59 protein-coding genes and 1 pseudogene (2 of these 60 only partly in view) are annotated in these 56315 nt (G+C 71.8%); 41 read left to right on the top strand and 19 right to left on the bottom strand.

Features of this window, described 5'->3' with window-relative positions:
* The 7 genes from AB0M82_RS03160 to AB0M82_RS03130 form a co-directional block, all read right to left on the bottom strand.
* Window positions 1-567, bottom strand: the 5' portion of a protein-coding gene (locus AB0M82_RS03160; protein ID WP_364717174.1) for a LysR family transcriptional regulator. The gene continues 339 nt to the left of window position 1, outside the view; 567 of the gene's 906 nt are visible here — the first part of the coding sequence; its start codon is at window positions 565-567; the stop codon falls past the left edge of the window.
* Between the two features lie 214 nt (window positions 568-781).
* Entirely contained in the window at window positions 782-2146 is a 1365-nt protein-coding gene (locus AB0M82_RS03155; protein WP_364717171.1) for a HAMP domain-containing sensor histidine kinase, read from the bottom strand.
* Window positions 2143-2829, bottom strand: coding sequence for a response regulator transcription factor (locus AB0M82_RS03150; RefSeq protein ID WP_364717169.1), 687 nt, complete (start codon window positions 2827-2829; stop codon window positions 2143-2145). The genes AB0M82_RS03155 and AB0M82_RS03150 overlap by 4 nt, the downstream gene beginning before the upstream one ends.
* 45 nt (window positions 2830-2874) lie before the next feature.
* Window positions 2875-3060 (bottom strand): hypothetical protein, encoded by a 186-nt coding sequence (locus AB0M82_RS03145; protein WP_364717168.1) that lies wholly within the window; start codon window positions 3058-3060, stop codon window positions 2875-2877.
* Window positions 3057-3461, bottom strand: coding sequence for a hypothetical protein (locus AB0M82_RS03140; protein ID WP_364717166.1), 405 nt, complete (start codon window positions 3459-3461; stop codon window positions 3057-3059). The genes AB0M82_RS03145 and AB0M82_RS03140 overlap by 4 nt, the downstream gene beginning before the upstream one ends.
* 70 nt (window positions 3462-3531) lie before the next feature.
* The gene (locus AB0M82_RS03135) at window positions 3532-5289 is read right to left on the bottom strand and encodes a CocE/NonD family hydrolase (protein ID WP_364717164.1); all 1758 of its coding nucleotides are present in this window, start codon (window positions 5287-5289) and stop codon (window positions 3532-3534) included.
* 12 nt (window positions 5290-5301) lie between these two features.
* Window positions 5302-5832 (bottom strand): TetR/AcrR family transcriptional regulator, encoded by a 531-nt coding sequence (locus AB0M82_RS03130; RefSeq protein WP_364717162.1) that lies wholly within the window; start codon window positions 5830-5832, stop codon window positions 5302-5304.
* A gap of 23 nt (window positions 5833-5855) precedes the next feature.
* Here AB0M82_RS03130 and AB0M82_RS03125 point away from each other — a divergent pair, with 23 nt between their 5' ends.
* Window positions 5856-6281 (top strand): SRPBCC family protein, encoded by a 426-nt coding sequence (locus tag AB0M82_RS03125; protein ID WP_364717159.1) that lies wholly within the window; start codon window positions 5856-5858, stop codon window positions 6279-6281.
* Window positions 6282-6320: 39 nt separating this feature from the next.
* The gene (locus AB0M82_RS03120; RefSeq protein ID WP_364717156.1) at window positions 6321-6692 is read left to right on the top strand and encodes a helix-turn-helix domain-containing protein; all 372 of its coding nucleotides are present in this window, start codon (window positions 6321-6323) and stop codon (window positions 6690-6692) included.
* Window positions 6693-6708: 16 nt separating this feature from the next.
* Here the strand turns inward: AB0M82_RS03120 and AB0M82_RS03115 are convergent, their stop codons facing one another.
* Entirely contained in the window at window positions 6709-7305 is a 597-nt protein-coding gene (locus AB0M82_RS03115) for a TetR/AcrR family transcriptional regulator (RefSeq protein ID WP_364717154.1), read from the bottom strand.
* 92 nt (window positions 7306-7397) lie between these two features.
* Between AB0M82_RS03115 and AB0M82_RS03110 the strand changes: the two genes are divergently transcribed.
* The 5 genes from AB0M82_RS03110 to AB0M82_RS03090 all read left to right on the top strand — a co-directional run bounded on the left by AB0M82_RS03110 (window position 7398) and on the right by AB0M82_RS03090 (window position 11870).
* Entirely contained in the window at window positions 7398-7895 is a 498-nt protein-coding gene (locus AB0M82_RS03110) for a PH domain-containing protein (RefSeq protein WP_364717151.1), read from the top strand.
* A complete protein-coding gene (locus AB0M82_RS03105; protein ID WP_364717149.1) occupies window positions 7892-9340 on the top strand; it encodes a PH domain-containing protein in 1449 nt (482 codons plus the stop codon). Before AB0M82_RS03110 ends, AB0M82_RS03105 begins: the two co-directional genes overlap by 4 nt.
* Before the next feature lie 9 nt (window positions 9341-9349).
* Window positions 9350-10114 (top strand): isocitrate lyase/phosphoenolpyruvate mutase family protein, encoded by a 765-nt coding sequence (locus AB0M82_RS03100; RefSeq protein ID WP_364717146.1) that lies wholly within the window; start codon window positions 9350-9352, stop codon window positions 10112-10114.
* Between the two features lie 33 nt (window positions 10115-10147).
* Window positions 10148-11161 carry an aminotransferase class V-fold PLP-dependent enzyme gene (locus AB0M82_RS03095; RefSeq protein WP_364717144.1) on the top strand — a complete coding sequence of 338 codons (1014 nt, stop codon included), beginning with the start codon at window positions 10148-10150 and terminating at the stop codon, window positions 11159-11161.
* A 112-nt stretch (window positions 11162-11273) separates the two neighbouring features.
* Entirely contained in the window at window positions 11274-11870 is a 597-nt protein-coding gene (locus AB0M82_RS03090; RefSeq protein ID WP_364717530.1) for a hypothetical protein, read from the top strand.
* A gap of 116 nt (window positions 11871-11986) precedes the next feature.
* Here the strand turns inward: AB0M82_RS03090 and AB0M82_RS03085 are convergent, their stop codons facing one another.
* Window positions 11987-12919 (bottom strand): ferritin-like domain-containing protein, encoded by a 933-nt coding sequence (locus AB0M82_RS03085; RefSeq protein WP_364717141.1) that lies wholly within the window; start codon window positions 12917-12919, stop codon window positions 11987-11989.
* A 120-nt stretch (window positions 12920-13039) separates the two neighbouring features.
* On the opposite strand from AB0M82_RS03085, the gene rimP reads away from it, so the two are divergent.
* The 8 genes from rimP to AB0M82_RS03045 all read left to right on the top strand — a co-directional run bounded on the left by rimP (window position 13040) and on the right by AB0M82_RS03045 (window position 20283).
* Entirely contained in the window at window positions 13040-13582 is a 543-nt protein-coding gene (gene rimP / locus AB0M82_RS03080) for a ribosome maturation factor RimP (RefSeq protein ID WP_364717140.1), read from the top strand.
* Complete coding sequence (nusA, locus tag AB0M82_RS03075) at window positions 13579-14625, top strand: transcription termination factor NusA (RefSeq protein WP_364717138.1); 1047 nt, start codon at window positions 13579-13581, stop codon at window positions 14623-14625. The genes rimP and nusA overlap by 4 nt, the downstream gene beginning before the upstream one ends.
* Window positions 14622-15020, top strand: a complete 399-nt coding sequence (locus tag AB0M82_RS03070; RefSeq protein ID WP_364717135.1) for a YlxR family protein — start codon at window positions 14622-14624, stop codon at window positions 15018-15020. Before nusA ends, AB0M82_RS03070 begins: the two co-directional genes overlap by 4 nt.
* Window positions 15021-15097: 77 nt before the next feature.
* Window positions 15098-18121 carry a translation initiation factor IF-2 gene (gene infB / locus AB0M82_RS03065; protein ID WP_364717529.1) on the top strand — a complete coding sequence of 1008 codons (3024 nt, stop codon included), beginning with the start codon at window positions 15098-15100 and terminating at the stop codon, window positions 18119-18121.
* A gap of 71 nt (window positions 18122-18192) precedes the next feature.
* Entirely contained in the window at window positions 18193-18486 is a 294-nt protein-coding gene (locus AB0M82_RS03060; protein ID WP_364717132.1) for a DUF503 domain-containing protein, read from the top strand.
* 19 nt (window positions 18487-18505) lie between these two features.
* Window positions 18506-18982 carry a 30S ribosome-binding factor RbfA gene (gene rbfA, locus AB0M82_RS03055; protein ID WP_364717130.1) on the top strand — a complete coding sequence of 159 codons (477 nt, stop codon included), beginning with the start codon at window positions 18506-18508 and terminating at the stop codon, window positions 18980-18982.
* Between the two features lie 3 nt (window positions 18983-18985).
* On the top strand, window positions 18986-19807 hold the full coding sequence (locus tag AB0M82_RS03050) for an alpha/beta hydrolase-fold protein (protein ID WP_364717128.1): 822 nt from the start codon (window positions 18986-18988) through the stop codon (window positions 19805-19807).
* Window positions 19804-20283: a hypothetical protein gene (locus tag AB0M82_RS03045; RefSeq protein ID WP_364717127.1), complete on the top strand. Its 480-nt coding sequence runs from the start codon at window positions 19804-19806 to the stop codon at window positions 20281-20283. The genes AB0M82_RS03050 and AB0M82_RS03045 overlap by 4 nt, the downstream gene beginning before the upstream one ends.
* Here the strand turns inward: AB0M82_RS03045 and AB0M82_RS03040 are convergent.
* The 4 genes from AB0M82_RS03040 to AB0M82_RS03025 form a co-directional block, all read right to left on the bottom strand.
* Complete coding sequence (locus AB0M82_RS03040) at window positions 20280-21374, bottom strand: hypothetical protein (protein WP_364717125.1); 1095 nt, start codon at window positions 21372-21374, stop codon at window positions 20280-20282. The two genes, AB0M82_RS03045 and AB0M82_RS03040, sit on opposite strands and share 4 nt — an antisense overlap.
* 25 nt (window positions 21375-21399) lie before the next feature.
* Complete coding sequence (locus tag AB0M82_RS03035; RefSeq protein ID WP_364717123.1) at window positions 21400-22017, bottom strand: class I SAM-dependent methyltransferase; 618 nt, start codon at window positions 22015-22017, stop codon at window positions 21400-21402.
* Window positions 22014-22556: a helix-turn-helix domain-containing protein gene (locus AB0M82_RS03030; RefSeq protein WP_364717121.1), complete on the bottom strand. Its 543-nt coding sequence runs from the start codon at window positions 22554-22556 to the stop codon at window positions 22014-22016. Before AB0M82_RS03030 ends, AB0M82_RS03035 begins: the two co-directional genes overlap by 4 nt.
* A 69-nt stretch (window positions 22557-22625) precedes the next feature.
* Window positions 22626-23657 carry an SAM-dependent methyltransferase gene (locus AB0M82_RS03025; RefSeq protein WP_364717120.1) on the bottom strand — a complete coding sequence of 344 codons (1032 nt, stop codon included), beginning with the start codon at window positions 23655-23657 and terminating at the stop codon, window positions 22626-22628.
* A 25-nt stretch (window positions 23658-23682) separates the two neighbouring features.
* Between AB0M82_RS03025 and AB0M82_RS03020 the strand changes: the two genes are divergently transcribed.
* The 15 genes from AB0M82_RS03020 to AB0M82_RS02950 all read left to right on the top strand — a co-directional run bounded on the left by AB0M82_RS03020 (window position 23683) and on the right by AB0M82_RS02950 (window position 38192).
* Window positions 23683-24672: a bifunctional oligoribonuclease/PAP phosphatase NrnA gene (locus AB0M82_RS03020; RefSeq protein ID WP_364717118.1), complete on the top strand. Its 990-nt coding sequence runs from the start codon at window positions 23683-23685 to the stop codon at window positions 24670-24672.
* A gap of 54 nt (window positions 24673-24726) precedes the next feature.
* Complete coding sequence (locus AB0M82_RS03015; protein WP_364717528.1) at window positions 24727-26046, top strand: MATE family efflux transporter; 1320 nt, start codon at window positions 24727-24729, stop codon at window positions 26044-26046.
* Window positions 26047-26338: 292 nt separating this feature from the next.
* Entirely contained in the window at window positions 26339-27664 is a 1326-nt protein-coding gene (locus tag AB0M82_RS03010; protein WP_364717116.1) for an MFS transporter, read from the top strand.
* 127 nt (window positions 27665-27791) lie between these two features.
* Window positions 27792-28697 (top strand): tRNA pseudouridine(55) synthase TruB, encoded by a 906-nt coding sequence (gene truB, locus AB0M82_RS03005; protein ID WP_364717115.1) that lies wholly within the window; start codon window positions 27792-27794, stop codon window positions 28695-28697.
* Window positions 28698-28725: 28 nt separating this feature from the next.
* The gene (locus tag AB0M82_RS03000; RefSeq protein WP_364717113.1) at window positions 28726-29688 is read left to right on the top strand and encodes a bifunctional riboflavin kinase/FAD synthetase; all 963 of its coding nucleotides are present in this window, start codon (window positions 28726-28728) and stop codon (window positions 29686-29688) included.
* Between the two features lie 113 nt (window positions 29689-29801).
* Window positions 29802-30275 carry a helix-turn-helix transcriptional regulator gene (locus AB0M82_RS02995; protein ID WP_328451585.1) on the top strand — a complete coding sequence of 158 codons (474 nt, stop codon included), beginning with the start codon at window positions 29802-29804 and terminating at the stop codon, window positions 30273-30275.
* Window positions 30275-30784 (top strand): RNA 2',3'-cyclic phosphodiesterase, encoded by a 510-nt coding sequence (thpR, locus tag AB0M82_RS02990; RefSeq protein ID WP_364717112.1) that lies wholly within the window; start codon window positions 30275-30277, stop codon window positions 30782-30784. Before AB0M82_RS02995 ends, thpR begins: the two co-directional genes overlap by 1 nt.
* A gap of 144 nt (window positions 30785-30928) precedes the next feature.
* Window positions 30929-31198 (top strand): 30S ribosomal protein S15, encoded by a 270-nt coding sequence (gene rpsO / locus AB0M82_RS02985; RefSeq protein WP_003084034.1) that lies wholly within the window; start codon window positions 30929-30931, stop codon window positions 31196-31198.
* 232 nt (window positions 31199-31430) lie between these two features.
* A complete protein-coding gene (locus tag AB0M82_RS02980; protein ID WP_364717110.1) occupies window positions 31431-33692 on the top strand; it encodes a polyribonucleotide nucleotidyltransferase in 2262 nt (753 codons plus the stop codon).
* Window positions 33693-33767: 75 nt separating this feature from the next.
* A complete protein-coding gene (locus AB0M82_RS02975) occupies window positions 33768-35132 on the top strand; it encodes a pitrilysin family protein (RefSeq protein ID WP_364717108.1) in 1365 nt (454 codons plus the stop codon).
* Window positions 35129-35869 carry a 4-hydroxy-tetrahydrodipicolinate reductase gene (gene dapB / locus AB0M82_RS02970; RefSeq protein WP_364717106.1) on the top strand — a complete coding sequence of 247 codons (741 nt, stop codon included), beginning with the start codon at window positions 35129-35131 and terminating at the stop codon, window positions 35867-35869. The genes AB0M82_RS02975 and dapB overlap by 4 nt, the downstream gene beginning before the upstream one ends.
* A 10-nt stretch (window positions 35870-35879) precedes the next feature.
* Window positions 35880-36332, top strand: a complete 453-nt coding sequence (locus AB0M82_RS02965; RefSeq protein ID WP_364717105.1) for a tetratricopeptide repeat protein — start codon at window positions 35880-35882, stop codon at window positions 36330-36332.
* 120 nt (window positions 36333-36452) lie between these two features.
* Window positions 36453-36992: a hypothetical protein gene (locus tag AB0M82_RS02960; RefSeq protein WP_364717103.1), complete on the top strand. Its 540-nt coding sequence runs from the start codon at window positions 36453-36455 to the stop codon at window positions 36990-36992.
* A gap of 121 nt (window positions 36993-37113) precedes the next feature.
* A complete protein-coding gene (locus tag AB0M82_RS02955) occupies window positions 37114-37947 on the top strand; it encodes a Scr1 family TA system antitoxin-like transcriptional regulator (RefSeq protein ID WP_364717100.1) in 834 nt (277 codons plus the stop codon).
* 8 nt (window positions 37948-37955) lie between these two features.
* Window positions 37956-38192, top strand: a complete 237-nt coding sequence (locus AB0M82_RS02950; RefSeq protein ID WP_364717099.1) for a DUF397 domain-containing protein — start codon at window positions 37956-37958, stop codon at window positions 38190-38192.
* Here AB0M82_RS02950 and AB0M82_RS02945 read toward each other — a convergent pair.
* Complete coding sequence (locus AB0M82_RS02945; RefSeq protein WP_364717097.1) at window positions 38157-38675, bottom strand: hypothetical protein; 519 nt, start codon at window positions 38673-38675, stop codon at window positions 38157-38159. The two genes, AB0M82_RS02950 and AB0M82_RS02945, sit on opposite strands and share 36 nt — an antisense overlap.
* A gap of 218 nt (window positions 38676-38893) precedes the next feature.
* Between AB0M82_RS02945 and AB0M82_RS02940 the strand changes: the two are divergent.
* Window positions 38894-39223 (top strand): annotated as a pseudogene (locus tag AB0M82_RS02940) (GtrA family protein); the annotation flags it as partial.
* A gap of 66 nt (window positions 39224-39289) precedes the next feature.
* Here AB0M82_RS02940 and AB0M82_RS02935 read toward each other — a convergent pair.
* Window positions 39290-39847, bottom strand: coding sequence for a GNAT family N-acetyltransferase (locus AB0M82_RS02935; RefSeq protein ID WP_364717095.1), 558 nt, complete (start codon window positions 39845-39847; stop codon window positions 39290-39292).
* A 60-nt stretch (window positions 39848-39907) separates the two neighbouring features.
* On the opposite strand from AB0M82_RS02935, the gene AB0M82_RS02930 reads away from it, so the two are divergent.
* Together AB0M82_RS02930 and AB0M82_RS02925 are read left to right on the top strand one after the other, a co-directional pair.
* Window positions 39908-41122, top strand: a complete 1215-nt coding sequence (locus AB0M82_RS02930; protein ID WP_364717093.1) for a crosslink repair DNA glycosylase YcaQ family protein — start codon at window positions 39908-39910, stop codon at window positions 41120-41122.
* A gap of 142 nt (window positions 41123-41264) precedes the next feature.
* The gene (locus tag AB0M82_RS02925) at window positions 41265-45119 is read left to right on the top strand and encodes a trypsin-like peptidase domain-containing protein (RefSeq protein ID WP_364717090.1); all 3855 of its coding nucleotides are present in this window, start codon (window positions 41265-41267) and stop codon (window positions 45117-45119) included.
* Between the two features lie 21 nt (window positions 45120-45140).
* Here the strand turns inward: AB0M82_RS02925 and AB0M82_RS02920 are convergent, their stop codons facing one another.
* The 4 genes from AB0M82_RS02920 to AB0M82_RS02905 all read right to left on the bottom strand — a co-directional run bounded on the left by AB0M82_RS02920 (window position 45141) and on the right by AB0M82_RS02905 (window position 47948).
* Window positions 45141-45818 (bottom strand): DUF2306 domain-containing protein, encoded by a 678-nt coding sequence (locus tag AB0M82_RS02920; RefSeq protein WP_364717088.1) that lies wholly within the window; start codon window positions 45816-45818, stop codon window positions 45141-45143.
* A gap of 186 nt (window positions 45819-46004) precedes the next feature.
* Window positions 46005-46355: a CU044_2847 family protein gene (locus AB0M82_RS02915; RefSeq protein ID WP_364717086.1), complete on the bottom strand. Its 351-nt coding sequence runs from the start codon at window positions 46353-46355 to the stop codon at window positions 46005-46007.
* 118 nt (window positions 46356-46473) lie between these two features.
* Window positions 46474-47424 (bottom strand): DUF4097 family beta strand repeat-containing protein, encoded by a 951-nt coding sequence (locus tag AB0M82_RS02910; protein ID WP_364717083.1) that lies wholly within the window; start codon window positions 47422-47424, stop codon window positions 46474-46476.
* Window positions 47425-47435: 11 nt separating this feature from the next.
* Complete coding sequence (locus tag AB0M82_RS02905) at window positions 47436-47948, bottom strand: toxin-antitoxin system HicB family antitoxin (protein WP_364717080.1); 513 nt, start codon at window positions 47946-47948, stop codon at window positions 47436-47438.
* 132 nt (window positions 47949-48080) lie between these two features.
* Here AB0M82_RS02905 and thyX point away from each other — a divergent pair, with 132 nt between their 5' ends.
* From thyX to AB0M82_RS02865, 8 genes are all read left to right on the top strand, one after another.
* Window positions 48081-48833 carry an FAD-dependent thymidylate synthase gene (thyX, locus tag AB0M82_RS02900; RefSeq protein WP_364717078.1) on the top strand — a complete coding sequence of 251 codons (753 nt, stop codon included), beginning with the start codon at window positions 48081-48083 and terminating at the stop codon, window positions 48831-48833.
* Window positions 48833-49231, top strand: coding sequence for an ACT domain-containing protein (locus AB0M82_RS02895; RefSeq protein ID WP_364717076.1), 399 nt, complete (start codon window positions 48833-48835; stop codon window positions 49229-49231). The genes thyX and AB0M82_RS02895 overlap by 1 nt, the downstream gene beginning before the upstream one ends.
* Before the next feature lie 179 nt (window positions 49232-49410).
* Window positions 49411-50652 carry an Nramp family divalent metal transporter gene (locus AB0M82_RS02890; protein ID WP_364717073.1) on the top strand — a complete coding sequence of 414 codons (1242 nt, stop codon included), beginning with the start codon at window positions 49411-49413 and terminating at the stop codon, window positions 50650-50652.
* Between the two features lie 22 nt (window positions 50653-50674).
* The gene (locus AB0M82_RS02885) at window positions 50675-51145 is read left to right on the top strand and encodes a hypothetical protein (protein WP_364717070.1); all 471 of its coding nucleotides are present in this window, start codon (window positions 50675-50677) and stop codon (window positions 51143-51145) included.
* 31 nt (window positions 51146-51176) lie between these two features.
* Window positions 51177-52655: a serine/threonine-protein kinase gene (locus AB0M82_RS02880; protein WP_364717067.1), complete on the top strand. Its 1479-nt coding sequence runs from the start codon at window positions 51177-51179 to the stop codon at window positions 52653-52655.
* Window positions 52656-52757: 102 nt separating this feature from the next.
* Window positions 52758-53771: a 4-hydroxy-tetrahydrodipicolinate synthase gene (gene dapA, locus AB0M82_RS02875; RefSeq protein WP_364717064.1), complete on the top strand. Its 1014-nt coding sequence runs from the start codon at window positions 52758-52760 to the stop codon at window positions 53769-53771.
* On the top strand, window positions 53768-55465 hold the full coding sequence (locus tag AB0M82_RS02870; protein WP_364717061.1) for a ribonuclease J: 1698 nt from the start codon (window positions 53768-53770) through the stop codon (window positions 55463-55465). Before dapA ends, AB0M82_RS02870 begins: the two co-directional genes overlap by 4 nt.
* Before the next feature lie 182 nt (window positions 55466-55647).
* On the top strand, window positions 55648-56315 hold the 5' portion of the coding sequence (locus AB0M82_RS02865; protein WP_364717058.1) for a substrate-binding domain-containing protein. The gene runs 979 nt beyond the window's last position; only the first 668 of its 1647 coding nucleotides appear in the window; its start codon is at window positions 55648-55650; its stop codon lies off the right edge, out of view.

Genomic DNA, 56315 nt, shown 5'->3' with positions numbered 1-56315 from the left:
CGGGAGTTCGGTCAGCTCGGCGAGACTGACCGAACTCCGGCCGGCGAACCGGTCGGCGGGCACGACCGCGCCGAGCCGTTCCGACATCACCGGCAGCTGCTCCAGCGCCGGATCGGTGACCGGCAGCCGGGCCAGGGTGAGCGCGAGCTTGCCCTCGTGCACGCCCTGCACGAGGTCGGCGGTGGTGCCGGGCCAGCGTTTCAGCTCGTACTTCTCGCGGACGCGCCCGGCCAGGGTGTTGACGCGTTCCCGCAGGTCGGGGTGCACGCCGGCGGGCATGCCGAGGAACACGGTGCTGCGACGCGGCTTCGTCGCCTCGTCGAGTTTCCAGGGGATCGAGCTGACCTGCTCGAGGACGTCCCGGGCGAGCGGCAGCAGCGCGGCCCCGGCATCGGTGAGGGTGACGTGGTGGGTGCTGCGGTCGAACAGCTGCTGCCCCAGCTCGTGCTCGAGGTCCTTGATCCGCTGGCTCAAGGGGGACGCGGCCATGTGCAGCTTCCGCGCCGCGGCGGAGAAGTTCAGTTCCTCGGCGACCGCGACGAAGTAGCGCAGGTGCAGCATCTCCATGCCCCGACCCTACGGCCCACCCCATGCCGACCCCCTCCCAATCACGCGAGTGACGCGCCCAATCACGCGAGTTACGTTCCCAATCACGCGAGTTACGTTCCTGATCACGCGAGTCCCGTGTACCGGAACGGCGAACTCGCGTACCTGGACGGACGACTCGCGTGCCTGGAGGGTCGGCTCGCGTGATCAGGGGGGCGACGCGGCGCCGCCCAGCTCAGCCCACCGGAACCGCCGCCGTCGGGAAAGTGATCGTGAACGCCGCTCCGCCTTCCGGCGCCGGGCCTGCCGTCAGCGTGCCACCCATGCGGGTGACCAGGGCGTGGACCAGGGCCAGCCCGATGCCCGACCCGACCGGACGGCGGTCGCGGTACCGCGCGTTCAGCACCCCGCGCTCGAACGCCACCGGGTAGTCCTCCGGGGCCAGGCCCGGGCCGCCGTCGCGCACCGAAAGCCGCGCCGAACCAGGAGAAACCGACAGCGAGAACACCATCGGCGCGCCGGCCGGGGTGACGCGCAGCGCGTTCTCCGCCAGCCCGTCGACGACCTGGCGCAGCCGTCGCGCGTCCGCCAGGACCGGGACCGGAGAAGAAGGCGCCGAAACGGACAGCCGGACGTCCTCCCGGGCGCACCGCAGCTGCCAGACCTCCGCGCAGTCGCGGACCAGCGCGCCCAGATCCAGCGAAGCGACGTCGAGGCGGAACTCGTCGGCGCCCAGCCGCGCCAGTTCCAGCAGGTCCGTGACCAGCCGTTCCAGCCGCTGCGCCTCCCGCTGGATGGTCTGCCCGGCCCGCTGGGCGTCGTCTCCCGAAGCCACGCCGTCCGCGATCGCCTCGGCGAACCCCGTCACCGCGGTCAATGGCGTCCGCAGCTCGTGCGACACCGACAGCAGGAACTCACGCTGCCGCGCTTCGCTGACCGCCAGCGCGTCGGCGAGCGAGTTCAGCGACCCGGCGACCTCCGCCACCTCGCGCGGCCCTTCCACCGGCACCCGCACGTCCCGCCGTCCCGCCCGCAGGGATCCCGCGGCAAGGGCGGCGCGCCGCAGGGGACGGCCCAGCAGCCGGCCGGAGACGAACCCGGCCAGCGCCGCCACCAGCAGACCTATGCCCAGCGCGAAAAGGATGTTGCGCACGAGCGCCTTCTGCGTCGCTTCGGCGTTGCGCGCGGGCAGGACCAGCGCGAACGCCGCCCCGCGCGTGCCGACCACCCGCGTCTCGACCAGGTACTGCGCACCCCCGGCCATGACGCGTCCGGAGTGGTCCGCGCCGAACCCGAGCTTGCCCGCGGCCTGCACGGCGACGGCGTCGCCGAGCGCCTGCCCGCCCGCGCGGCGGATCACCACCGAAATCCCCTGGCCGCGCACGACGTCGGCGACCTTGCCGACGCCCAGCCGGTTCCCGATGCCGGTCTCGTCGAGCTGCGACGCGACGACGTCGGCCTGCGCGGCCAGCGACGACTGCAGCACGTTGTCCGCCGTGGTCCGGATCAGCCGGGACGCGACGAGCCCGGCCACGATCACCGCGACGCCCGCGACGGCCAGGCACACCAGCGTGATCCGCCCGGCAAGAGTGCCCTTCATGCCGGGTCCGCCGCGTAGCCGATGCCGCGCACTGTCCTGATCGGACTCGACGCGCCGAGCTTCGCCCGCAGCTGCGCCACGTGGACGTCGACGGTGCGGGTGCCCGCCGCCGCGGCGTAGCCCCAGACGGCGCTGAGCAGCTGGTCGCGCGAAAGCACCTGCCCGGGGTGCCGGAGCAGGTGCGTGAGGAGGTCGAACTCGGTGGACGTCAGCGCGACCTCGACGTCGCCCGCCCAGGCACGCCGGCTGGTGACGTCGACGCGCGCGCCGCCGACGGCGAACGTCTCCGCGGCCGGCGTCGTGCCCGAGGCGCGGCGCAGCACCGTCCGGACCCGGGCGGCCAGCTCGCGTGGGCTGAACGGCTTGGTGAGGTAGTCGTCCGCGCCGATCTCCAGGCCCAGCAGGCGGTCGAGCTCGTCGTCGCGCGCGGTCACGAACAGCACCGGCGTCCAGTCCCCGGCCGCGCGCAGCGCCTGGCAGATCTCGATACCGTCCATTCCGGACAGTCCGATGTCGAGCACGATCGCCACCGGCTTGAGCCGGCGGACGGCGTCCAGCGCCCGCCCGCCGTCCGCCTCGACGTGCACGCCGAAGCCGTCGCGCTTGAGGTAGAGCGCCGCGAGCTCGGCGATCGCCGCCTCGTCCTCGACCACGAGGACGAGGCCGCGTCCCGGTGACCCCATACCTGCTCCCGTCTCCGCACTGTTCAGAGGGGAGACGCTAGCCGGTCAGGGCGAGCCATCGCTGTTCATGTCGGACTCGACGCCGTTGAGCGTCGACTCGATCCCGCTCAGTTCCGACGTCGACGGCGAGTTCCCGGGGGCCGGGCCCATCAGGTTGTCGCGGCAGCCCGCGCAGCCGAGCGCGACGAGCGCGGCGGCCCCGACGGCCGCCGCGACCCTCGCGCCTCTCACTTGGCCGGCTTGCAGTGCGCGGCCGCGAACGCGTCGAGCTTCTGCTTCGCCGTGTCCAGCTCGCCGACCCGGCCCTGACGCTTGGTGGCGCGCTGGTCGAGCTGGTCGGCGCGCGCGGTGTGCCCCTTGGCGCGCTGGTCGGCGGCCCGCGCCTTGAGGTTGGCGACCGAGCCCTTCACCTCGGGGCCGCCGGTGATCCGCTGCTTCAGGTTGTCGGCCCGCTTCTGCAGCTTCGGCACCCAGTCGGCGCAGACCCGCTGCGACTCCTCCGGGCTGAGCGTGATCGGCGCGACCGGCGCCGGTGACGTCGTCTGGGCCGAGGCCAGCGGCGCCGCCACCAGCAGGCAGGCCGCGCTCGCCCCGCCCGCCAGCGCCAGCCGCGTCCAGGTGGTTCCTCGCATCGTTTCTCCCTCGTATCCGTTCGTGGGTACCGGGAGTACTTTCGCCGGGCGGTGTTCGGAGGGCGTCCGCCTAGTGTTCGGGCTTTGTAAGGCCGACGGTGACCGACGTCCGCGCGAGGTCGAACGTCAGCGTGTCGCCCAGCGCCGGCAGTGCGGGATCGAAGAGCAACCCGTCGGTGCCGCCGAGGAGCAGCCCGAGCCGGTGCCCGGCCGGCACGACGTGGTCGAGCGCGGTGAGGTCGAACGTCATCGTGTACGCCCGGCCGGGAACGAGCGGTTCGCCGTGCCGCAGCGACGCGTGGTGCCCGAGGTCCGCCCAGCCGGCGGCGACGATCCGGTGGTCGGCGGCGACGACGTCGGCAGCCGTGTCGAGGAAGCACGCGCTGTCGGTGGCGGAACCGGAACCCCAGCACGAGCGCGTGGCCAGGTTCTCGACCCCGCTGCCGTAGAACGCGGTGTCGCGGTTCTCGGCCGGGCCGTAGTCGACGAGCGCGACGCCGAGCCGGGCGGCGGTCTTGTCCGACGACGCGGTGATCGTCACCGAAGGCGACCCGGAGATCCGCACAGCTGAGGGCAGCGGAGCACCGGTGAACCGGGCGGCCGACGTCCCGGTCGCCCACTGTTCGCGGGTGACGGCCGGATCGTCGACGACGGTGGCCGTGCCGGTTCCGGTCTGCCCCAGCGTGCCGCCACCCGACGGGCGGAACGTCGCCGGGAGTGTGGCCGGCGGCCAGTTCCGGGCGTCCGTCCACTGGTCCGGCGCGGTTTCGAGGTGGACGGCGGGATCGCGCTCGACGCCGTTGCGGATGCCGAGCAACCAGCGGTCGAACCAGCGGTGCAGGGTCTCGACCCACCGCGCCCGCTGCAGGTCGAAGGGGTCGGTGTGGCCGGCCTGGCTCAGCCACGCCTTGCGCGGGACGCCGGCCCGGCCCAGCGCGTCCCAGTAGCGGGCGAACTGGTTCGGCGCGACGATCCAGTCCCCGAAGCCCTGCGCGATGAGCACGCTCGCGCGGACCTGTCCGGCCCGCGGGACGTAGTTCACGCTCTGCCAGTAGGCGTTGTAGTCGCCGTTCGTGCCCGCGCGCGCCTTGAGATCCGCCTCGAACGGCTTGCACAGATCGGCGGCGCGCTCGTTGTAGGTGAAGGCCGACCCGGTGTTCTCCGGCGTGGCCAGGGGAGCGCCGTTCGCGATGAGCTGGGCGTAGTTGTCCGCGACGCCTTCGATCGGCACGATCGTCTTCAGCCCGGCGATGCCCGAGGCGGCCATGCCGATCGCGGTGGCGCCGTCCTGGGACTTGCCGATCGCGCCGACGCTCCCGGTGGACCAGTCCGCTCGCACCGGGCGGCCGCCGTCGGGCGCGTCGAAGGCCTTTGCCCGGCCGTTGAGCCAGTTGACGACCGCGTTGCCGGAGCCGACGTCGTCGAAGCAGCCCGACGACCGGTTCGTCCCGCCGACGTCGGCGAGCACCACCGCGTAACCGCGCGGCACGAAGTAGTTGTCGTAGAACAACGGGAACTGCTCCGGGGTGCCGTCCGGCGCGTACGTCTTCTTCTGCGCCTCGTTGCCGCGGCCGCAGCACGCGTAGTACGGGCTGACATCGAGGATCACCGGGACGCGCCCGCGAGTGTCGGGCCGGATGACGTCGGCCGCGACGCGGTCGGCCTTGCCGTCGCGGTCGTGGTCGGTGCCGGTCTCCACCCACGCCGTTTCGCGGATCGCCTGGTCGTAGGCGTGGATCGGGCGGCTTGCCGATGGCGAAGCGGACGCCGCGGGGACGAGCCCCGCCGTCGTGAGCAAAGCGGCCAAGAACCCCAGTAGCAGTCGCATCGCGCCAGTCGATCACGGTTTTTCGTACCTGGCCAGGAATTGCTCCATGGCGGCGTCGACGGCTTCGCGGTCGCCGGTCGTGACGAGGTCGAGCAGCAGCCCGCGGGCGACGGCGAGCCCGAGCCGGGCGTGGGCGGCCCGGTCGGCTTCCGGGACGCCGAGCTGGGCGAGCCGGGCTTCGATGGGCTCGAGCCAGTCTTCGATCACGCCGTCGAGGAACTCCGCCGTGCCCGGGGTGCCGCCGAGTGCCTGGCCGTAAAGCTGGAAGAACAGCCTTTCGTTGGCGCGCAGGTCGTCGTCGGTGAGCCGCCGCCAGAACTCCGCCGGGTCGAGACCGGCGAGGGCAGCGCGCTGGCGGGCCTCGACCTCGCGCGCCACCGCCGTGAGCAGGCCTTCCTTGGAGCCGAAGTGGTAGATGAGCATGCGGTGGCTGGTGCCGAGGTCGGCGGCCAGCGCCCGCAGGCTCCGGTCGGCCCCGCCGTGGTTGGCGATGTGGTCGATCGCCGCGGCGAGGAGCTTCGCCCGCGGGCTTGCGTCGATCATGTACCAGATGGTACACGTACCAAATGGTACAACGCATTTCGGTTCACGCCCGGACGGCTGCCCCGGCCGACGCCGTGTACGCCCTGCTGCGAGACGGCGCGAGCTGGCCCACCTGGTCGCCGCTGGGGTCGTTCGAGCTGGTCAGCAAGGGGGAGGATGAGCCAGAAGGCCTGGGGGCGATCCGGCTGTTCACGACCAACGGCGTCCGCTCGTACGAGAAGATCGTCGCGCTGGAGCCCGGCCGCCGGTTCGGCTACGCGCTGGAGCACGGCTTGCCGCTGCGGGACTACGTCGCCTACGTCGACCTCTTGCCCCGCGACGGCGGGACCGACATCCACTGGCACTCGACGTTCACGCCGAAGATCCCCGGCACAGGGTGGTTCTACCGGTGGTTCCTCGGCTCCTTCATCAAGCGGGTGGCCGCCGGTCTGGCACGCGCCACCGCCTGATCGGCGTGTTACTCTCCTCCGGAAAGTGAGGAGCGTGGTGTGCAGGCGAACCCCTATGACCGCAACTGCCCGACCCGTCGGCTGCTCGATCGTATCGGCGACCAGTGGACGGTGCTGATCGTCGGCGCCCTCACGCCCGGCCCGCTGCGGTTCACCGAAATCGGCCGCCGGGTGGACGGGATCTCCCAGAAGGTGCTGACGCAGACGCTGCGAAGCCTGGTCCGTGACGGCCTCCTCACCCGCACGGCGTACCCGACGATCCCGCCGAAGGTGGAGTACGAGCTGACAGCGTTGGGGCGCAACCTCTCCGAGCCGCTGGAGTTGCTGGACCGCTGGGCGCGGCGGCACATGTCCTCGGTCCAGGAAGCCCGGGACGCCTACGACGCGGAGCACGCCCAGGCCTCCGCCTGACCCACGCCGGCCCGGGTCAGCCGCTGAAGAGACGGTCCAGGTAGTAGTCCACAGTAGACACGGCCTCGTCCGGAGTGCGGTGGCCCATCAGGATTTCCGAGCTCTGCGAGTCCGCGATCGCCCACAGGACCGACGCCTCGGTCGCCGGGTCGGCCGACGCCGGGACGTCGCCCGCGTCCTGGGCCTGGCGGACCTGGTCGGCGAAGAAGGCGAGCAGTTCCGGCATGCCCTCGCCGAAGGCCTTCCCCATCGCCGGGTCGGCCACGGCGCGGATGAAGTACGCGACGCCGATCAGGTAGTCGCCCTCGCTCTCGGGGTCGAGGGGCAGGATTTCGACCAGGCAGGTGCGCAGGATCGACCGCGGTGTCGGCGGCCCCTCGGCGAGCACCTTCGCGGTGATCCGCGCGGTGCGCAGGCGATGCCGGTGCTCCAGGGCGAACCGCAGCATTTCGTCCTTCGTCTTGAAGTAGTGCTGCACCGACCCCATCGACATGCCCGCTTCGGCCGCGACCTGGCGCAGGCTGACGCCTTCCAGTCCGGCGCGCGTGGTCAGCCGCTGCAGCGCCTCGGCGATCTGCACCCGGCGCTGGTCGTGGTCCACCTGTTTCGGCACACTCGCTCCCGTTGTCATGCGATCGCATTGCGAAACCCCGGGCGTCGCCGTTACGATGCGGTCGCATTGTAAACCGATCTCGGGGGTGTCCGGTGTCCGAAGGCACGGTGCGGCTGCGGCCGCCCCGCAACGCACTCGACCGTCGCGCGATCGCGTGGTGGCGCTGGCAGTGGGCGCTCGTGTTCGCGCCGGCGGTGTTCGTCCTGGCCCTGCTCGGCCTGCTGATCCCGCCGGCCGCGGTCTGGCTGCTGGTCCCGGCCGCCGTCCTCGCGCTGGCCGGGGCGGTCTGGTGCGTCGTCCTGCCGCGGTGGTGGTTCGGGCTGCACCGCTGGGAGGTCACCGAGACCGCCGTCTACGTGCGCTCGGGCTTCCTGTGGCAGGAGTGGCGGGTGGCGCCGCTTTCGCGCGTCCAGACCGTCGACACGCTGCGCGGCCCGCTGCAGCAGCGCTTCGGGCTCGCCACGGTCACGGTGACCACGGCGTCGGCGCGCGGCGCGGTGAAGCTGAGCGGGCTCGACGCGCGCGTCGCCGCCGACGTCGCCGAGCGGCTGACCGAACGCACGGACGCCACGCCCGGGGACGCGACGTGAGCGGCTGGCGCCGGCTCGACCGGCGCACCCTCGGCGTCACCGCGGTTCTGCTGGCCGGGATCACCGTCTCGGCGGGCACCCCGATCGCCATCGGGACCCGGTCGCTTTGGCTGGCCCCGGCGGCGGTGCTGTTCATCGGCGGCGGCGTGCTCGCCGACTACGTCCGGTGGCGGCACACCCGGTTCCGGTGCACCGCCGAGCGCCTGGAGGTCGAGTTCGCCTTCGTCGCCCACACGCGCAAGTCGTTGCTCCGCGAGCGGATCCGCGGCGTCGACCTGACGGCGAACCCCCTGCACCGCGCGTTCGGCGTCGCGGTGCTGAGCATCGGCACCGGGCGGGACGAGAAGATCACCCTTTCCCCGCTGGCCAGGGCGGACGCCGAAGCGCTGCGCACCGAACTGCTGCACCGGATCCCGGAGCCTGCCGCGCACGACGGTCCACTCGCGATACTCGACCCGCGCTGGATCCGATACGCGCCGGTGTCCTTCGTCGCGCCGGCGCTCGGCCTGTCCGCGTTCGGCGCGCTGTTCAAGGTCGCGGACTGGTTCGGCGCCGGGGGCGGGTTGCTGAAGTGGCTCCTGAACCTCTTCGGCGGGCTTTCCCTGGCCGTGAGCGTTCTCTTGCTGCTGGTCCTCGCGCTCGTCGTCGGCGTCGCCGGCGCCGTGGGCCTGTTCGTCGAAATGTGGTGGAACCACCGGCTGGACCGCGAGCCCGGCGGCACTCTGCGCGTCCGCCGCGGCCTGTTCACGACCCGGTCGATCACCATCGAGGAGCGGCGGCTGCGCGGGGTGGAACTCGTCGAGCCGCTCGGGGCCAGGCTCGCCGGCGCCGCGCGCGTGGACGCCATCGCCACGGGCATGAAGCGCGACGACGGCAAAACCGAAGCCAAGACGCTGCTGCCGCCGGCCCCGCGCGCGATCGCCCGGGAGGTGGCGGCGCGGGTCACGGGCGAGCCCGTCACGGACGTCCCGCTGGTTCCCCACCCGCCCGCCGCCCGTGGGGGGCGGCTGCGCTGGGCCCTGCTGACCGCGCTCGCCCCCGTGCTGGTCCTGCTGGGGCTCGGCGCGCTGCTCACCGACGTCCTGCTCGTGCTGGGCGGGCTGCTCGCCGTCGTCGCGCTGCCGGTGGCGGTCCTGCTGGCCCTGGACGCCTACCGCGGTCTCGGGCACGGCTCACGCGGCCGCTACCTGCTGATGCGGGCGGGTTCGGTCCGCCGGAGCACGGCCGTGCTGGCGCGGGACGGGGTGCTCGGCTGGACGGTGAAGCAGTCGGTGTTCCAGCGCCGTCGCGGGCTCGCGACGTTCACCGCGACCACAGCGGCCGGATCCGGCGCCTATTCGATCCGCGACGCCGACGCCGACGAAGGCCTCGCGTTCGCGGTCGCGGCCGTGCCGGAAGTGCTGGAGGCGTTCGCTTCGGTGCCCGCCGAAGCGTCGCGGACCTAGGTTCGGGACATGGACGAATTCCGTGCCCTGCACGTGCCCGGTACCCCGCTGCTGCTGCCGAACGCCTGGGAGTTCGGCGTCGGCGCTTTCCTCGCCGTCCAGGGCTTCCGCGCGCTCGGCACGACCAGCCTCGGCGTGTCCGCGGCGGCGGGGGAGCCCGACGGCGCGCCGTCGACGCGGGACGCGACGGTCGCGCTGGCCACGCGCCTGGCCCGGCTGGACGCGCTGGTCAGCGTCGACATCGCCGACGGCTTCGGCGCGGACCCCGGCGCGGTGGCCGATCTCGCCGCGGAGCTGGCCGAGGCGGGCGCGGTCGGCGTCAACCTCGAAGACGGCCGCGCCGACGGTTCGCTCGCCCCGGTCGACGTGCAGTGCGCGCTGGTCGCCGCGGTGAAGGAGCGGGTGCCGCGGCTGTTCGTCAACGCCCGGACCGACACCCACTGGGCGGGCGACCGCTCGGTCGCGGAAGCGGAGACGCGGGTGCGGGCGTACGCGGCGGCGGGCGCGGACGGCGTCTTCGTGCCCGGTCTCGCCGAGCCGGCGGACGTCGAGCGGATCGTCGCGGTCGGGCTGCCGCTCAACCTGCTGTTCCTGCCCGGCAAGGTCACCTTGGCCGGGCTGGCCGAGCTCGGCGTCGCGCGGGTGAGCCTGGGGTCGCTGCCCTACCGCATGGCGCTCGCGGCCGCCGCCGAAACGGCGCTGGCCGTGCGCGAGGGCCGTGACCTGCCGCTGAGCCCGCCGAGCTATGCCGACGTCGCCGCGTTGCTGCCCTAAATCGGGTTGCCCCGGTCTGCTTGGCTCGGGGGTATGCATGCCTTCGGAACCGATTTCGCCGTCCCGCCCGGATACCTCAACACGCCCAGCGTGGGCATCCCGCCCGCGCCGGTGGCCGCGGCCGTCGCCGAGTCCGTCGAACGGTGGCGGACCGGCGCGATCCGGCCGGGGGAGTTCGACGAGTACGTCGCGCGATCGCGAGCCGGGTTCGCGCGGCTGCTCGGCGTCGAACCGGGGCGGGTCGCGAGCGGCGCGTCGGCCTCGCAGCTCGTCGCCAACGTCGCCGCGGCGCTGCCCGCCGGCACCCGCGTGCTCGCCGCCGAAGGCGACTTCACCAGCGTGACCTTCCCCTTCGCGGCGAACCCCGGCGTCACGGTCACCGAGGTGCCCTTGGAGTCGCTCCCGGAGCGGGTCGAGGGCCACGACGTCGTCGCGGTGAGCGTCGTCCAGTCCGCCGACGGCCGGATCGTGGACCTCCCGGCCCTGCGGGCCGCGGCCGAGGCCACCGGCGCGGCGGTGCTGCTCGACGCCACCCAGGCGGTGGGCTGGCTGCCCCTGGACGTCGCCTGGGCGGACTGGGTGGTCGGGGCGGGCTACAAGTGGCTGCTGTCCCCGCGAGGCAGCGCGTGGCTCGCCGTGCGGCCGGACGCGCAGGAGCGCACCCGCGCGGTCGCGGCGAACTGGTACGCCGGCGACGACCCGTGGGCCACCGTCTACGGCCTCCCGCTGCGCCTGGCCGGCGACGCCCGCGCGTTCGACCTCTCACCGGTCTGGCTCGCCCAGGTCGGCGCGGCCGCCGCCCTGGAGTACTTCGGCGACCTCGACCTCGCCCAGGTCCAGGCGCACAACACCGGCCTGGCCGACACGCTCCTGGAGAAGCTCGGGCAGCCGCCGCGCGGCACCGCGATCGTGTCGCTCGACGCCGATCCGGAGCGGGCGGCCGCGGCGGGGATCGTCTCCAGCGTCCGCGGCGGCCGGGTGCGGGTCGGCTTCCACCTCTACAACACCGCTGACGACGTCGAACGCGTCTTACGTGCGTTCGAGTGAACCGCCACGGGAGAGTGAACTACCGTATGGCCTCGTGGTTGGTGCGCACTTCACCCCAGGCCCGTCCGACACGGCCCCGCTGGGCGCGGTTCCCCCGCAGCCCCGGCCGCCCGTGCCGGGACCGCCGGCGCGTGACACCCGGTCCCTGCTGCTCAAGGGCGCCGGGCTGGTCGCGATCGCCGTCGTCTCCGGGCTGCTGTGGTTCCTGATCCGGCACGACTCGACGCCGGACCAGCCGGTCGCGCAGCCGCCGGCCCAGAACACCGGGCAGTTCACCTTCACGAAGGTCGCCGGGCCGGAGCCGTCCGACGACTGCGCCGCGAAGTCGTACGGCGAGACCAAGAAATTCTTCCAGGAAAACTCGTGCCGGTCGCTGGTCCGCGCGCTCTACACGACGGAGTCGGGCGGCGCGAAGGCGCTGGTGTCGGTGGTGCTGGTGGGGATGCCGGACTCGACGAAGGCGAAGGCGCTCAAGACGCTGACCGAGAAGGACGGCACCGGCAACGTCACCGACCTGGTCCGCGACAAGACGTTCGCCGGCACCGGCACGCCGAGCGTGAGCGGCAGCGACGCGGCGTACGCGTCGAAGGTGGACGGCGCGAACACCACGATCGTGCTGGCCGACTTCTACGCCAAGCACACGGACAAGGCCCTGATCGAGAAGATCGCGGACGACGCCCTGCGCCTCTCCGCCGACCTCCACAGCTGACCTGGGCACCCGGGCCCCAAACGCCCCAATGTGGCGTTCGGTGCGTCCAACGCACCCAATGTGGCGTTCGGTGCGCTGGACGCAACCAACGCCACATTGGGGCGTTTGACCGGCGCTCAGCTCGCCTGGCCGGGCATGGGGATCGCCGTCGGTTTCTCGCCCGCCTCGGCGCGCCACGGCGTGCCGCGCCGGGACGCCGCCACCAGGGCGTGCAGCGCCGTCGTGCGCAGGCCCGCGTCGTCCGTGTGGTTCACCACCGCCAGCCACGCCGACGCGCAGTCCGCTTCGGCCGTCGCCACCACCTGGGCCGCCGACGCCGCGTCGGTCACCGGCTTCTTCGGCACGTACGCCGGTTCCGGCGCGACCGGGGTCGCCCCGGCCGCCGAGAGCATCGTCTGCAGCAGGTCACGGCGCAGGGCGTGCTCCGCGGCGCCGCTGTTCTCGGCGTCGCCGAAGTCGGCCGGGAGGAACGCGCTGACCAGCCCGTACACCCAGACCGCGGCGTGCTCGGCGGCGAGCGCCACCTGCAGCGGGTCCACGACCTCCGCCGGCACGGTGCCGGACGGCGCGGTCACGGCGGGGGCGTCCTCGCCCGGGCCCAGCGCGGGGGCGATGCGCTGCAGCCCCGCGCAGCCCGCCGCCACCGCCGCGACCAGCCCGGCGCGGTAGCGCGGCAGCCCGCCGACGAGGTCTTCGGCCTGCTTGCGGGCGGCCGCCAGCCGGTCCTTCAGGTCACCCAGCGCCGCGGGCGCCGGCGGGGTCGGGGACGGCGACGGCTTCGGCCGGTTCAGCCGGTCCACTTCGGACTTCAGCGCGGCCGCGTGCGCCGCGCGCGCGTCGGCGAGCTGGCCGGCGGCGTCGGCGTCCTTGCCCTTGGCCAGCGCCCGCGCGGCGGCGGCGTCCGCCTGGGCGGCGGCCAGGAGCGGCTGCAACGGGTCGGGACTTTCGTCGTAGCCGGGCCCGCAGGCGGCCAGGGGGACGGCCAGTGCGGCCAGCGCCCCCGCGCGGAGGGCGGCACGACGGGTCAGCTCGGTCGGTCTTCCGGTCACGCCGCCCCATCCTGCCAGGCCCCGGGGCGCCCCCGCCGCTCGCGCGGGGTGACGGGGTGACCGGATAAGCTGGTCCACCACCGACCCGAACACATCCAGCCCGAACAAGGAGAGCCCCACGTGCCAGGAGAACTCGCCAGCCGGCTTCAGCCGATAGTGGCCGAAGCCGTCACCGCCGCGGGTTTCGACCTCGACTCGTTCGAGGTGCAGCAGGCCGGCCGGCGGCAGCTGGTCAAGGTCGTCGTCGACTCCGACGACGGTGTCGGGCTGGACGAGGTCGCCGAGATCAGCCGCACGGTCTCGGCGGCGCTCGACGAGAACGAGCACGTGCTCGCGAGCGCCTACACGCTGGAGGTCACCTCGCCGGGCCTCGACCGCCCGCTCACCCAGCCCCGGCACTGGCGCCGCGCGCGGCTCCACCTGGTGAAGGTCACCCCGGCCGAAGGCGCGGCCTTCGTCGGCCGGGTCGGTCACGCGGGTGAGGACGCCGCCCGCGTCCTCGTGGACGGCAAGCTCCGCGACGTCCGCTACGCCGACGTGGCGAAGGCGGTCGTGGAGATCGAGTTCAAGCAGCCGCCCGTCGAGGACATGAAACTGCTCGAAGACGACGCGTCCGGCATGATCGGCGCCGGTCAGGCCGAGACGGAGAAGGGGTCGAAGTGAACGTCGACATCGCCGCGCTGCGGGCGATCGAACGGGACAAGGACATCCCCTTCGAAACAGTGATCGAGGCCATCGAGACGGCCTTGCTCACCGCGTACAAGCACACCGAGGGCCACCAGGCGCACGCCCGTATCGACATCGACCGCAAGACGGGGCTGGTGCGGGTGCTCGCGCGCACGCTGACCCCCGAGGGCGAGACCGACGAGGAGTGGGACGACACCCCCGAGGGGTTCGGCCGGATCGCCGCCACCACCGCGCGCCAGGTCATCCTGCAGCGGCTGCGCGACGCCGAGCACGAGAAGACCTTCGGCGAGTTCTCCACCAAGGAGGGCGAGATCGTCGCCGGCGTCATCCAGCGCGACGCCCGCGCCAACGCGCGCGGCATGGTCGTGGTCCAGGTGGGTGACACCGAGGGCGTGCTGCCGTCCGCCGAGCAGGTGGCGGGGGAGCGCTACGAGCACGGCAGCCGGATCAAGGCCTACGTGGTCACGGTCTCGCGCGGCAACCGCGGCCCGCAGATCACGCTCTCGCGCTCGCACCCGAACCTGGTGCGCAAGCTGTTCGCGCTGGAGGTGCCGGAAATCGCCGACGGCACGGTGGAGATCGCCGCCGTGGCGCGCGAGCCGGGGCACCGCACGAAGATCGCGGTCAAGTCCACGGTGGCGGGCGTCAACGCCAAGGGCGCCTGCATCGGCCCGGTCGGCGCGCGCGTGCGCAACGTGATGAGCGAGCTGGCCGGTGAGAAGATCGACATCATCGACTACTCCGAGGACCCGGCCCGGTTCGTGGGGAATGCCCTGTCCCCGGCGAAGGTTGTTTCGGTACGAGTCGTGGACGAGCGGACGAAGACCGCCCGTGTCGTGGTGCCGGACTTCCAGCTGTCGCTGGCGATCGGCAAGGAGGGCCAGAACGCCCGCCTCGCCGCCCGCTTGACCGGCTGGCGGATCGACATCCGCAGCGACGCCGCACCGGTGGACGACGAGGGTGATCAAGACCACGCTCGTCCGTCGCGGCCCGCCGCGACAACCGGTTCGGCTGAGTGAAGGTCGAAGCGCTAGACTCAGGAGTGGTTCAACGCCCGCGGCGGGTAGCCGAGCACCAGCCCCACCGGAATTCCCCGGTGCGGACTTGTGTCGGCTGCAAGCGGCGGGCCTTGATCGGTGAGCTGCTGCGCGTGGTCGCGGTGGACAGGCGGGTGGTCGTCGACGGACGTCGGCGGCTGCCGGGGCGGGGAGCGTGGCTGCATCCCGACCCGGACTGCCTGGCCAAGGCCGAACGGCGGCGAGCCTTCCCGAGAGCCTTGCGGGCTCCCGGGGCACTCGATGCTCGCGAGGTTCGCGAGCACGTCGAGCGCACCACTACGCACCACGAAGCCGGGACATCCCCGGGTTCGCGAGGATTCAAGGAAGCAGGTCGACCCGTCATGAGTCAGCCGTGAAGCTGAAGCCATGAGCGTCAGACAATAAGGACGAGGTCAGCGGATCCCCGCCTGGCCTCCCCTAGATGAGGAGAGTTGTGCCAGGCAAGGCCCGCGTACACGAGCTCGCGAAAGAGCTCGGCATCACCAGCAAGGACGTTCTCGCGAAGTTGAAGGAACAAGGCGAGTTCGTCAAGTCCGCGTCGTCCACGGTCGAGGCGCCCGTCGCCCGCCGTCTTCGCGACGCGTATGCCCCCAAGGGCGCCAAGAAGCCCACCCCGAGCCCCGGCCCGTCGGCGCGCCCCGGCCCGCCGGCCGCCAAGCCCGGCGCGCCCGCCGCCCCGAAGCCTCCCGCGCCTGCTCAGCAGGCTCCGGCGGCCAAGGCGGCACCGGCACCGGCGGTGTCGGCTACGTCGGCTCCGGCCGCACCCCAGCAGCAGGCGCCCGCGGCGTCGAAGCCGGCCGGCCCGGGGCAGCGCCCCGGCCCCCGGCCCGGCCCGCGTCAGCAGCCGGCCGCGCCGACACCCCAGGAGCAGGTCCCGGCCGCCAAGAACGAGGCGCCGGCCGCTCCCAAGCAGGACACCCCGGCGGCGCCTTCGGGCAACACCGGTTCGGTCGTCCCGCCGAAGCCGCAGGGCCCCAAGCCCGGCGGTCCCAAGCCCGGTCCGCGCACCCCGCGGGTCGGCAACAACCCCTTCGGCGTCGGTTCCGGCGCTCCGCCGCGCCCGCAGGGCCCGCGCCCCGGTGGCGGCCAGGGCGGCGACAACCGCCCGCCGCGTCCCGGTGGCGGCCAGGGTGCCGGTGACCGTCCGGCCCCGCGGCCCGGCGGTGGCGCCGGTGGCAACCGGCCGAGCCCGGGCAACATGCCCCCGCGGCCGAACCCCGGCATGATGCCGGGCCGCACGCAGCGCCCGGCCGGTCCCGGTGGCGGCGCTCGCGGTGGTCCCGGTGGCGGTGCCCGTGGCGGCCCCGGCGGCGGCGCTCGTGGCGGCCCCGGTGGCGGTGGCGGCGGCGGTTTCCGCGGCGGTCCCGGTGGTGCCGGCGGCGGCGGTGGCTTCCGTCCCGGTGGCGGCGGCGGTGCCGGCGGTGGCTTCCGCCCCGGTGGCGGCGGTCCCGGTGGCGGCGGCGGCGCTCCGGCCGGTGGCGGCGGTTTCCGTGGCGGCGGCGGTGGCCGTGGTGGCCCCGGTGGCCGTGGCGGTACCGCGGGTGCCTTCGGACGCCCGGGTGGCCCCTCGCGCAAGGGCCGCAAGTCGAAGCGGCAGAAGCGCCAGGAGTACATGGACAACATGCAGGCGCCCAGCGTCGGCGGCGTCCGCCTGCCCAAGGGCCAGGGCGAGACGATCCGGCTGCCGCGTGGTGCCTCGCTGACCGACTTCGCCGAGAAGATCGACGCCAACCCGGCTTCGCTGGTGCAGGTGCTCTTCCACCTCGGCGAGATGGTCACCGCGACGCAGTCCGTGTCGGACGACATCCTCGAGCTGCTCGGCGGCGAAATGAACTACAACGTTCAGGTCGTCAGCCCCGAGGAGGAGGACCGCGAGCTGCTGGAGACCTTCGACATCACCTACGGCGACGACGCGGGTGGCGAAGAGGATCTGCAGGTCCGGCCGCCGGTCGTGACCATCATGGGTCACGTCGACCACGGTAAGACCCGCCTGCTCGACACGATCCGGAAGACGAAGGTCCGCGAGAGCGAGGCCGGCGGCATCACGCAGCACATCGGTGCGTACCAGATCGAGACCGAGCTCGAGGGCAACCCGCGGCTCATCACCTTCATCGACACCCCGGGTCACGAGGCGTTCACCGCCATGCGTGCCCGTGGTGCGAACTCGACCGACATCGCGGTGATCGTGGTGGCGGCCGACGACGGTGTGATGCCGCAGACGGTCGAGGCGATCAACCACGCGCAGGCCGCCAAGGCCCCGATCGTGGTCGCGATCAACAAGATCGACAAGGAAGGCGCGAACCCGGACAAGATCCGGCAGCAGCTCACCGAGTACGGCCTGGTCGCCGAGGAGTACGGCGGCGACACGATGTTCGTCGAGATCTCCGCGCGGCAGAACATCAACATCGACGGCCTGCTCGAGGCGATCCTGCTGACCGCCGACGCCGCTCTGGACCTCCGGGCCAACCCGGACATGGAGGCCCAGGGTGTCGCGATCGAGGCGCACCTCGACCGCGGCCGCGGCCCGGTGGCCACCGTCCTGGTCCAGCGCGGCACGCTGCGCGTCGGTGACTCGGTCGTGGCGGGTGACGCCTACGGCCGCGTCCGCCGGATGGTCGACGAGCACAACGTCGACGTCACCGAGGCGCTGCCCTCGCGTCCGGTCCAGGTCATCGGGTTCACCTCGGTGCCCGGTGCGGGCGACACCTTCCTGGTGGTCGACGAGGACCGCGTCGCCCGGCAGATCGCCGAGCGCCGCTCCGCCCGGACGCGCAACGCGCTCAACGCGTCGCGTCGCAAGCGGGTCAGCCTCGAGGACCTCGACTCCGCCTTGAAGGAGACGAACAGCCTCAACCTGATCATCAAGGGTGACAACTCGGGTACCGTCGAGGCCCTCGAAGCCTCGCTGCTCCAGCTGGACGTCGGCGACGAGGTCGAGCTGAACGTGGTCCACCGCGGTGTCGGTGGCGTGACCGAGTCGGACATCGACCTGGCGACCGCGTCCGACGCGATCGTCCTCGGGTTCAACGTCCGCGCCCAGGGCAAGGCGACCGAGCGGGCCACCCGCGAGGGCGTCGACGTCCGGTACTACACGGTCATCTACCAGGCGATCGACGAGATCGAGCAGGCCCTCAAGGGCATGCTCAAGCCGGAGTACGAAGAGGTCGAGCTGGGCCGCGCGGAGGTCCGCGAGGTCTTCAAGTCCTCCAAGATCGGCACGATCGCGGGTTGCCTGGTCATGTCCGGCGAGATCCGGCGCAACGCCCGGGCCCGTCTGCTCCGCGACGGCACCGTCGTGGCGGAGAACCTGCCCGTCAGCTCGCTGCGGCGGTTCAAGGACGACGTGGTCGAGGTTCGCGAAGGCTACGAGTGCGGTTTGACGCTCGGTTCGTACGGCGACCTCAAGGTCGGCGACCAGATCGAGACGTACGAGCAGCGCGAGAAGCCTCGCGCGTAAGGACGATCGACACCGGGTGTGCGTTTCTCGCGCACACCCGGTGTCTCCCTACTACACCCCCCAAACTGCCTATGTTCGTCGGAGCTCTCGAGCTCGACATCCTGCTCGGTGACGTCCATTCGCTGAAGCAGAAGCGATCCGTGGTCCGCCCGGTGCTGGCCGAGCTGCGCAAGCGCTTCACCGTGTCGGTGGCCGAAGCCGGGCACACCGATCTGCACCGCCGGACCATCATCGGGGTGGCCGTGGTCGCCGAAGGTGGCGAGCACGTCCGTGACGTGCTCGACTCGTGTGAGCGGTACGTGGCGAGCAGGCCGGAGTTCGAACTGCTCTCCGCCCACCGCCGGCTGCTCGGCCCAGACGATTGAATTTCTCTAGGAGAACGACATGGCTGATCCTGCTCGGGCTCGCAAGCTCGCCAAGCGGATCTCGCAGATCGTCGCGTCGGCGATCGAACACGAGGTCAAGGACTCCCGGCTGGACTACGTGACCATCACGGACACGAAGGTCACGGGTGACCTGCACGACGCGACGGTGTACTACACGGTGCTGGGCGAGAAGCTGGACGTCCCCCCGGACTTCACCGGCGCCGCCCTCGCGCTCGAATCGGCGCGCGGGATGCTCCGCACGAAGGTCGGGCAGGGCACCGGCGTCCGCTACACGCCGACGCTGACGTTCGTCGCCGACACGATCCCCGAAGAGTCGAAGCGGATCGAGGACCTCCTCGCCAAGGCCCGCGAGGCCGACGCGGAGGTCGCGCGGCGCGCGACCGGGGCCCAGCACGCCGGCGAACCGGACCCGTACAAGGCGCCTCGCGAAGAGACCGAAGACGACGAGCTGGCGGAGGAGGAGAGCCGGGGCTGACCTGTGCTCTCCCGCCGCGGCCTGCTCGCCGGCAGCGCACTCGCGCTGCTGGCGGGCTGTTCGTCGACGCCGTCCGGGCCGCCACCCGGCCCACCCGCGGTGCCGGCGCCGACCCGGCCGTCGGCGCCGCGCGACCCGGTGACGGTCCAGCGCATGCGGTCGGCGGCCCGCGGCACCGACGTCGACCTGGTGCTGGTCACGCCCGAAGGTGTCCCGGCAGCAGGACTACCGGTGTGCCTCGCCCTGCACGGCCGCGGTGCGAGCGCGCGGACGTTCCTTTCCCTGGGCGTCCCCGCACTGCTGACGGCGGCGGTCCGGGCGGGCACGCCGCCCTTCGCGATCGCGGCGGTCGACGGCGACCACTACTGGGTGGACGTCGGTTCCGGCGACGCCCCGCAGCGGATGCTCACCGAGGAAGTCCCGAACTGGCTGGCGGCCCGCGATCTGCGGCCGGCGTCGGCGGTGTTCGGCATTTCGATGGGCGGTTTCGGCGCGCTCCGGTTCGCCCGTGCCCACCCGGATCTCAAGGCGGTGGCGACGGCGAGCGCCGCGCTGTTCGTCAGCTGGCCGGATGCCCGCAGCCGCAAGGTGTTCGCGGACGAGGACAACTGGCGCGCGGAGGAACCGTTGCTGCACACCGGCGATCTGCGGGCCGGGCAGCTCGGCGTCTGGTGTGGCGAGTCGGATCCGTTCCTGGGCGCGGACCGGAAGCTGGTGAAGGCGGTTTCCCCGGCGGTTTCCCGGTTCTCGCCGGGCGGGCACAAGGATGAGTACTGGCGCGAGGTGCTCCCGGAGGTCCTGAAGTTCGTGGGGGAGCGGCTGTGAGTGATCCGGCTTCCGGGCTGAGCAAGGCCGTCTGGACCAACGCGGACTTCCCGGTGATGGGCTGGCACGACAGCCGCGTCCACGCACTGAGCATCCTCGAGGACGACGACCTGCCCCCGGGCCGGCTCCTGCTGGACCTGGACTACATCGTCCGCTGGGTCGAGCCCGCCCGGGGAGAGCAGCACTTCACGTTCTGGGTCGCCCCCGCGACGCTGGTGTTCGAGCAGGTCTGGGACATCACCGGCGACATCGGCCCGCTGCACGGCAGCCTGGAGATCGCGGACCTCCACCGCCTCGACCCGCCCGACGACAAGCCGTATCCCGCGTGGCACCTGGAAGGGCACGAGTTCGACCTGAGGTTCCGGGCGACGGGCTTCCGGCAGTACATCCGCGCCCGGCCACGGCACGTCGACCGGCAGGTTCTCACCATGGCCGAACGCGGAGGACTCGGCTTCGCCGAGCAGGCTTTCGCCTAAGCCACCATCGCGAACGCGCCGTAGAACTCGCCGTCCATCGACCGGGCGCCGTTGCGGTCGGGGCTGACCTCGGCGCCCACCCAGCCCTGGAACGCTCCCGAGTCGTCGATCACCTGCAGCAACGGCCGCACGTGGCTGTTCAGCAGGTAGCAGCCGTCGTAGGAGAGACACTCGCACCAGAACTCGTAGCTGTTGCGGCGGCCGCCCAGATCGCCGGTCAGGTAGTAGAACCGTCGGTCACCGCTGTCGGCGAGCTTCTTCACGCACGCGTCGTACTCGGCGGTGCCCGGGTTCGGGCAGCAGGACGCCGCGTCGCAACCCGCGTTCCTCTGGACGTACCCGAGGCACGAACCGTCCGTGCAGGCGTTCCAGGTGGGGCCCACCTGGAAGCTGCCGCCCGACCCGCGGGCCACGGTGGTGACCTTCAGTCTGTTCCAGCTGTGCGCCTCGTACTTGTACGTCCGCTGCGTGGCGCGGACCGCGCTCATCGACGCCTTGCTGGTCTGGGCCAGCGAGGCGTTGCTCCCGTACGCGTAGCCGCCGGTGATCGAGTACGTGTCGCTCACCAGCTGCATCCGGCCCAGTCCCGGGTGCAGCTCGGAGACCGCCCAGGTCTCGCCGAGGTTCACCGCGGTCGTCGAGCCGTTGATCGTGCTGCTCGTCCAGGTGATCGTCACCTGACCGGAAGTGGAGTTGTCGGCGTAGGTGCCGGTGAAGTGGCCGTTCGGGTCACCGGTGAACCCGGGCGCGGTCTTGATCGCGCAGTTGTTCCGCGGGTTGGTGCCCGGCTGGAACTCGCCGCAGTAGTAGACGTCCCCGCTGTTGACCGGGACGGGGTAGTCACGCTGGCTCCACGTCCAGAAGTTGTGCTGGACGGCGTTGCTCGACGGGTCGAACACGAGATAGCCCAGCCGCAGGTAGTTGCTGCCGGCGGCGTCGGTGAAACCGGCGACGCTGACCACCCAGTTCTGCTTGCCCAGCGGCGGTGGTGCGGCGTGCGCGGCGGACGCGCCGAGCAGCAAAGTCGACGCGAGCATCGAAAGGACGACAGTCACCAACACGCCGAACCGGCGGAAAACCCCCATTTGCATGGGCGGAGCGTAACTCATGGATCGGTCATTTCGAAGCGAACAGAATCGCCTGCGACACCTCGGATCCGGGGCTCAGCAGCCATTCCGCGTCCACGGTGAACCCGGCGTCCCGCACCCGCCGGGCCAGCCACCACGGCTGCCGGAGGTGGACGTTGACCCGCATCGGGTGCCCGCCGTAACCCTCGGTCTTGAGCCGGGTGCCCACACCGACGTGGTAGCCGATCATCAGCAGCCCGCCCGGCCGCAGCACGCGGTGGAAGTGCCCCAGCGCCGCCGGCACCGCCTCGTCCGGGACGTGGATCAGCGACCAGGACGCCAGCACGCCCGCGACCGACGCGTCGGGCAGTGCGAGGTCCGTCATCGACCCCACTTCGAACCGCAGTTCCGGGTGCGACCGGCGAGCCAGGTCGATCATCCCCGGCGAGAGGTCGATGCCGGACACCTCGACCCCGAGCGAAGCCAGGTACGCCGTGAAGTGCCCGGGGCCGCAGCCGACGTCCACCGCCGGCCCGTCGACCTGCGTGGCGAACAGCGTGAGCGCGGCCTTGAGGTACGGCTGCTTCTCGAGCGCGTCCGACACGTAATCCGCGTAGCTTTCCGCCACCGTGTCGTACGAGGTGGCGGTGTCCGCGAGCCAGGTCATCGCGGGCGCAATCCGTCGAGCACCAGGGCGAGGCCGCGCCGCCAGTCCGCTGCCGCGGACGCCCCGGCGAACACCACCGCCAGGTCTTCGCCTCGGAAGTCCGGCCGCAGCGCCCCGGCTTCCTGGGCGCGCGCGATGATCCGCGTCATCCGGGAAGCGTTGGCGTGCTTGGCTTTCTCCAGTCCCGACGCCGGGTCGAACGCCCGCGTGCACACCTCGGTGAACCCGCGGTCGGCCACCAGCATCCGGACCGATCGCTCGACGAACAGGACGAACCCCGCCCACGGGTCGGCACAGGCGAGGGCGTCTTCGCTGATCGCCCGGGCCTCCTCGAGCACCGGCAGGAACGCGGCTTCGACGAGGTCCGCCCGCGTCGGGAACCGGTTGTAGAGGGTGCCGATCGCCACCTCGGCCCGCCGGGCGATCTCGTCGAGCGGGGCGTCGACCCCCTTGGCGCCGAACACTTCCCGCGCCGCCGCGACCAGAGCTTCCCGGTTGCGCCGGGCGTCCGCACGCAGGGGACGTTGCTCGACGGTCACGCTGCGGAGTATAGCGGCGGCTGCCTCCGTGGCCGGAACCTCACCGCGTCCCGAAAGCGCTTTGCCGGCTCAGGAAGCTGGTTTCACCGCGACGACCAGGTCGCGCAGGATCGCCTGGTCCACCCGGTGGGCGAACTCCGCCCACGGGCCGCCCTCGCGGACGTCGAGGCCGGCCTTCCGCAGCACCTCGACGAGTTCTTCCCGCGGCAGCACGGTGGTGTTCCACGAGATGCCGAGCGCGCCACCCGGCCGCAGCACCCGCGTCCACACCGGCACCGCGGCCGCGAGCAGGTCACGGGGACTCCGCTGCAACCCGGCTTCGCGGTGGCTGCCGTGCTGGACGCCGTACGGCGCGTCGGTGACGATCACGTCGAAGGAGTTCGCCCGCAGGACCTCGTCGGTGGTCAGCGTGTCGGCGTTGAAGTACGTGAGCTTGCGGGTGTCGCCCGCCTTGAACTCTTCCTTGGTCAGCGCGTACTCGATGTCGAGCCGGCGGCCGAGGCGGACCTTGTTGCGCCGGAGCTGGCCAGACTCGGCGGTGTGCTTCACGCGCTTGTTCCGCAGCCACGTCTTGATGAAGGCCTCGTAGGCCTCGAAGTCCTTGGCGTCGACGTCCAAGCCGGTGGCGTGGAGGCCGTACATCATCGCCTGGTTCAGCGTCGTGCCGCGGCCGCACAGCGGGTCGAGCAGGTACTTGACCTTTTCCGAGAAGGGATCCGCGGTGGCCATCAGCGTCACGTTCAGCAGCAGCTTCGTGAACAGCTCGTTCGTCTTGCCCGCGTACTTCTGGATGGTCAGCAGGTCCGAGTCGGCCTTCGCCAGCGGTGTCACGGTCACCGGGCGCAGCACGCCGTCACCCACCTCGAACAGCGCGTACAGCGACGAGAGGTTCGAGAGCAGCGCCAGGTCGCGCTCGCCCAGCGGCGCCGAGCTGGTGAAGCGCACGTAGCCGACGCCGCCCAGCTCGACGTCCTCGATCGCGGACAGCTCGGCCGCCAGGCCCGCGCCGAACACCGCCAGCTCGGCGCGCAGCAGCGCGGGGGAGGAGGCGGCGTAGACCCGGTTGGCCGACGGGTAGACCAGCATCGCGTACTCAGGCATCCCGCAGAGCGTAGCGTGACGCACCGTGACTCCTACTTTGGCGCAGGACATCCGGGACGCGGCGGCGCTGCTCGCGTCGGCCACCGACGTGACGGTGCTCGGGCACGTCCGGCCGGACGCGGACGCGCTGGGCAGCGCGCTCGCCCTCGGACGGGCCCTGGTGCGGCGCGGCGCGAAAGTGCGCGTCTCCTTCGGCGAGCCGGACGAGGCCCCGGAGACGCTGCGGTGGCTCGACGAGGACGGCCTGCTCACCCACCCGGACGACCTGCCGGACACCGAGCCGCTGCTGGTCTGCGTCGACACGCCGGCGCCGAAGCGGCTGGGCCGGCTCGCCGGGCGCGTCGAGCTCGCCGGCGCGGTGCTGGTGATCGACCACCACGCGACCAACACGTTCTACGGCAGTTGCAACGTGGTCGACGAGAGCGCCGAAGCCAGCGCGGTCCTCGTGTTCCGGGTCCTGGACGAACTGGGCGTCCAGCTGGACGAGCCGATCGCGCGCGGGCTCTACGCCGGGATCGTCACCGACACCAGCGGGTTCCGCCGGGCGAGCCCGGAGACGCACCGGATGGCGGCGCGGCTGCTCGAGGCGGGCGTCGACCCCGAACTGGTGGTGCGGCGGATCGTCGACGAGCGGCCGTTCACGTGGCTGCCGATGCTTTCGTCCGTGCTGCGCGAGGCTCGGTTGGAGCCGGACGCGGCGCAGGGCCGGGGTTTCGTGCACGCGGTCGTCCGGGTCGACGCGGCGCGAACGGTGCGCGGCGAGGAGGTCGAGTCGGTCATCGACGTCGTCCGCTCGGTGCGCGAGGCGGCCGTCGCGGCGGTGCTCAAGCAGGACCCGGCTCAGCCGGGCCAGTGGCAGATTTCGTTGCGCTCCATCGGTATCGACGTCTCCGCGGTGGCCGCGGAGTTCGGCGGCGGCGGGCACCGGCAGGCCGCGGGCTGCACGATCGCGGGCACCGCCGACGAGGTCCTGGCCGGCCTGCGTGACGCGCTGGAGCGGGCGCCGCTGCTCTAGCGCCGTTCCCGCCGGTCAGGAATGTCGGTGGTGGCGGTTAGAGTCCGGCTCGTGGTGAACGTGGAGGAGACCGAGCGGGTTCCGGCGAAGCGCGTGCTGGGCCTGGCCGTGCCCGCGCTCGGGGTGCTGGCCGCCGAGCCGCTGTACGTGCTGGTCGACACCGCCGTGGTCGGCCATCTCGACGCGCTGTCGCTGGCCGGGCTCGCGCTCGGCGGCGTCGTGCTGGCCCAGGTGTCGAGCCAGCTGACGTTCCTGTCGTACGGCACGACGTCCCGCACGGCCCGCCTGCACGGCGCCGGCCGCCGGGCCGACGCCGTGCGCGAAGGCGTGCAGGCGACGTGGCTGGCGCTGTTCGTCGGGCTCTTCGTGCTGGTCGCCGGGCAACTGCTGGCCTGGCCGATCGCCCGGGTGCTGTCGGGCAGTGACGAGATCGCGGGCGCGGCGGTGTCGTGGCTGCGGATCGCGCTGTTCGGGGCGCCGCTGATCCTGGTCACCATGGCCGGCAACGGCTGGATGCGAGGCGTGCAGGACGCCGCGAAGCCGTTGCGCTACGTGCTGGCGGGCAACGGGATCTCGGCCGTGCTGTGCCCGGTCCTCGTGTACTGGGCCGGGCTCGGCCTGGAGGGTTCCGCAATCGCGAACGTCGTCGCGCAGGTGATCAGCGCGGCGCTGTTCTTCGCCGCGCTGGTGAAGGAGAAGGCCGGGCTGCGGCCGGACTTCAAGGTGATGCGCGCCCAGCTCGGCCTCGGCCGGGACCTGGTGCTGCGCAGCCTGGCGTTCCAGGCGTGCTTCGTCTCGGCGGCGGCCGTCGCGGCCAGGACGTCGACCGAGGCGGTCGGCGCCCACCAGGTGGTGCTGCAGCTGTGGACGTTCCTCGCGCTCGTGCTCGACTCGGTGGCGATCGCCGCGCAGTCGCTGGTCGGCGCGGCTCTGGGGGCGAACTCGGCGCGGCAGGCGCGCGGGGTCGCCAACCAGATCACCGGGTACGGGCTGCTGCTCGGGTGCTTCCTGTGCGTGCTGTTCGCCGCGTTGTCGTGGGTGCTGCCGCACGCGTTCACGTCCGACCCGGGCGTGCTCGCCGAGATCCCGCACGCGTGGTGGTTCTTCGTGGCGCTGCAGCCGATCGCGGGAGTGGTCTTCGCGCTGGACGGCGTGCTCCTGGGCGCGGGCGACGCGGCCTTCCTCCGCAACGCGACGCTCGGCAGCGCGGCGCTGGGTTTCCTGCCGCTGACCTGGGCGTCACTGGGCTTCGGCTGGGGCCTGACGGGCATCTGGACCGGCCTCTCCCTGTTCCTGGTCCTCCGCCTGGTGGCGGTGCTGGTCCGCTGGCGCTCCGGCACCTGGGCAGTGACCGGCGCCATCCGCCCCACCTGACGCCGTAACTCGCGTGATCAGGCCCGTAACTCGCGTGATCGAGGCCGGAACTCGCGAGTCACGGCCTCAATCACGCGAGTTCCGCCTCCAATCACGTGAGTTCCGCCTCCAGACACGTGAGATGCCCCTTCAATCACGCGCGATGCCTCTCTGAGCACGTGTGATGCCCGTGACCTGTGGGGAATGCCACCCGGGTCACGGCTATGTTTCGACGTTGCTTAGGCGATACAAGTAGTGGGGACGGCAGCGTCGGCGTCCGCACGACCCGAACGCCGAAATCCTGGAGGAACCTGTGCCGCCCGCCACCGGCCGCGCCACCGCCCGGTCCTGGCTGATCTGGCTGTCCGCCGTCACCGTCTACCTGCTCGCGGTCTTCCACCGCACCTCCTTCGGCGTCGCCGGGCTGCAGGCGGCCGAGCGCTTCGGCGTCGGCGCGGCCGCGCTCGGCACGTTCACCGTGCTGCAGGTCGGCGTCTACGCCGCGATGCAGATCCCGACCGGCGTGCTGGTCGACCGCTACGGCCCCCGCCGCGTGCTCACCGTCGCGGTGCTGGTGCTCGGCGCCGGTCAGCTCCTGCTCGGCGTCGCGCATTCGTACGGCCTCGGCCTCCTCGCCCGCGGCGTGCTCGGGCTCGGTGACGCGCTCACCTTCGTCAGCGTGCTGCGCCTGGTCGCGGCCCACTTCCCGGGCCGTCAGTACGCGCTGCTGACGTCGTTCACCGCGGCCGTCGGCTACATCGGCAACCTCGCCGCCACCGTCCCGCTGTCGCTGCTGCTCGACAGCGCCGGCTGGACGCCCACCTTCCTCGCGGCCGGCGCGCTGACCGTGCTCTACACCGTCGTCGTGACGCTGCGGGTCCGCGACGTCCCGGCCGGCGTCCCGCAGCCGGTCCGCGAAGCCGTCCGGCCCCGCGAGCTCGCGCACCAGGTCGCCGAGGCCTGGCGGACGCCGGGGACGCGGCTGGGCTTCTGGGTCCACTTCAGCACGATGTTCGCGCCGAACGCGCTGACGCTGCTGTGGGGCGTCCCGTGGCTCGTGCAGGGCCAAGGGCAGTCGAAGGCGACGGCGAGCGCGCTGCTCACCGTGTTCGTCTTCGGCTCGATGGCGGGCGGCCCGCTGCTGGGCGGCCTGATCGGCCGCCGTCCGTCGCTGCGGATGCCGCTGGTCGGCGGGTACATCGGCGGGGCCGCGCTGCTCTGGGCGGTGCTGCTGAGCTGGCCGGGGCAGGTGCCGGTGGCGCTGTTGGTGCCCGCGTTCGCGTTCCTCGCCCTCGGCGGCCCGGCGTCGATGATCGGTTTCGCGCTGGCCCGCGACTACAACCCGCTCAGCCGCGTCGGCACGGCGACCGGCGTGGTCAACGTCGGCGGCTTCGTGGCGACGACGATCGCCGCACTCGCCGTCGGCGTCCTCCTGCAGGTGACCGGCGGAAACTTCCGGTGGTCGCTGCTGGCGCTCGTGGCGGTGCTGGCGCTCGGCACGTCCCGGCTGCTGGTGTGGTGGCGCCGGACCCGCGCCCACCTGTTCCTGGCCGAAGCCCGCGGCGAGGAGCTGCCGGTGCGCATCACCCGCCGCCGCTGGGACGCCGCCCTGCCGGAGACGCCCATCGTCGCCGCCTGAGACGTCACTTTCCCTAGGAAAGATGCGTCCCGGCCCCCCTCAGACGCATCTTTCCTAGGGAAAGTGACGGGTTTCGCAGGGAGTGACCGTCGTCCGTTCCACGAGCGGCGGCCAGTAGGGTTGCCGCGTGTCGAGCCCCAAACCGCCCCGTCGTCCCGCCCCGCCACCCGGTCTGCTGATCGTCGACAAGCCCGCCGGCATGACGTCGCACGACGTCGTCGCCCGGGCCCGCCGCATCATGGGCACCCGCAAGGTCGGGCACGCCGGCACGCTCGACCCGATGGCGACCGGCGTGCTGGTGCTCGGCATCGAGCGCGCCACCAAGCTGCTCGGCCACCTGGCGCTGGACCGCAAGACCTACCTGGCCACCCTCAGCCTCGGCAGCGCCACCACCACCGACGACGCCGAGGGCGAAGTCCTCACGCGAGCCGACACGAAGAACGTCACCGATGAGCGGATCGCCGCCGGGATCGGCAAGCTGACCGGCGACATCCAGCAGGTGCCCAGCGCGGTCAGCGCCGTCAAGATCGACGGCAAGCGCGCCTACGCCCGGGTCCGCGCCGGTGAGGACGTCGTCATCCCGCCGCGGCCGGTCACCATCTACCGCTTCGACGTCCTCGCCGTCCGCCACGAGGAGGACCACGTCGAGGTCGACGCGGTCGTCGAGTGCTCCTCCGGCACCTATGTCCGCGCGCTGGCCCGCGACCTCGGCGCGGACCTCGGCGTCGGCGGTCACCTCAAGGCCCTCCGGCGCACCACGGTCGGCCCCTTCACGCTGGCCAAGGCGAGGACCCTCGACCAGCTCGAGGAGCAGCCGGAGCTGAGCCTGGACCTCGACGCCGCCGTCGCCGCCGCCTTCCCGCGGCGCGACCTCGACGCGGCGACGGCCAAGGCGGTCCGGCACGGCCAGCGCATCCCGGCGGCCGGGGTCGAGGGCACCTACGGGCTCTTCGGGCCCGACGGCCGGGTGCTCGCGCTGGCCGCCGACGAACAAGGCGTGTCCCGCGCGGTAGTCGTGTTGCTGCCCGCCTAGGGTGGGCTCGAAGAGACGGGAGTGCGACGTGCTGCGGTGGCGTGGGCTGGGGGACCTCCCCGGCGGCTGGGGCCGGTGCGTGGTCACCATCGGCGTGTTCGACGGTGTGCATCGCGGGCACCAGGAGCTGATCAACCGGACCGTGGCGGCGGCCGCCGAGCGCGGGGTGCCCAGCGTCGTGGTGACGTTCGATCCGCACCCGTCGGAGGTGCTGCGCCCGGGCAGCCACCCGGCGCAGCTGACCACGTTGCGGCGCAAGGCGGAACTCGTCGAGGGCCTCGGCGTCGACGTCTTCTGCGTGCTGCCGTTCACCCTGGAGCTGTCCCGGCTGCAGCCGGAGGAGTTCGTGCACGAGGTCCTGGTCGACCGGCTGCACGCGGCCGCGGTGATCGTCGGCGACAACTTCACCTTCGGCGCCAGGGCGGCCGGCGACGTCGCGTTGCTGCGCACCCTCGGCCGCCGGTTCGGCTTCGCCGCGTACGGCGCGGAGCTGCAGGGCAAGGAACTGTCCGAAGAGGACCAGTCGGCGATCACCTTCTCGAGCACGTACGTCCGGTCGTGCATCGACGCCGGCGACGTGGTCGCCGCGGCCGAGGCCCTCGGCCGCCCGCACCGCCTGGAGGGCATCGTCGTCCGCGGCGACGGCCGGGGCCACGAACTCGGCTACCCGACGGCGAACCTGTCGACGCCGCGCTTCGCCGCCGTCCCGGCCGACGGTGTGTACAGCGCGTGGTTCACCCGCTCGGCCGCCCCCGCGCGGCGGCTGCGCGCCGCGGTTTCGGTGGGCACGAACCCGACGTTCTCCGGGCGCGAGCGGACCGTCGAGGCGTTCGTCCTCGACGTCGACGAGGACTTCTACGGCCAGCACGTGGCGCTCGACTTCGCGACCCGGCTGCGCGACCAGGTGCGGTTCGCCGACTCGGCCGGGCTGGTCGCGCAGATCGACGAGGACGTCGTCGCGACGCGAACGGCGCTTGGGGACGCCGGCTGAGCGGCCGGCCGGGCGCAATCGGAGATTTCGCGTTCACGCACGTGGCTGCGGTGGCAAGATGCTCACGGACGGTGTGCACGCGGCACGGTGAAGGGTCTAGGGGAGCGGAACTGGTGGAGGACCACAAGATCGTCCAGCGGAACATCGCGTTGCAGCGCGAGTGGTACGGCGAGCCGCTCGGTGACCGGGTGCGCCGCCTCGTCGTCGCGTTCGATGTTTCGCAGGCGTTCCTGGCCGAGGTCCTCGGGATCAGCGCCCCCATGCTCAGCCAGGTGATGAGCGGGCGGCGGGCGAAGATCGGCAACCCGGTCGTGCTGGCCAGGATGATCATGCTCGAGCGCAAGATCCTGGTGCCCGAGGTCGCCGCCGGCAACCGCGACGCGATGCTGGCCGCGATGGAGGACGTCCGCGACTCCCGGCCCACGGTCGGCCGCGACAACATCCCGGTGGTCAACGAAGACCAGAAGGTCCTCGCCTACCTGCGCGACCTGGCCGAGGACGAGGACCTGGGCGAGGCCGCCAAGCGGCTCGACGACGAGTTCCCGGCCATCGCCGACCTGCTCCGCCGGGCGGGCCACGGCGGCTGATGAAGGCCCTGTTCAGCGCGCTGCTGCCACCCGGCGACGTCGTCGAAGCGGTCGCCGAGGCACTGGGCGCCCCCGGCGACAGCGGCCTGACCTGGGAGCCTCCGGAGAAGTGGCACGTCACCCTCGCCTACTACGGCCGCGATGACCTGCCCACCCGGGCGGCCTGGCTGGCGGAGAGGCTGGCCGGCCGCGCCGCCGTCGACGTCCGGCTGGAAAAGGCCGCGACGTTCCCCGGGGTGCTGTGGTTGACTGTCGCCGGAACGGAACTGACGCCGCTCGCGCACGCCGCGGGCGCCGGCGCCGAAGCGAGGCCGTACACGGCCCACCTGACGCTGGCGCGGTTCCCCCGGGAAGAACCGGGCCTCGCGCGGCGTTGGACCAACCGGCTGGCCGGCTTCACGAGCCGGAACTGGCGGGCCGCCGAGGTGGTGCTGATGACCAGCGAGCGCGAGCCGGGCGGACCCCGCTACCGGGTGGCCCGGACGTTCGAGCTTGTGAACCGCGCCTGAAGGCCCTGTTCAGAAGCCCTGCTCAGCGGGCTGGTAACCTCAACGATCGGGTCCGGCTGCAGTCCGTGGCGGCCGTGACCGTCTTCCCGGCGTTCATCCACGTCCGGGGCCGCACGGCACTGATTATTCCGAGGAGCAACACAAGTGGCGTTGTCCACCGAAGAGAAGAAGTCGATCCTGGCCGAGTACGGCGTGCACGACTCGGACACGGGATCCCCCGAGGCCCAGGTCGCGCTGCTGACCAAGCGGATCGTCGGCCTCACCGAGCACCTCAAGGCTCACAAGCACGACCACCACTCGCGTCGCGGGCTCCTGCTGCTGGTCGGCCGTCGCCGCCGGCTGCTGAACTACGTGATGAAGGTGGACATCGAGCGTTACCGTGCGCTGATCCAGCGCCTCGGCCTGCGCCGATAGCTGTTGCCCGAGGGGGAGTGACCGCCGGTCGCTCCCCCTCGGTTTAACAAGAGAAAGAAGCGGTGCGAGCGCGCACGAGGGACCGTCCGCCGGTCCTCGGTAGTGGTTTCCGGGAAGAGTCCCGGAGACTTCGATCGAAGACCGGCATCACTCCTCGCGCGTCCTCAGCGAAACGGGTCCCAGGGTGGGAGACTCGCGCCGTATAGAAGGAACTAAAGAGGAGAAACACCCTATGACCGACTCCACCGGAGTCACCGTGCACGAGACCGAAGCCGTGATCGACAACGGCCGGTTCGGCACCCGCACTGTCCGCTTCGAGACGGGCCGCCTGGCCAAGCAGGCCGCCGGCGCCGTCGTCGCGTACCTCGACGAAGAGACCATGCTGCTCTCGGCGACGACCGCGTCGAAGCACCCGAAGGACCACTTCGACTTCTTCCCCCTGACGGTGGACGTCGAGGAGCGCATGTACGCGGCCGGCCGCATCCCCGGCGCGTTCTTCCGCCGCGAGGGCCGCCCCTCGACCGACGCGATCCTCACCTGCCGCCTGATCGACCGGCCCCTGCGCCCGTCGTTCACCGACGGTCTCCGCAACGAGATCCAGGTCGTCATCACCGTCCAGAGCCTCAACCCGGACGACCCGTACGACGTGCTGGCGATCAACGCCGCGTCGGCGTCGACCCAGATCGCCGGCCTGCCGTTCTCCGGCCCGGTCGGCGGCGTGCGCGTCGCGCTGGTCGAGGACCAGTGGGTCGCGTTCCCGACCTGGACGCAGCTGGCGAAGGCGACCTTCAACATGGTCGTCGCGGGCCGCATCGTCGGTGACGACGTCGCGATCATGATGGTCGAGGCCGAGGGCACCGACAACACGCTCGACCTGATCGCCGAAGGCGGCAAGGCGCCGGACGAGGTCTCGGTCGCCGAGGGCCTCGAGGCCTCCAAGCCGTTCATCAAGGTGCTGTGCGAGGCCCAGCAGCAGCTGGCCGACGTGGCCGCCAAGCCGACCGGCGAGTTCCCGGTCTTCCTGGCCTACGAGCAGGACGCCTTCGACGCCGTCGCCGCGATCGCGACCGACGACCTGGCGAACGCGCTCCAGATCGCCGGCAAGCAGGACCGCGACGCCGCGACCGACCAGGTCAAGGCCGCCGTGCTGGAGAAGGTCGGCATCGGCGAAGGCGAAGCCTTCGAGGGCCGCGAGAAGGAGATCGGCGCCGCGTTCAAGGCGCTGTCCAAGAAGGTCATGCGCAAGCGCGTCCTCACGGACAAGATCCGCATGGACGGCCGTGGCCTCACCGACATCCGGTCCCTTTCCGCCGAGGTCGCCGTGATCCCGCGGGCGCACGGCTCGGCGTTGTTCGAGCGCGGCGAGACCCAGATCCTGGGCGTCACCACGCTGAACATGCTTCGCCTGGAGCAGCAGATCGACTCGCTGTCCCCGGAGACGCACAAGCGCTACATGCACCACTACAACTTCCCGCCGTTCTCCACCGGCGAGACCGGCCGCGTCGGTTCGCCGAAGCGCCGCGAGATCGGCCACGGCATGCTCGCCGAGCGCGCCCTGGTGCCGGTGCTGCCGAAGCGGGACGAGTTCCCGTACGCGATCCGCCAGGTCTCCGAGGCGCTGGGCTCCAACGGCTCGACCTCGATGGGCTCGGTCTGCGCGTCCACCATGGCGCTGTACAACGCCGGTGTGCCGCTGAAGGCGCCGGTCGCGGGCATCGCGATGGGCCTGATCTCCGACGAGGTCGACGGCGAGACCCGTTACGTCGCGCTGACCGACATCCTCGGTGCCGAGGACGCCATGGGCGACATGGACTTCAAGGTCGCCGGCACCAAGGACATCATCACCGCGCTGCAGCTGGACACGAAGCTCGACGGCATCCCCTCCGAGGTGCTCGCCGCCGCGCTGAAGCAGGCGAAGGACGCTCGCCTCACCATCCTGGAGGTCATCGCCGAGGCGATCGACCGCCCGGACGAGATGAGCCCGTACTCCCCGCGCGTCACCAGCGTGAAGATCCCGGTGGACAAGATCGGCGAGGTCATCGGCCCGAAGGGCAAGATGATCAACTCGATCACCGAGCAGACCGGCGCCGACATCTCCATCGAGGACGACGGCACGATCTACGTGGGCGCGGCCGACGGCCCGTCGGCGGAGGCGGCGATCGACCTGATCAACGCCATCGCCAACCCGCAGCTGCCCAAGGTCGGCGAGCGCTTCCTCGGCACCGTGGTGAAGACGGCCGCGTTCGGCGCGTTCGTCTCGCTGCTGCCGGGCAAGGACGGCCTGGTGCACATCTCCAAGCTGGGCAACGGCAAGCGGATCAACAAGGTCGAAGACGTGGTCAACGTGGGCGACAAGCTCCGCGTCGAGATCGCCGACATCGACAACCGCGGCAAGATCAGCCTGATCGTCGTCAAGGAAGACGACGCCGCCGAGGCGGCCCCGGCCGCCGAGGGTGACGCGCCCGCCGACGCCGAGAAGGCCGACGCCAAGTAGGACGCAAGTTCCGTCGAAGGCCTCCTGACCCGCACGGCGGCAGGGGGCCTTCGCGGCATCGTGAGTAAGGAATCCATGGCACGGCAGGTTTCCGGGCACGAACAGCCCGTCGGCACCACCCGCACGCTCGGGTCCACCCCGGACGGCGCGGTCGTCAAGCGCAGCGTCCTGCCCGGCGGCCTGCGGGTGATCACCGAGCACGTCCCGGCGTCCCGCTCGGCCACGGTCGGGCTGTGGGTCGGCATCGGCTCCCGCGACGAGCCGGTCGCCGTCGCCGGCGCCGCGCACTACCTCGAGCACCTGCTGTTCAAGGGCACGAAGAACCGCGACGCCACGCAGATCGCCGAGGAGATCGACGCGGTCGGCGGCGAGTTCAACGCCTTCACGGCGAAGGAGCACACCTGCTACTACGCGCAGGTGCTCGACGCCGACCTCCCGCTCGCCATAGACCTGGTCACCGACGTCGTGTTCGAGGCGCTCTGCACCGACCGCGACATGGACATGGAACGCAGCGTCGTCCTCGAAGAGATCTCGATGCGCGACGACGACCCCGAGGACCTGCTGCACGAGACGTTCGTCAGCGCCATCCTCGGTGACCACCCGCTCGGGCGCCCGGTGCTCGGCACCGAGAAGTCGATCGTCGAGATGTCGCCCGCGGCGCTGCGGAACTTCTACAAGCGCCGCTACACGCTCCCGCGGATGGTGCTGGCGGTGGCCGGGAACATCGACCACAACCAGGTGCTGCGGCTGGTCCGCAAGGCGCTTCGCGAGCGCTTGAACGGTGACGCGACGCCGATCGCGCCGCGCGAGGGCCGCGCTCGGATCAAGACGGTCCCGAAACTGGCCCTGCACCCCGACGACACCGAGCAGGCGCACGTCATGCTCGGCCTGCGGTCGCTGTCGCGCCACGACGAGCGCCGCTTCGCGCTGTCGGTGCTCAACGCGGCGCTCGGCGGAGGCATGAGCTCGCGGCTGTTCCAGGAGATCCGCGAGCAGCGCGGGCTGGCCTACCAGGTGTATTCGTCGGTCGCGAGCTACGCCGACACCGGGCACATGGCCGTGTACGCGGGCTGCCAGCCGGAGAAGCTCGGCGACGTCGCCGGCGTGATCCGCGAGGTGCTCGACAAGGTCGGCGTCGACGGCCTCACCGAAGCCGAGGTGGTCCGCGCGAAGGGCCAGCTGCGCGGCGGGCTCGTGCTGGGCCTGGAGGACACGTCGTCGCGGATGTCGCGGATCGGCAAGAACGAGCTCAACTACGGCCGCTACCTGGGCGTCGACGACACGATCGCGCGCATCGACGCGGTGACCACCGAGGATGTCTGTGCGCTCGCTCGCACTTTGTTCGCGCGCCCGGGCGGGGTCTCGGCGGCGGCGGTCGTGGGGCCGTACGCTCACGCCGACGACCTTCCTGACGACCTGCACGAGGTGATCGCTTCATGACCATCAACGTCGGTGTACTCGGCGCCCGGGGCCGGATGGGCGCGACGGTCGTGAAGGCCGTCGAAGGCGCGGACGACCTGAAGCTCGTCGCCGCGCTCGACGCGGGTGACGACTTCGCGCCGCTGGCCGAAGCTCAGGTCGTCGTCGACTTCACCCACCCCGACGCCGTCATGGACAACCTGAAGTACCTGGTGGAGCACGACATCCACGCGGTCGTCGGCACCACCGGCTTCAGCGAGGAGCGGCTCGCCGAGCTGCGGGGGCTGCTGGAGCCGAAGCCGTCGCTGGGCGTGCTGATCGCGCCGAACTTCGCCCTTGGCGCGGTTCTCGCGATGCGCTTCGCGGCCCAGGCGGCGAAGTTCTACGCGTCCGCCGAGATCATCGAGCTGCACCACAACCGCAAGGCCGACGCGCCTTCGGGCACTGCCGCGCACACCGCCCGGATGATCGCCGCCGCGCGTGCCGAGGCGGGCGTGACGCCGGGGCCGGACGCCACGACGGCCGAGCTGGACGGCGCCCGCGGCGCAACGGTCGAGGAAGTCCGCGTCCACTCGGTCCGGCTGCCCGGCCTGGTCGCGCACGAGGAGATCCTGTTCGGCGGCGAGGGGGAGACCCTGACCATCCGCCACGACTCGCTCGACCGGACGTCGTTCATGCCGGGCGTGCTGCTCGGCGTGCGCACGGTGGTGGCGCGGCCCGGCCTGACGGTCGGCCTGGAAAACGTCCTCGACCTGTGAAAGCCCGCCGGTGAAAGCTCGCAATGTGGCGCTGCTGCTGACCGCTGCGCTGGTGGTGTACCTGGTCCTGCTGGCGGACCGGGCGTTCGCGCTGTTCCGGTCGGGCACCGGCGTCGGGATCGCCCTCGGTGCCGGCGTGCTGCTGCTGCCTCTGCTGGGCATCTGGATCGTCGTGATGACCTGGCGCAACGGCCTCCAGGTGCAGCGCCTGTCCCGCCGTCTCGACGCCGAAGGCGCGCTCCCGGACGTCTCGGACCTGCCGCGCCGGCCCTCGGGCCGCGTCGACCGCGCGGCGGCCGACGCGTGGTTCGAGGAGCGCCGCGCCGAGGTCGAAGCCGACCAGGGAAACTGGCGGGTCTGGTACAAGCTGGCGTACGCGTACGACATCGCGGGCGACCGGCGCCGGGCGCGCGAGACCATGAAGAAGGCTGTCGAGCTCGAAGCCGCCGAACGGGCCCGTTGACCCGAATGGCCCCGGGCCTTACGGCCTTTCGGCAGGAGCCCTAGTCCTCCAAACGGAGCACGCTCCGGTGGCGATATATGGGGTGATCACGAACTCCCGTCACCAGAAGGACAGCCCTTTATGAGGATCAACCGCAAGTTCGCCACCGTGACCGTCGCCGCCGCGAGCGCGGCGCTGATGTTCGGTGGTGTCGCCCAGGCGTACACGCTGGACCAGGCGACGGGGACCGGTTTCGTCGGCAAGGGTGAGGTCCAGACGCCGTTCGGCTGGAACAACGCCAAGCTGCAGGCCAACGCCGCCGGAGTGAGCTTCAGCTACGACGCGACCGGCACCTACTCGGCCGTCTGCACCTGGACCACCGGGGAAGGCACCAGGGGCGAGAACACCCACAACGTCTCGCACTCCACCTCGACGTCGGTCGCCAGCGCGGTCGCCTACGACGCCCGCGTGAAGAACCAGATCACCGGCTTCACGCTCAAGGGCTTCGGGATCACCACGACCACCGGGACCGTGCCGGTCGTCGGCGGTGCCTGCCCGGGCAACCCGGGCACCGACGGGACGTGGACCTCCGTCGAGCAGACCGGGTCCACCGGTGGTGGCCTGTACGCCCACTACGGCGCCCTGTCGACGTTGCTGACCCCCACCGTTCCTGTCGTGTAACAGCGACTGACGCATTCGGCCCGCCCCATGTGGGGCGGGCCGAATGCGTTCGGCCGGTGTGGCATTTCCCTGACAGTTGTCGTTCATTCGGGAAATGCCGGGTGTTCGTACTATCGCCCGCATGAAACCGACGTCGTCTTCCCCTGGTGTGCGGGCGTTGTCCGCTTCGCTGCGCGAAGTACGCGAAGCGCGGAAATTCGGGTTGCGTGAGTTGGCGCGGGCGCTGGAGATCGACCCGCGGTTGCTGTCCCAGTGGGAGCTGGGGATCCGGGTGCCGCCGGTCGAGGAGGTCGCGCGCATTCTCGGGTACCTGCGGGTGGGCCGGGCCGTGACGAACCGGATTCTCTACCTGGCCCAGCATGCGAAGGATTTCAACTGGCTGGACTCCAACCCGTCGGACTTGCCCGCCGCGCTCACGGCGGTCATCCAGTGCGAACGTTCGGCTAGCTTGATCACCAACTGGTCCCCGCTGATCATCCCTGGGTTGCTGCAGATCCCCGACTACGCCCGCGCCTTGCTGACCGCTTCCGGCATCAAGCCGGAGGATGCCGACGCACGGTTGGTGGTCCGCCTGAACCGGCAGCGGATTCTCTTCGGAAATGAGCCGGTCCGGCTCAACGCGATCATCTCCGAGCTGGCGATCCGGGAGGTGGTCGGAGATGCGGCCATCATGTCCGATCAGATCGACCATCTGGTCGCCTTAGCTGACACATCTAACATTTCAGTGCGCATCGTGCCTGCGGACGCTGGCTACCATCCGGGCAAGATCGGCATGTTCACGATCTACGACTTCGAGGCCGACCCGGCGATTGTGCTCCTGGAGCACTACCACGCAAGCGGTTTCGTCAACGAGTTGGACGCTATCGCGAGCTACCGGAAGCTGGTAAAGCTCTTACTGGGCAAGGCATTGACCGAGGACGCCTCGCAAGCACTGCTTCGGGAGGCGGCGCGATAGGGGGCAGCATGTTCACCTGGCGCAAGTCGAGTTACACGGGAAAGGAAGAGTGCGTCGAGGTCGGCTTCGACTGGCGTAAATCGAGCCACAGCGCGAACGAAGCCGAGTGTGTCGAGGTGGCACTCTCCGGCACCGTCGGCGTGCGGGACACGAAAGCCCGCCACCTCGGCCAGCTCACCGTCTCCCGCGCCGCCTGGACAGCGCTCTGTTCAGTGGTGCAGCCAGCCCGCGAACACCGCGGGTGAAGCGGCTATCAAACTGAAGCGGATCCACCTTCCGGCCAAACCCGTGGTCAGGAACATCAAGAGCCGCATCCGCACGACCCCGGCCAGCACGCTCGTCGCCATGAACGGCGGCAGGCCCACCAGCGAACTCACCCCGTAGGTGCCGGCCATCCAGTGCGGGTGCCGGTGACAGCGGTCGCGCAGGACGTCGAGCCGGGCGCGCAGTTTCTGCGTGCGCTGCTGCCAGCGCACGCGCCGCGCGGTCATCGGCCGTTCGCGGTGCAACCGGTCCTGCAGCGGCTTCGGCAGCTTGATCGTGCCGCGCGCGGCGAGGAAGTACAGCGTCTTCCCGGCGACCTGCCCGACGGCCACCGCCGCTCCGAGCCACAGCCAGTGCAGCCCCGGCTGGCTCGCGCACAGCCCGAGGAGGAACACTTCGGCGTTGATCAGCGGCACGATGGCCGAACCGAACGCGACGCCCAGCGTCAGCAGGATCCAGCTCATCGTGTCACCCCCTGAAAATCGCTCGTGTCCATCCAAATTATCAGTTCGAAATCTCAAGACACTGGGGTCAACCCCCCTATTCGGTAGGGGGGTGCACCAGAAGGTCACCTGCCGGACGGCTTGCGGTCACCTCCCGGTGCCACGCTGACCGGGTGGCCGCCGACCTTCCCCGAACGCCCGCTGACCGATTCGGCGCCTTCTGCGAGGCCGTCGCGGGCATGCTGCCGCTGGGGTTGTCCCGGATCGTCGCCCCGACGTTCCTCGGCTTCTGCCTCATCAACGGCTTCACGTTCGGCGTCGATCTCGGGCTGCTGACCGTGTTCCACGGACTGCTCGGCTGGCCCGTCTGGCTGGCGATCACGCTGGCGTACTGCTGCGCGTTCGGGCTGAGCTTCGTGCTGAACCGGACGTTCAACTTCCATTCCCACGCCGCCGTCGGAATCCAGCTCGCCCTTTACATCGCCGCGATTGCCGTCAATTACGCGGCATTCTTGCTGGGTGTGGGCGCGGGCTTGACGGCGCTGGGCGTCGAATACCACCTGTCGCGGCTGCTCGCGGGCGCCTGCGAGGGCGTGTTCATGTACGCCGTGATGCGGTGGCTGATCTTCCGGGACTCAGGCGAGCGCGAGGTCGAGGGTGCCGGTGAGCCGGACCTCGCGGAGCATGCGTTCGCCGGTGTCGAGGGTGCGGACGGTGCCGTCGGGGTGCCAGCCGGCCCGGCGGTAGAAGCCGAGGGAGGCGTGGTCGCCCTGGGCGACCCAGGCGATGCCGCGGCCGGCGCCGTCGGCCCGCAGGCCCGCGGCCGCCGTCGCGAGTAGCCGTCCGGCGTGCCCGCGCCGGCCCCACCGCGGCTCGACGAGCAGCGTGGCGATCAGGCCGGTGGCGGCCGCGTCCTCGGGCAGGCTGCCGTCGGCGGCCGCGACCTCGCCTTCGGGCGCCCGCCCGGCGACGCAGAAGCCGACGGTGAACTCGCCTTCTGTGGCGACGTAGACGAGGCTGCCGGGGTAGTCGATGGTCTCGGTCCAGGTGCCGACGAGGTCGGTGCCGTCCAGCTCGGCCAGTGCCTGTTTGCCGAGGAGGTCCTCGTAGGCGGCGTGCCAGGTTTCGCGCTGGATGCGGGCGATCTCCGCGGCGTCGGACAGGTCGGCGGGACGGACGGCGGCGTCGCTCATGGTCCGTGAATCTAGCGGTGCGCGGTTTTGTCGGTGGTGGGTGGCACCATGACTCTCACCATGCGAACGATCACTGTCTCCACGGCCCGGAAGACCTTCCTGGCCGCCCAGGGCTTCGCCGACCCACGTCCCTCCGGTGTGCCGTCCCGGCGGCACCTGAAACGCGTGCTGTCACGCGTCCAGCTGCTGCAGCTGGACTCCGTGAACGTCGCGGTCCGGGCGCACTACATGCCGGTCTTCTCACGGCTCGGCGCGTACGAACCCGAACTGCTGGACAACGCCGCGTGGACGCACTCGGCGCGTCAGCCGCGGCTGCTGGTGGAAACGTGGGCGCACGAGGCGAGCCTGCTCCCGATCGAAGACTGGCCGCTGCTCCGCTCACGCGCGAAGCGCGACGGCTGGTGGAGGCACTACCGGCCGCTGATCGAGAAGTCGCCGGGGCTGGTCGACGAGATCCTCTCGGTGGTCAAGGAACTCGGTCCGATCGGCGCGGGCGGCATCGAGCGGGCGGTGGAGGCGGACGTGCAGCGCCGCGGCCCTGGCTCGTGGTGGGAGCGGTCGGAGGTCAAGCGCGTCTGCGAATACCTGTTCGGCACCGGCCGGCTGACCACGGGCACGCGCCGGTCGTTCGAACGCCTCTACGACCTGACGGAACGGGTCGTGCCACCGGAAATCCTGTCCCGGACGGTCTCGGCGGAGGAAGGCGCGCGCGAGCTGATCGAGCGCTCGGCGCGGGCGCTGGGCGTCGCGACGGAGACGGACCTGCGCGACTACTACCGTCTCGGCCCGGCCCCGGCGCGCCAGGCGGTGGCCGAGCTGGTGGAATCCGGCGTCCTGGAGCCGGTTTCGGTCGCCGGCTGGAAGGCGACGGCGTACCGGCACGTCGAAGCGCGGACGCCGCGGGCGGTCACCGGCCGGGCGCTGCTCTGCCCGTTCGACCCGCTGATCTGGGAACGCGCCCGCACGGAGCGGCTCTTCGGGTTCCACTACCGGATCGAGATCTACGTCCCGGAGCCGAAACGGGTGTACGGGTACTACGTGTTCCCGTTCCTGCTCGACGGCGAGCTGGTGGCCCGGGTGGACCTGAAGGCCGACCGCGCGGACGGGGTCCTGCGGGTCCAGGGCGCGTTCGCGGAGGACGGCGCGGACGTGGCCCGGCTGCTGCCGGAGCTGGCGGGGGAGCTGCGGAACATGGCGGAGTGGCTGGGGCTTTCCGGCGTGGCGGTGGGCCGGCGCGGCGACCTGGCCCCGGCGCTGGCGCGGCTGGTGCGCTGAGACCGCGTGAGGCCGCGCGAGTCCGAGGCATAACGCGTCAAGGTTCGTTCCGGGTAGGGAAGAAAGCACGTTCCGATGCGGTCGTGAAGCTGACAGGATCTGACAGGATGATGAGTCGCCGGGCGCTCGAGCAGGGGGTGGGATGGAGGGAGGACGGGCGGAGCTGGCGGATGCCCTGCGTGCCGTCACGGTGCCGCTGCTGACGCCGTCCGGTGCGGCGGGCACGGGGTTCTTCGTTGCCCCGGGCGTCATCGTGACCTGCGCACACGTCATCACCGACACGTCAGGGCGCGTCGCCGAGGTCGTCCGTTCCGTCGAGACGGACCGCGTCCGCGCCACCGGTTTCCGCGTCGTCTCCGGCACCTACCACGCGAACGATCCCGGGAGCGCGGACCTCGTCCTGCTCCAGGCCGAGGACGACGTCACCGGCGCGCACGTGGTGCTGCACCCCTCGGCCGAGCCCGGTGATCCGTTGTGGGCGTTCGGGTATCCCCTGGGCCGCTACCGGTCCGGCGACTCGGCGACGCTGACCCTCGCCGGGCCGTCGCAACGCGCCGAGGGCGCCGAACTGCTCAAGACCGTCCAGGGGCCGGTCGGCCGCGGCTTCAGCGGTGGCCCGGTGCTCAACTGGCGGACCGGCGCCGTCTGCGGTGTCGTGCGGTACCGGGACACGGAACGCGCGGACACCGCGCGGCTGGTCCCCGTGTGGTCCGTCTTCGCCGCCTACCCCGGCCTGGAACCGGTCCACCGGGCGGCGTCGCCGGGCAACCGGGGCTGGCTCGAACTGCTCGACGACGCCCAGCTCGCCGAGGTCGGGATCCGGTTCCCCGGGCCGCGGCTGCGGGAATACCTGGACGCGGCCCGCGGCGCGGACGACCGGCACCCGCACGCCGAGCTCGCCGGGGCCGAGGTGACCCCGCCGCTGTGGAAGGTGTACCTGCGCCAGCAAACCAGCCGCTACGGCAGCCCGGACGACGAACCGGCGCGCGTCGAGGCCGACAGCCTGCTGCGGGCCTACCCGGGTGTGCAGGTCCTCGGCGGCCCGGGCGCGGGCAAGTCGAGCCTCGTCCGGCACCTGACCGCCGAAATCGCGAAGCAGTGGTTGCGCGGCGAAGGAGGCGAGTTCGTGCCCGTCCCGGTGCCCGCGGACGCGCTGCGGGGCCACCGCGACCTCACCGAGAAGCTGGCCAAGGGAGTGCGCAGCTTCGACCTCGACCTCGACCGGTCGCGGCTGAAGGAGCTGTTCGCCACCGATCCGGCGCCCGGCGCGCGCTGGCTCGTGCTCGCCGACGGCCTCGACGAGATCATCGACCCGTACGACCGCCGGCTCGTCGCCGACCTGGTGCACCGGCAGCGCGCCGGCGACCGGTTCGGCTTCCTCCTGACGACCAGGCCGACCAGCGCGGACTACCACACGAAACTCTCGGAGAAGGGCCGCTACCCGACGTTCGTCATCGAGCCGTTCGCCCGGCAGCAGCTCGGCGAATTCGCGAAGGCCTGGTTCGAGGCACTCGAAGTGCCGGACGCGGAAGCCGAGTCGGCGCGGTTCGTGACGCGCGCCGACGAAGCCGGACTGCGCGACCTGGCCACGATTCCGCTGATCGCCACGATGATGTGCGTGCTGTACGCCCAGGAACCGGGAAGACGGCTGCCGTCCGACCGCGTCGACCTGTACGGGCAGTTCGTCGACCTGTTGCACGAGAAGCGCCGGGCCACCGCGCGCAAGCGCCTGCGGGAGTGGGCCGGCCGCAGCGGCGCCGCCGCCGAGCAGGCCGCCGACGAGCTGTTCGACAAGGCGTTGCCGGTGCTGCGCGAATGGGCGCACGAGCACCACGAGATCGCGGCCGCCGAAGCACCGACGGGGCGCCCGGTGCCGGCCTTGGTCGCGGTCGCGTCGCGCCACGTGCCCCAGCCGGACACGGTGTCGGATCCGGAGTGGACGAGGCTCGTCCACGAGGTCTTCCTCGCCACCAGCCTGCTGATCAGCAAGCGCGGCGGCCCGGAGTTCCTGCACCAGACCATCCAGGAGTACCTCGCGGCGCGGTACCTGGTGCAGCGGTACCCGCGGCCGCGGCGGCGGCAGCTGCGGCCACGGCTGCGGGAGTGGAAGAACTGGGAGGTCGAGCTGTTCCTCGTCGGCCTGTGGGCGGCCGACGGCAAGGACGTCTCGCGCGTGCTGAACCGCTTGCTGCGGCGGCGGTACTGGAAGGACAACCACGGGTTCGTCGTCGACGTGGTCCGCCAGGGGCTGCCGGTGCCGGACAAGGTGCGCGAGCGGCTCCGCCGGGGACTGATCCGGCAGGTCGTCCACCCGCGGACGCTGCGCGAGTGGCGGGAGGCGGTGTCCGAGCTGGCGCAGGTGGCGCCCGCCGACGCGGCGGACACCCTCGAAGCCCTGCTCCGCGAGGACGACGAGCGGGTGGCGCGCTTCGAGGCCCTGCGGCTGCTGCTCGAACTGGACCGGAGCCGGGGCATCACGGCCGCGAACTACCTGGTCTTCGCCGGCCGGGCGGACGCCGAGGACCGGCTGCGCGCGGCCAAGATCGTCGTCGAGATCGACCGGCCGCACGGCCTGCGCACGTTGACCCGGCTGGCCGCCACGCCCGAGCTGCGCGAATCCCGCTTCGAAGCCGCGCTGCTGGTCTTCGCCGAAGACCCGGCGCGGGGCCGGGAAATCCTGCGACGGCTGGTCGAGGATCCCGGCTGCCCCGGCAAGACCCGGCTGGCCGCGGCCGAGACGATCTGCGCCCACGACGCGCGCGAGGTGCCGGCCACGCTGGCGTTGCTGAGCCGGGACGCCACCGTCGGGTTCGAGACCCGGTGCGCCGCCGCGCTGGCGGCCCGCGAGCACGGGTTCGGCGCCGACCTGCTGGCCGAGCTGGCGGAAGACCTCCGGCACCCCGCGCCGGCCCGCCGCCGGGCGGCCCGGGCGCTGGGGGACACCGACCTCCGGGCGGTCCCGATCCTGCGCGAGCTGGCCCTGGACCCGCAGGGGGATCCCGAGGAGCGGTTCGACGCGGCGGCCGCGCTGGCCGAGGTCGACCCCGGCGCGGGCCTCGATGTGCTCTTCACCCTCGCCTTCGACCCCCTGCTCGACTCCTGGCAGGTCGACGCGGCGAAGGCCGCCGGCCGGTCCCCCGCGGCCCGGGACCGGGCGCTCGACCGGCTGACCGAGCTGGCCGGTGACTTCGGCGCCGGGTTCGCGGTCCGCCTCTTCGCCGCGGACGCGCTGCACGAGTTCGACCCGGCGCGTGGCGTCGCCGCGCTGACCGAGCTGGCCACCGGCCCGGCCACCGCGGACGACCGGATGTCCGCGATCACGTGCCTGATCGACTGCGGTGCCGAAGACGAGGCGGTCAGCCTGCTCGAGGCGATCGTGGCCACCGACGCCGAGCCGGTGCGGATGCGGGACAAGGCGGCCACGAAGCTGGCGTCGGTCCGGCCGGGGCTCGAGGTCCCCGCCTACGCCACGCTCGCCTGGGACACCGGTGTCCCGGTCCGCCGCCGGGCCGACTTCGCGGTCAAGGTCGCGCAAACCGACCGGCAGCGCGGGATCGCCCTCCTGAAGCAGATCGCGGCCGCGGCGCCGAGCGACCAGGCCCTCGCCGTGATCGAGCGGCTGGAACAGCTCGACCGCGCGGGCGCGGCCGCCGAATACCGGCGCGTGGCCACGCTGTCCGGGGTGGGCAGCCGGACCCGGCTGACCGCGACGAACCGGGCCGCCCGGCTGGTGCCCGCCGAGCCGGCCAAGTCCCGGACGGAGGCGCCGGGCAAGGACGACGTCGCCCACCTCAGCAAGAGGCGGCAGCTTCAGGTGCGGGTCGCGCAGGCCGGTGACAAGAAGCTCAAGCCGGAGGAGCGGTTCGCCGCCGCCGAGGCGGTGGCGAAGCTCAATCCCGGCCAGGGCAAGAGCGTCTTGCAGGCCCTGATCGACGACCGCAAGACCCCGAAGGCGGTCCGCGTGAAGGCGGAGAAGGCGCTCCGGCGGTTTCGCTAGCGCGGTGACCGAGAAGGAATGTCAGGCGGCTCGGCGGTCGATGTGGTCGCGCTGTGCCGCAGCCGGGAGGGGAGTCACCCGCGCGTTTCGCCGCGCGGTGTGGTCCAGCCACCATTTGACGGCGCCCAGGTTGATCAGCGGACCCACCCAGCGGATGATTTCCACCAAATAGGGGAACAGAGCGGGTTTCGAAAAGAGGGGACCCAGGCCCATGGCCACACCCCAGACGAAGGAGCCGGCCATGGCGAAGCTGTACAACATCCAGCGGCGGTGCCGGGCCTCGTTTCCCCGGCGGATCCCGATGTAGCCGATGAGCGTGGTGACGAACCAGAACAGGCCGGTCGCGGCGGCGCCGACGTCGGCCTGCCACTCGTTGTTCAAGAACACGAGAGGCAGCGTGAGCAGGGCGGCCGGCAGCGCGGTGAAGACGTACACCCGGCCGCTCCAGCGATGGACGGCCGGGTGCCGGACGCGCAACCACGGCCAGATGCTCAGGCACAGGGTGACGAGGGCGACCGTGGCGAGCAGGACGTGCGTCAAGGTCAGCCCGAAGTCCAGGCCGGGGAAGTTCGCGTTGAGCGGGGACAGTTGCCTGGCCGGGTCGAAGCTCAGGAACGGCGGGACGGCGACGATCATCGCCGCGAAAATCACCGCGGAAACCGGGAGTACCCAGACATTCTGCCGCCAGCCCTGTGCCATTTCGGTTCCTCCGGGAAACTTCGGCGTGAAGCGCTGAAGATCGCCCGCAGCACCTCAGGGACATCCCATTGTGTCCCTGGCCTGGACGGTTGACACCTCCGTTGTTGCTGATTTACTCACCGGATTTCAGCTGGGTGAGCCGAATTCGAAATGGGTGAGGGGGGAGCGCGGCCGTTTTCCGGCGCGTCAGTCGCCGTCGCCCGGCTTCCACTCCATCGTCACCTTGAGGTTCGCCTTCGCGGTGCCCTTGACCAGGATCGCGGTCAGCCGCCCGCTTTCCATCCCGGCCTCGCACCCGAACTCGACGGTCACCTTGGTGGGCTTGACCTTCGTCAGCCCGGCTTGGACGGCGTCGGTCACGGTGTTCGCGACCTTGCTCAGGGCCTCGGTGAAACCCTCGAACTCGAGCAGCCGTCCCGCGACCTCCTCGTCGCCGTCGCCGACCGGCCGGGCTTCGACGTAGAGCGTGCGGTCGTCGAACCGGACCGGAATGACCTGTGTGCCGGGCGTGTGCGGTGTCCCCAGATAGTCGTCCACGCGATCATCCTGGCGTGCCGACGCCCGCGGCCACCAGCCTCCGGCCCCGGTTTCGCCGGGACGGCGGCACGCGACGGGCCGTCCCGGCACCCCACCGGGACGGCCCGTCTCCCCCTGCTCAGCCGGCCGCGCGCGTCACCACGGCGTTGCCGGAGCCCGTGCGGGCGCGGACCTTCAGCTTCACGCCACCTTCGGGAGCGGTGTCGGAGACGTCCAGCTCGCTGGAGACCCGCCCGCCGCTCGAGGTCAGGTCGACCTCCGCGCTCGTCCCACCGCGGATGCCGACCCGGACCTCGCCGGAGCCGGTGATCAGGTCGAGCGTGCCCGACGCGGCGTCGGCCACCGACAGGTCGCCGCTGCCGGTGCGGGCCATCACCTCGCCCGAAACCGCGCCCAGCCAGACGTCGCCGGTGCCGGTCGCCAGGGTCGCGGAGCCGGCCAGCGACGACGCCTCGACGTTGCCGCTGCCGCTGCGCAGCTGCAGCCCGCCCAGCGTCGGGCCGAGCTTGATGCCGCCGCTGCCGGTGCGCACGGTGGCCGAGCCGTCGGCGCGGTCGAGCTTGACCTCGCCGGAGCCGGTCAGCAGGTCGACGCGCCCGGCCGAGCCGGACACGGTGACGTCCGCCGCGCCGGCCCGCACCTCGACGTGCGAGCCCGCCGGGGCGCGCACCTTCACCGCGAGCGCGACGTTGCGCAGCTGCCACGCCTTCGGCGCTTGGACGACCAGGCGGTTGCCGAGCTTCTCGATCCGGCTCTGCCGCACCGCTTCGGCGGGGGAGGCGGCCGGGTCGACGCCCAGCTGGTCGCCGAAGCGCTCGCCGACCCACGACAGCAGGCTGTTGACCCCCGCCACCCACGGCTGCTGCTCGCCCTGGTCGTGCCGCAGCTCGACGCGTGCTCCGGAGTCCCCTTCGAGCACGATCTCGACGCGGCCGATCGTGACGCCGACGTCGAGCTCGAGCGGGACGTCGGTGTCGAACTCGTCGATCCGCACCAGTTCGTCGTTCTGGGCCGGCTCTTCGGCCGGTGCCGGTTCTTCGTTCGGTGTCGTCTGTTCTTCGTCGCTCATCTTCGTGCCCCTCAGCCTTCGACCCAGCCGTGCAGGTGCGACCCGGTCCGGTCGCCCTTGGTGTGCTGCTTGTGGCCCCCGCCGAGCGCGCCGTGCCCGAGCGCGCCCTGGACGGCCTGGGAAACGAACGTGTTCAGCGAGACGCCCTGCGCCTGCGCCGCGCGCTCGGCCTGTCCCTTGATCTGCTCGACCAGCCGCAGCGTGATGCGCGTGATGTCACCGCCGTCGACCGGTGGTGGCGGTGTGGCGTCACGTGGTGTCTCGTGCGGCCGCGGCTCTTCGGCGGAGCCGGTGACGACCACGCGGACGTCCCGGCCGTCGAGCCGCACGTCCACCACCTGCCCCGGGAGGTTGGCCGTGACCTCGGCGGCGAGGTCGGCGAGGGCGTTCATCAACGTCAGGCGGACGGCGGGTTCGAGCGCGGAGGACAGCAGCGCGGCCGCCCGCCGGGTCTGCTCGTCCCCGGCGGCAGCCGTGTTCGCGAGGTCCTCGCGAAGGTTGGCGATGTACGGCGTCAGGTCCATGACATCACTATGACGTCATCAGTGGTGTCAGTCAAGGTGGAGGTGATGTCACGTGTCCCCCGGGAGTGGCCGCCCTCACGCGGTTAGGCTGCCGGGGAGTCGTGGAGTCAGGCCGGGAGAAGGAGTGCGGACGTGGCCGAAACCGTGTCACCCAGGGTGCAGCTGATCGCGAAGACGGAGTTCTTCCCGCCAGAGGACGTGCCGTGGTCGACCGACGCGGACGGCGGCCAGGCGCTCGCCGAGTTCGCCGGCCGCGCCTGCTACCAGTCGTGGAAGAAGCCGAACCCGGCCACCGCGACCAACGCCGGCTACATCGAGCACATCATCGACGTCGGCCACCTTTCGGTGCTGGAGCACGGTTCGGTGAGCTTCTACATCAGCGGGATCTCGCGCTCGCTGACCCACGAGCTGATCCGGCACCGCCACTTCTCGTACTCGCAGCTGTCGCAGCGGTACGTCCCGGAGCGCAACGCCGCCTTCGTCGAGCCGGACGTGATCGCGAACGACCCGGCGCTGCACGAGAAGTTCCTCGCCGCGGCCCAGGCGAGCGTCGACGCCTACACCGAGCTGCTCGCCGGGCTCGAGGAGAAGTTCGCCGACGTCCCGAGCGCGACCCTGCGCCGCAAGCAGGCCCGCCAGGCCGCGCGCGCCGTGCTGCCGAACGCGACCGAGACCCGCATCGTCGTCACCGGGAACTACCGGGCGTGGCGTCACTTCGTCGCGATGCGCGCCACCGAGCACGCCGACGTCGAGATCCGCGAGCTGGCCGTGGAATGCCTGCGGCAGCTGCAGAAGGCCGCGGGGAACGTGTTCGCGGACTTCACCATCTCGACGCTGCCCGACGGCACCGAGATCGCCACGAGCCCGAAGGTGCTTGAAGGCTGATGAAGCGCCTCGCGATCGACATCCGGCCCGGCGAGTACGCCGTCGTCCGGCTGCCCGCGGACGCCCCGGTGCCCCCGGAGCTGTTCGAACCCGGCGAACCGGCGTTCGTCTCGGTGACCCGGACGCCCGAAGAGCTGTCGGTGATCTGCCCCGCCGGCCGCGAACCGGCCGGCAGCACGGCGGAGGAGGACGGCTGGCGCCTGCTGTCGGTCCGCGGGCCCCTGGAGTTCACGCTCACCGGCATCATCGCCGCGCTGGCTTCGGAGCTGGCGGCGGCCGGGGTCGCGCTGTTCTCGATGTCCACGTACGACACCGACCACATCCTGGTCCGCGCGACCGACCTCGACCACGCGGTGAAGGCGCTGCGCGAATCCGGCCACGAGGTCGCCCACCCCTGACGCGTTGTCCGTGAAGGCCACCTCGAGGACTCCCCTCGAGGTGGCCTTCACGGCTTTCGGCGGGCGATTCGCGGGTACCCCGGCCGCGAGGGTGGGAGCCATCCCCCTTGAAATCGAAAGTTCGGCAAGCCTAAACTTCGGTTTAGGGTCCCCGATATCCGGTTGAGAGGCAGGCGCCCATGGCGGTCACCGAAGCAGTGCGGCCGAAACTGGCGACGCGTCTGCGCACCGGGTCGGCCCTGCTCGGCCCGGCGTTCGTCGCCGCGATCGCGTACGTCGACCCCGGGAACGTCGCCTCCAACATCAGCGCGGGCGCCCGCTACGGCTACCTGCTGGTCTGGGTGATCGTCGCGGCGAACCTGATGGCCGTGCTCGTGCAGTACCTCTCGGCGAAGCTCGGCCTGGTCAGCGGGATGTCGCTGCCGGAGGCCCTGCGCGCCCGGCTGTCCCGGCCCGCCCGGCTGGCCTACTGGCTGCAGGCCGAAGTCGTCGCCATCGCCACCGACCTGGCCGAGGTCGTCGGCGGCGCCATCGCGCTGAACCTGCTGTTCGACCTGCCGCTGATCGTCGGCGGCGTGATCACGGGCGCGGTTTCGCTGACGCTGCTGGCGGTCCAGGACCGCGGCGGCCAGCGGACGTTCGAACGGGTCGTCACCGGCCTGCTGCTGGTCATCGCGGTCGGCTTCCTGGCGAGCCTGTTCGTCGAACCGCCGTCGGTGGCGGAAACGATCGGCGGCCTGGTGCCGAGGTTCGACGGCGCGGGCAGCATCCTCATCGCCGCGGCGATGCTGGGCGCGACCGTCATGCCGCACGCCGTCTACCTGCACTCCGGCCTGGTCCGCGACCGCCACGGCCGCCCGGACGCCGGCCGCCGCCGTCGCCTGCTGCGCGCCACCCGCGCCGACGTCGGCCTGGCGATGCTGCTCGCCGGCGCGGTCAACCTCGGCATGCTCCTGCTCGCCGCGACGAACCTCCAGGGGCAGGAGGGCGTCGACAGCATCGCGGGCGCGCACAGCGCCGTCTCGCTGGCCCTCGGTCCCGGCATCGCGCTGATGTTCGCGATCGGCCTGCTGGCGTCCGGCCTGGCGTCGACGTCGGTCGGCGCGTACGCCGGCGCGATGATCATGCAAGGCCTGCTGCACAAGCGGATCCCGCTGGTCGTGCGCCGGCTCGTCACGCTCATCCCGGCGATCGTGGTGCTCGCCCTCGGCGCCGACCCGAGCGCGGCGCTGGTCGTCTCGCAGGTGGTGCTGTCGTTCGGGATCCCGTTCGCGCTCGTCCCGCTGATCCGGCTGACGGCCGACCGTGATCTGATGGGGGCCGACACCAACCGCCGTCTGACGACGGCCGCGGCGTACGTCGTCGCGGCCGTGATCATCACCCTCAACCTGGTGCTGATCTACTTGACCTTCACCGGCTGACCACGAGCAGGGAGTTCCCGCCATGGCTTGGATCTTCGCCCTCAACGCCGAATGCGGAGAGCGCGAAACCCACGCCAGAGACCTCGCGCGGCACTTCGACGGCTGGCCGGTGCGCATCTTCTCGGACGGCGTCGGCTGGTGGTGCGGCGTGGTGCCCGAAGGCCTCAGCGAGACGGGGGCGAACACCGCGGCGGAGGCGACGGCCATGACCGCGGCCGGGCGTCGGCTCTACTGGCAGCTCCGGACGGCGCCGCCGGTCTACCGCTACGCCATCGCCGGGGTCGAGACCGATGAGTTCCGCACTTACGACCAGCTGATGGCGGAGGAGGACCTGACGAGGTTCCCCGGGCTCGTCGTCGGCGAGGACATCTGGGCCGCGACCGGCCGGCGCGCCGAGTTCAGCGACTTCGCCCCCGGTTATCGCTGGATCCCTTACCGGGGCGAAACCCGCGAATTGCGCGGAACCCCGAACGCTCCGCGGCGGTCCGACTAGCATCTGCGCGACCGCCGCCCGAAGGAGCACCGTGACCGACGAAAAAACCCGGCCGTACCCACCGCAGGCGCCTGTCACGCCTGGTCAGCGGGTCGTCGCCGGCCGCTATCTGCTGCTGGGCGAGCTCGGCCGGGGCGGCATGGGCGTCGTGTGGCGGGCGCAGGACCAGGTCATCGGCCGCCCGGTCGCGGTGAAGGAGCTGCGGCTGCCCGACGCCGAGTCCGCCGCCGTGTTCTCCGAACGCGCCCTGCGCGAGGTGCGCACCGGCGGGCGGCTCAACGACCCCGCCGTCGTCACGGTGTACGACGTGGTCACCGACGGCGGCACCACCTTCATCGTGATGGAGCTCGTCGAGGCGCCGTCGCTGGCCGACCTCGTGCGGCAGCGGGGCCCGATGCCCGCCGCGCAGGCCGCGCAGCTGGGGGAGCGGGTGCTGGCCGCGCTGCAGGCCGCGCACGCCGCCGGGATCGTGCACCGCGATGTCGAGCCGGCGAACATCCTCGTCGCGCCGGACGGCCGCGTGAAGCTCACCGACTTCGGCATCGCCCACGCCGTCGACGACCCCCGCCTGACCACCAGCGGCATGATCGTCGGCTCGCCCGCGTTCATGGCGCCGGAGCGCGTGGAAGGCCGCGAAGCCCTGCCCGCGTCCGACCTGTGGTCCCTCGGCGCGACGCTGTTCTTCGCCGTCGAAGGCTCGATCCCGTTCGAGCGCGCGACGACCGCCGCGACGCTGCACGCGATCATGACCGAGATCCCGTACCTCACCCGCGGCCAGGGCCCGATCGCGGCGGCGATCCTCGGCCTCCTCGTCGCGAACCCCGACGCCCGCCTCACCGCCGCGCAGGCGCAGAACCTGCTGACCACGGCGCAGGGCGTGCGCCCCACCCCGCCGGGCGGCACCGCGATGCTCCTGCCACCCGCCGGCCCGGCGCCGCAGCCGAAGAACCACCGCGCACTGTGGCTCTCGGCGGCCGCAGTACTCGTCGTGGGTGCCCTGGTCGGCGGCTTCTTCGCGGGCAGGGCCTTCGCAACCCCCGCGCCGGACGCTCAGAAGCTGCCGACCACGACGTACGGCCTCGGCGGCCAGATGCGCGTGGACGTCAGCTCCAGCTACCTCTGCTACAACGCCGCGGTCCAGGACGGCGGCGTCATCAGCGGCGAGAACGACGGCGACTGCAAGGAGAGCCACACCCTCGAGATCTACGACTCGGGGGATCCCATCGGCACCGCGAACTGGTCCGACAACGAAGCGGAGGTCGCCGCCTACCCGGGCCTCGAAGCCGTCACCGCGGTGGCCGAAGCCCGCTGCGCGGCCGCCTTCCGCTCGTCGATCGTCCCCGAGACCAAGCGCGCAAACCTCAAGTACCGCGCGCTCGTGCCCACGCAGGGCGAGTGGCAGAGCGTGCCGGACAAAACCGGCGAGTACCCGACGCGCGAGTTCTACTGCGTCCTGACCAAGGCCGACGGCGGCCCCATCTCCGCGCCGATCGTGACCAAGGTCAAGTAGAAGTTCCGCGACGAGCGGTCGGGCCAGGGAAATCCTCCGCACTTCGCCGCCCCCGGCCAGGTCGGCACCGTTTTCGTCGGTGGGACGGGGTACCGTCTGGGCATGTCCAACCCACCTACCGCCGCACCCGGACGGCCGTTCGGGCGAGTGCTCACCGCGATGGCCACTCCCTTCGACGCCGACGGTGCGCTGGACCTGAAGCGGGCGCAGGAGCTCGCCGAGCACCTCGTGGCGCTGGGGAACGACGGCCTCGTCGTCAACGGCACGACCGGCGAGAGCCCGACCACGAGCGACACGGAGAAGCAGGAGCTGATCCGGGCCGTGGTCGAGGCCGTCGGCGACCGCGCGACCGTCGTGGCCGGCGCGGGCACCAACAACACCGCGCACAGCATCGAGCAGGCGAAGCAGGCCGAGGCGGCCGGCGCGCACGGCCTGCTGGTCGTCACCCCGTACTACTCGCGGCCCAGCCAGGCCGGGCTGTACGCGCACTTCACCACCGTCGCCGACAGCACCGGGCTGCCGGTGCTGCTCTACGACATCCCGCCGCGCTCGGTCGTGCCGATCGAGGTCGACACGCTGCTGCGGCTGGCCGAGCACCCGCGGATCGTCGCGGTCAAGGACGCCAAGGGCGACCTGATCGCCGGCTCCGAGGTGATCGCCAACACCCACCTCGCCTACTACTCCGGTGACGACGGGCTGAACCTGCCCTGGATCTCGGTCGGCGGCGTCGGCGTCGTGAGTGTGATCGGTCACGTCGTCGCGGGCCGGATCCGCGCGATGATCGACGCCTACGAGAGCGGCGACACGTCCACCGCGCGCACCAACCACCGCGCCATGCTGCCGGTGCTGCGCGCGATGTCCCGGGTCGGAGGGGTCGCGTTCAGCAAGGCGGCGCTGCGGCTGCGCGGGTTCGACATCGGCGACCCGCGGCTGCCGATCGTCGCCCCGACCACCGAGCAGACCGCGCTGATCGCGGCCGATTTGGCCCAGGGCGGCGTGCCCCTGGGCGACACGGCGGCCCAGGACTGGCATGGTGAGCGGGTGGCACAAGCAGATTCGAGGGCCGCCTACGTGGCGCCGACCTCGCACACCAGCGTTGGGACCCTGCCTCGGTGAGCTCACTTCCCCCCGGTCCAGGCCCCACCAACGCCCCGCCCCCACTGCCTGATGGAGCCCTGCGCGTCGTCGCGCTGGGCGGCATCGGCGAAGTCGGGCGCAACATGACCGTCTTCGAATTCGGCGGCCGGCTGCTCATCGTCGACTGCGGGGTCCTCTTCCCCGAGGACGACCAGCCCGGCGTCGACCTGATCCTGCCCGACTTCCGCGCGATCGAGGACCGCCTCGACGACATCGAGGGGCTGGTGCTCACCCACGGGCACGAGGACCACATCGGTGCCGTCCCGTTCCTCCTGCGCCTGCGGCCGGACCTGCCGATCTACGGCTCGAAGTTCACCAACGCGCTGCTCGCGGCGAAGGCCAGGGAGCACCGGCAGCGGCCGAACCTCATCCAGGTCCGCGAGGGCGAGCGCCGCGACGTCGGCGTGTTCAACCTCGAGTTCTTCGCGGTGAACCACTCCATCCCGGACGCCCTCGCGGTCGCGATCCGCACCCCGGCGGGCGTGGTCCTGCACACCGGCGACATCAAGCTCGACCAGCTCCCGCTGGACGGGCGCCTCACCGACCTGGCCGGGTTCTCCCGGCTCGGCGACGAGGGCGTCGACCTGTTCTGCGTCGACTCGACCAACGCCGAGGTGCCCGGGTTCGTCATGCCCGAGCGCGACATCGGCCCGGTGCTCGACGACGTCATCCGCCGCGTCGACCAGCGCGTGATCGTGGCCTGCTTCGCCAGCCACGTCCACCGCGTCCAGCAGGTCCTGGACGCCGCGCACCGGCACGGCAGGCGGATCGCGTTCGTCGGCCGGTCGATGGTCCGGAACATGGGCATCGCGGCCGACCTGGGCCTGCTGAACGTGCCGGACGGCCTGCTGGTCGACCTCGACCAGGCCAGCACCCTGCCGGAGAGCAAGGTCCTGTTCGTCTCGACGGGGTCGCAGGGCGAGCCGCTCTCGGCGCTGTCGCGGATGGCGCGCGGCGAGCACCGGCAGATCTCGATCCGCGCGGGCGACACCGTCGTGCTGGCCAGCTCGATGATCCCGGGCAACGAGACCGCGGTGTTCGGTGTGGTCAACGGCCTGACCCGGCTCGGCGCGAACGTCGTCCACCAGGGCAACGCCAAGGTGCACGTGTCCGGCCACGCGTCGGCGGGCGAGCTGCTGTACCTGTACAACGCGGTGCGGCCGAGCAACGTGATGCCGGTGCACGGCGAGTGGAAGCACCTGCGCGCGAACGGCGAACTGGCCATCCGCACCGGCGTCGCCCCCGACAACGTGGTGATCGCCGAAGACGGCGTGGTCGTCGACCTGGTCGACGGCAAGGCCTCCCGCACCGGCCGCGTCGAGGTCGGGCACGTCTACGTCGACGGCCTGTCGGTCGGCGACGTCGGCGAGTCGACCCTGTCCGACCGGCTGGTGCTGGGCGAGGGCGGGTTCATCTCGATCAGCGTGGCGGTGGACTCCAGCACCGGCCGCCCGGTCAGCAGCCCCACGGTGTCCGGCCGCGGCTTCTCCGACGACCCGAAGGCGCTCGCCGCCGTCGTGCCGCTGGTGGAGATGGAGCTGGCGCGCACGGAGTCCGAAGGCATCACCGACACCCACCGCATCGCGCAGGCGGTCCGCCGGGTGGTCGGCCGTTGGGTGGCCGACACCTACCGCCGCCGCCCGATGATCGTCCCGACGGTGATCCCGGTCTAGCCCGGCCAAAGTCCGTGAATGTCGCATTGAGGGACTTCAAGTCCCTCAATGCGACATTCACGGCTTTCCGCAGGCCACTCCCAGAGTGAGCCAGTACTTACGCCGTCTGGACCATGAGCGGCCGCTTTGGCGCGGGATAACCTTGATCTCCCACCCCGCCTCGCGCAGAGAGGCCCGCGCCGATGGGACGTCACTCGCCGGACGGAAGACGCCGCCGGCTGCTCGTGCCCGCCTTGGCGACCGGTCTCGTGGTCGTCCTGGGTGCCGGGGCCTGGGTGGCCGTGCGGGCGGTGAACTCCCGCCCGTCCTGCGAGCAGCCGGCGAAAGTCCTGGTCACCGCGTCCGCGGACATCGCGCCCGCGCTGTCGCTCGTCGTGCACGGCCTCGACCTGGAGTGCGGTGCCGTCGAGGTCCAGACCAAGGAGGCGACGCAGGCCGCCGAGCGGCTCGCGCTCTCCGACGGCAGCCCGCGCGCGCAGGTCTGGGTGCCGGACTCCACTCTCGCGCTGCGCCGCGCCCGTCAGCTCGGCGCCGCCGACGTCCCCGAAACCGGGGCGTCGGTGGCGAGTTCGCCGGTGGTGCTCGCCGTCGCCGCGGACGTCGCCAAGGGCCTCGGCTGGCCCCAGCACACGCCGACGTGGGCGGAGGTGCTGGCCGCGCCGGGTGTCGTCCCGGCGATGCCCGACCCCGCCCGCGACCCGGTCGGCGCCGCCGCGTTGCTCGGCCTTCGGGAGAGCGTCCGGACGGCCGCCGAGCCCGCCGCCGCGTACGTCGCGCTGCTGCGGCGGTTCTCGGCGAACACGCTCGGCGCGGAGACGGACCTGATCGCCCGGCTGCCGGGCTCCGGCGA

Origin of the sequence: Amycolatopsis sp. NPDC051128, assembly GCF_040682715.1 — a bacterium.
Lineage (GTDB): Bacteria > Actinomycetota > Actinomycetes > Mycobacteriales > Pseudonocardiaceae > Amycolatopsis.
Note: the sequence above shows the minus strand (reverse complement) of the source record. Positions and strands in the feature narration are given on the sequence as shown.

Coding starts and splice junctions, on each gene's coding strand:
- AB0M82_RS03135 (WP_364717164.1), bottom strand. CDS start 5,289: ATGCGACTGCTACTGGGGTTCTTGGCCGCTTTGCTCACGACGGCGGGG.
- AB0M82_RS02890 (WP_364717073.1), top strand. CDS start 49,411: ATGGCGGTCACCGAAGCAGTGCGGCCGAAACTGGCGACGCGTCTGCGC.
- AB0M82_RS02935 (WP_364717095.1), bottom strand. CDS start 39,847: ATGAGCGACGCCGCCGTCCGTCCCGCCGACCTGTCCGACGCCGCGGAG.
- AB0M82_RS02945 (WP_364717097.1), bottom strand. CDS start 38,675: ATGAGCTGGATCCTGCTGACGCTGGGCGTCGCGTTCGGTTCGGCCATC.
- AB0M82_RS03035 (WP_364717123.1), bottom strand. CDS start 22,017: ATGACCTGGCTCGCGGACACCGCCACCTCGTACGACACGGTGGCGGAA.
- AB0M82_RS02910 (WP_364717083.1), bottom strand. CDS start 47,424: ATGAGCGACGAAGAACAGACGACACCGAACGAAGAACCGGCACCGGCC.
- AB0M82_RS02930 (WP_364717093.1), top strand. CDS start 39,908: ATGCGAACGATCACTGTCTCCACGGCCCGGAAGACCTTCCTGGCCGCC.
- AB0M82_RS03025 (WP_364717120.1), bottom strand. CDS start 23,657: ATGCCTGAGTACGCGATGCTGGTCTACCCGTCGGCCAACCGGGTCTAC.
- AB0M82_RS02950 (WP_364717099.1), top strand. CDS start 37,956: ATGTTCACCTGGCGCAAGTCGAGTTACACGGGAAAGGAAGAGTGCGTC.
- AB0M82_RS03125 (WP_364717159.1), top strand. CDS start 5,856: ATGGTACAACGCATTTCGGTTCACGCCCGGACGGCTGCCCCGGCCGAC.
- AB0M82_RS03040 (WP_364717125.1), bottom strand. CDS start 21,374: ATGCAAATGGGGGTTTTCCGCCGGTTCGGCGTGTTGGTGACTGTCGTC.
- AB0M82_RS02885 (WP_364717070.1), top strand. CDS start 50,675: ATGGCTTGGATCTTCGCCCTCAACGCCGAATGCGGAGAGCGCGAAACC.
- dapA (WP_364717064.1), top strand. CDS start 52,758: ATGTCCAACCCACCTACCGCCGCACCCGGACGGCCGTTCGGGCGAGTG.
- AB0M82_RS03150 (WP_364717169.1), bottom strand. CDS start 2,829: ATGGGGTCACCGGGACGCGGCCTCGTCCTCGTGGTCGAGGACGAGGCG.
- AB0M82_RS03140 (WP_364717166.1), bottom strand. CDS start 3,461: ATGCGAGGAACCACCTGGACGCGGCTGGCGCTGGCGGGCGGGGCGAGC.
- AB0M82_RS02980 (WP_364717110.1), top strand. CDS start 31,431: ATGACCGACTCCACCGGAGTCACCGTGCACGAGACCGAAGCCGTGATC.
- AB0M82_RS02920 (WP_364717088.1), bottom strand. CDS start 45,818: ATGGCACAGGGCTGGCGGCAGAATGTCTGGGTACTCCCGGTTTCCGCG.
- AB0M82_RS02905 (WP_364717080.1), bottom strand. CDS start 47,948: ATGGACCTGACGCCGTACATCGCCAACCTTCGCGAGGACCTCGCGAAC.
- AB0M82_RS03095 (WP_364717144.1), top strand. CDS start 10,148: ATGCATGCCTTCGGAACCGATTTCGCCGTCCCGCCCGGATACCTCAAC.
- AB0M82_RS03155 (WP_364717171.1), bottom strand. CDS start 2,146: ATGAAGGGCACTCTTGCCGGGCGGATCACGCTGGTGTGCCTGGCCGTC.
- dapB (WP_364717106.1), top strand. CDS start 35,129: ATGACCATCAACGTCGGTGTACTCGGCGCCCGGGGCCGGATGGGCGCG.
- AB0M82_RS02925 (WP_364717090.1), top strand. CDS start 41,265: ATGGAGGGAGGACGGGCGGAGCTGGCGGATGCCCTGCGTGCCGTCACG.
- rbfA (WP_364717130.1), top strand. CDS start 18,506: ATGGCTGATCCTGCTCGGGCTCGCAAGCTCGCCAAGCGGATCTCGCAG.
- AB0M82_RS03060 (WP_364717132.1), top strand. CDS start 18,193: ATGTTCGTCGGAGCTCTCGAGCTCGACATCCTGCTCGGTGACGTCCAT.
- AB0M82_RS02955 (WP_364717100.1), top strand. CDS start 37,114: ATGAAACCGACGTCGTCTTCCCCTGGTGTGCGGGCGTTGTCCGCTTCG.
- AB0M82_RS02895 (WP_364717076.1), top strand. CDS start 48,833: ATGAAGCGCCTCGCGATCGACATCCGGCCCGGCGAGTACGCCGTCGTC.
- thpR (WP_364717112.1), top strand. CDS start 30,275: ATGAAGGCCCTGTTCAGCGCGCTGCTGCCACCCGGCGACGTCGTCGAA.
- AB0M82_RS02960 (WP_364717103.1), top strand. CDS start 36,453: ATGAGGATCAACCGCAAGTTCGCCACCGTGACCGTCGCCGCCGCGAGC.
- AB0M82_RS02975 (WP_364717108.1), top strand. CDS start 33,768: ATGGCACGGCAGGTTTCCGGGCACGAACAGCCCGTCGGCACCACCCGC.
- AB0M82_RS03130 (WP_364717162.1), bottom strand. CDS start 5,832: ATGATCGACGCAAGCCCGCGGGCGAAGCTCCTCGCCGCGGCGATCGAC.
- AB0M82_RS03100 (WP_364717146.1), top strand. CDS start 9,350: ATGGACGAATTCCGTGCCCTGCACGTGCCCGGTACCCCGCTGCTGCTG.